Raw genomic sequence first — 57,671 nt, 5'->3', positions numbered from 1 at the left:
GTAGTTGGCCTGCGCGGTATAGCGGATCACCCGTCCCGCGCTGTCGAACGGACGCGGCGTCTGCAAATCTACATTGCCACCTATGCCGCCTTCCTCAAGATTGGCCAGCGGCGACTTGTAGACGTCCACCCGTCCGAACAGTTCGGATGGGAAAACGTCGTAATTGAAGTCGCGTGTGGATGACCCGACGTTCTGCGACGACGTGGTGTGAACGGGCGCGCTGTTGATGGTGGTGACGGTGAATTCGGAACCCAGACCGCGGATGCTGATGCGCTGGCCTTCGTTGGAGGCGCCGTCCCTGGAAAGGAACACGCCGGGAATGCGCTGTAGCGAATCCGCGACGTTGGCCTCGGGAAACTTGCCGATATCCTCCGCGACGATGGAATCCCGCACGCCGATGGCTTCGCGCTTCAGTTCGATCCCTTGCTGAAGACTTTTGCGAAATCCGGTGACGACGATTTCCTCGGTCGCCGGCGCTGAAGCGCTATCCGGTACGGCTTTCGGCTCCTCGCCCGAAGCGCGAGATACGGCAGTTTCCTGTGCGCAGGCTGCATTGCAGGCCGCCAGAATTGCCAGAGCGCTTGCCATCGATGTTGCGGTTGTAACCACCCTCATGAACATCCTCCCACATCCGCGATTCGTCGCGTGACAAGCTAGTTGTCATATAACTATTCTCGCTTGTCAATTGTCGGACTAGTCTCGCGGAAATCCGCCGCATGTGCCGCGATGACGCCAAATCATTAAGCATCTTTACTTAGGCCGCCTGTCATTCCCTCCTAAGCCCTTGGCAAACGCCGAATAGCAATTTATCAGGTTGGCATACAGATAATGGAGAGATCATGGGGGAGATGCGCAGAGCCGCGCGCAGCGGAATCGCGGCGGGATTGTCGGTCTTGATGGCCTGCATGCCGGCCGGCCTATACGCCCAGCAGCGCGGCAACCTGCAGCTGAAGGTCGATAAGCCGCTTCCCCCGCCCAAGAGCAGGACGCCGGCAGCCGCCGTCCAGTTCGCGCCCTATCGCTATGACGACCTTCTCTGGGAAAACGACAAGACCGCGCATCGGATCTATGCCCGCGCGCTGGAAGCAGCCGAACCGCCGTCCGGGTCGGGCATCGACAGCTGGGGCAAGAACGTACCATGGCCGTTCGCCGACCGGCAGCTCCGTAGCGGCGACCAGCACGGCTATCACGGCGAAGGCGTGGACTTCTACAACGTCGGCACCGGGCGCGGCGCCGGCGGGCTGGGAATCTGGCAAGACAACAAGCTGTGGACCTCCCGCAATTACGTGCGCGCGCGTATCCTCAAGTCCGGCGGGAAAGAGGCCGATTTCAGCGTGGACTATGCTCCCTGGCCGGTGGATGTGGGTCGCAAGGTCTGGGAAACGCGGCGCTTCACGCTGCCACTGGGTACGCATTTCACGCGGCTGGTCTCCACGCTGGAATCAGATTCCACGGCGCCGCTGATAGTCGGGGTCGGTGTCGGAAAACGCACGACCGGCACACGCGATGGCGAAGTGACGATTGACCGCGCCAAGGGGCTGATCTCCTGGTGGGGGCCTGAAGACGGCGCGCATGGGCACATGGCCATCGCCGTTCGCGTCGATCCCGGCATGATCGCCGAAGTGAAGCAGGATGCGGACAATTACCTCGTCCTGCTCAACGTCAAGCCTGGCAAGCCGTTCGTCTACTATTCGGGCAGCGCGTGGAGCAAGGGGCAGGACATGTTCACGACGCGGGAGGCGTGGGACGCCTACGCTGCTTCTCAAACGCTCGATTTCACGATTCCGAAGGACTGACCATGACCATGAATCTTGATCGCCGCGCGATGCTGGCCGGCGCCGTGGCGGGAACGGCAGCGTTTTCGACCAGTGCCTCCGCTGGCCGTGCCGTGGGGAAAAAGCCAGCGGACCAGGCCGGGCTTCATACGGGAACGGAAGATCGCGCCTATATGCTTGGCCTGCTGGAACGGATGGCGACGCCGGTGCTATCCCGCATGGCGCAGGGGCACCTTCAGCAGGAGTGGGCGCCGGAACTCAGCCCAAGCTGGGATGGCCGCAATCCCAAGGTCGCCTATCTGGAGGCATTCGGCCGCCTGATCGATGGGCTCGCTCCGTGGCTCGCCCTGCCCGACGATGGCCGTGCGGAATCGCGCCTGCGCGGCCGGTTGCGGGAACAGGCGCTGGCAAGCTACGTCCACAGCGTCGATCCCAAGAGCCCGGACTATCTGCTGTGGAGCGCGGAAGGCCAGCCACTGGTCGATGCCGCCTATTTCACGAGCGCGCTCCTGCGTGCGCCGAAGACCCTATGGGATCCGCTGGACGCGACCACCAAGACGCGGATCATCGCCGAGATCCAGGGCCTGAGGCGCGTGACACCGCCCTATACGAACTGGCTGCTGTTTGCCGCCATGAACGAGGCCTTCCTGCTGTCGGTCGGCGCCCAGTGGGATCCGATCCGCATCGACCTTGCCCTCCGCAAGTTCGGAGAATGGTACGTCGGAGACGGCTGGTACGGCGACGGCGAGCACTTTCACTTCGACATGTATAACAGCTACGTCATCCAGCCGATGCTTACGCAGATCCTGGACGTGCTCGTCCGCACCGGCGTCAAGTTCAACAAACTCGACCCTGCAGAGCGGCTGGCAACGCAAATAAAGCGGATGCAGCGCTTCGGCGAAGTGCTGGAACGCATGATCGGCCCCGACGGCGCGTTTCCACCGGTCGGCCGGTCGCTAACCTACCGCACGGCGATCCATCAGCCGCTCGCCTATCTGGTCTGGAAGAAGCTGCTTCACGCCAAGCTGCCGGAAGGTCAGGTCCGGGCGGCCACGCTTGCAACGCATCGCTGCATTTTCGCCGACCCCAGCAACTTCGATCCCAAAGGCTTCCTGACGATCGGTTTCGCCCGGCACCAGCCCAGCCTGGGCGACGTCTATTCGAACGCAGGCAGCATGTATATCGCCACCGAGAGCCTGCTGGCACTCGGCCTGCCCGCCAGCGACAGCTACTGGCAAGCGGAGGCGCAACCCTGGACTATGCGAAAAGCCTATAGCGGGCTGGACTTTCCCAAGGACTATTACGTCGACATCTGAGAGAGAAGCCGCCGCCGCGCCACTCCTCCCGGCGCGGCGGCATCGCCCCAAGAGGCGGGAACCTCGAAGGGCATTGGGCCGATCCCTCAAGGACCGGCCCCTTTTTCATTCCGGCAGCACTTCGATGCCCGAGACGATCGCCGAGCCGACGATGGGCTTGAATGCCAGGTCGAGCTTGCCATCAGCAACGGTCACCGGGATATTGCGGGTCAATGCAGTCCAGGATGCTTTCGCTTCACGGCGTACGTCAATCAGGGCAGCCTTGCGGCCTTCCGCCAGAACCTCGAACTGCCGCGCTCCCGCGCCAAGCTTGTCGTCCGGCTCGAAGAAGTGGAGCCGAACCTTGTAGCGCCCGTTCGGTACCGGAATGGTGTAGCTGAAGTCACCTTCGCGCCAGCTCCCATAAGGCGCCTGGCTTTGCGTACCGAGCACCGGCTGTACCGGCCCCGGCTCCCCGCCGCGCGCCATCGAGGGACGATCACGGAAATGCCCCTGGCCACCCGTAGAAAAGACGTCCGAGCCCCAGAGCACGCCATCGGGCGCCCGCTGCTGCTCCAGGGTCCCCGCGCGGATGCGATAGAGGCCCGGCTTGCCTTCGAAGGTCCAGACCATGGCATCGGAAACCCGTTTGCCGTCGCGCGTCCCGCTCGCTTCCAGCCGGTTTTCTCCCGGTGCCAGCGTCACGCCCGGCCAGCGGCAGATGCCGACTTCACAGCGCGCCTCGCCAAGCGGCCTGCCGTTGAGGGTAAGACTGACAGTCCCGGTATTGGCATAGGCCTTCACGTCCACCACCGGATAGGGCCGCGCCGTGTGCCGCCGCTCGGCCAGATAAAGGGTCGGTTCCGGCGACCAGTTAGCCTTGTAGAGATAGAACGCGTCCTTGCGGGTCTTGCGATCGAAAGTGACGAGGCCCTTGTCGTTGGTGTCGGTAAGATCGCCTTCCAGCCGCAACTCGTTCGAGAAGTCGAACAGGTTCCACACCCAGCTGGCCCAGACATAGGGCCGCGCGGCGATCTGCTTCCAGCTTTCCTCCAGCAGCCAGCTCTGGAATTCCTCGGGATGAGGGCGCCCGAAAGCGGCGATCGGGCCGCCTTGCGGGTCGTCGGTATGCTGGGTCAGCGCACCACCAGCGCCATATTCGCTGATCGAGATCGGCTGTCGCGGAAAGCGAGCATGGACCCGATCGAGATCGCGGCCCAGGAAGTCCACCTTGTTGCCATACCAGCCATGATAGCGGTTGTACCCAATCACGTCGGTTATCCCGGCCACGCTGTCGAGGCCGGGCCTGTTTTCCTCGGCAATGGTCCCGCAGCAATCCGCCAGCGTGGCGGGACGCAGCGGATCCTCGGCATGGACCACCGCCTGCAAGCGTTCCAGCAAGGGTCGCGCGTTCGAGGTGCCGCGGCCCTTGGCGGCTTCCAGATTGACCTCGTTGGCGATCGACCAGACGGCGATGGAGGGATGGTTGTATTCCTGCCGGATCAGCTCTCGCAGCTGTTGCTCGGCATTGGCGGCGAAAGCCTCGGTCGTCGTCTCCGAGTACCAGGGCGCCGAACGGTCCACGAGCGGGATTTCCGCCCAGACCACCATGCCCGCCTGATCCATCTGCCGATAGGCTTCGTCCGCATGCTGGTAATGGGCCAGGCGCACGGTGTTGGCGCCGATTTCCCTGATGATCGCGGTATCCTCCGCAATGTCCGCAGACGTGATCGCCCACCCCTTGCCGGGCCGGTCCTGATGGCGCGAGACGCCGTGCAACGGAACCTGACGACCGTTGAGCCAGAACCCGGTTTCCGGATCGATCCGCATCGTGCGGATGCCCAGCGGCTGTTCGACTTCGTCCAGCTGGCGCCCGGCGCGGTCGAGCAGGCGCACGTTCACGTGGTAGAGGTAGGGATCGCGGACGCCCTCCCACAAATGTGGATCGGCGACAGCCAACTGCTGCTCCACTTCCGCCCGCGCCGTCGATCCGCTGCCGGCGGCAATGCCGAAGGGCGTCGTCGCGCCCGCCACGACCCTGCCTTCGCGATCGAGTATCCGGGTCTGCACGCTACCCTTGGCAGAGCCCGGCAGGCCGTTTTCCAGCCGCGCAAGCACCCGGACGCGCGCCTTGCCGCCTTCGACAGTCTCGGTGCTCGCATAGATACCCGGACCGCCGAAATCCTCCATCGCGATGCGCAGCGGGCCGGTCACGATCAGCGACGCAGGTCGGTAGAGGCCGCCGTACATGGGCCAGTCACCGTTCATCGGGATCACGTCTGCCGTCGGCGATCCCTTTTCCCGAGGCGAGCTGTTGTCCACCCGAACGACCAGCAGGTTGTCGCCCGCCGGCTTCAACGCCTTCGTCGCGTCGAAACGGAAGCCCGCGAAGGCCCCGGCGTGGCGCCCCAAGTGGACGCCGTTTACCCAGACATCGGCGATGACGCTGGCGGCATCGAACTGTATCCAGACATGCCGGTCACCCAGCTTTTCCGGCGTCGGGAAGCTGCGGCGATACCAGCCCTGCCCCTTGACGTTCTGGTAGTCCTCTCGCCGCTGCGCGGTGCCGCCCATGCGGTTCCAGTTGTGCGGCAGCGATACCTTCTCCCATCCGGACGCATCTAAGCTCCCGTCCTGCACCCGTTCCTGAATGTTGCCCAGATGAAAAGCCCAATCGGCATCGAGCGCCATCGTCCGGCGCACCATCTCCTCGCGCGCTTCGGCTTGCGCTGCCCAGCACAGCAACGCTCCCATGGCGAGGAGGCTGACGCTGCCGGCGCGGTTTCCGGAACGCATATCGATCTCTCCCTTCACTGGTCAGGCCAGTTGCGCCGCTGAGGTCGCAGCGCTTGCCTTTGATTTCGGCTTATCCCATCATATGAAAATACCAACCACTAATTGGCAGGCCTTTCTGGTCAGATAAGTGCAGACGCGCTTCCTGCGGAACGGCTGGAGGGAGAGGACGGGTATGAAAAGTGGACTGGCGTCCGGCGTTCCCGACAGTGCGCAAGCCGGGCTGCCGACCCGCGGAACCAGAGTACGCATCGAATTGACCGGCCCGGTTGCCGACCGCGACGCCTTCGGCAACGTCGTCGAACTCGATACCGCCCGCAAGGCCGGAGACACCGGCGCCGACGCGATCCCTCCGGGCTGGAACCTCGCGATCGCCGAAATCGAATTCCACGGACCCGAGGCGCCGGAAACGCAGCAGTGACGGAATCGCCTGCCATGAAAGGTACCTTAGTGAAAGCTGACAGGATTAAGGTGATGGCATTGACCTACTGGCATACATCCGCGCTGCTTATGCTTTCCTGCCTTGCGCTTCCGGCGTACGCCCAAGCACCGGGACGCTATGACGCTGTCCATTCAGGTACGCCCTGGTTCGATCAGCGCGGCGTTCCCGTCAGCGCACATGGCGCGGGCATCATCAAGGACGGCGACATCTATTATCTCTTCGGCGAAGCGCACGAGGACATGACCAATGCCTTTGCCGCGTTCAACTGTTATTCTTCCAGGGATCTCATCAACTGGCGTTTCGAGAAGATCGCGCTGCCGGTGCAGCAATCCGGGCCGCTGGGGCCGAATACCGTTGGCGAACGGCCCAAGGTCATGCGATCGCCCAGCACCGGTGAATATGTGATGTTCATGCACGCTGATGCGATCGACTATCGTGGGCAGTTTGTGGGCTACGCTACCGCAACGAACGTCACCGGCCCGTACACCTTCCATGGCCCCCTGCTGATCGACGGCAAGCCCATCAGGAAGTGGGACATGGGTACATTCCAGGACGAGGACGGAGCCGGCTATATACTGCTGCACGGCGGTGACATCTACCGTCTGGCCGACGACTACAGAAGCGTTCGAGAACATGTCAATGAGGCCATGGCGCATGGATTTGAATCGCCGGCCATGTTCCGCAAGGACGACATCTATTATTTCCTGGGATCTCACCTGACGGGCTGGGAGCGAAACGACAACTACTATTATACTGCCAAGTCATTGCGCGGTCCCTGGACTCGTCAAGGGATGATTGCACCGGAAGGTACGTTGACCTGGAATTCGCAGGTTACTTTCGTGCTGCCGGTCGAGGGCTCCCGTGATACGACCTTCATGTTCATGGGTGACCGGTGGTCCTATCCGCGCCAGGCGAGCGCCGCCACCTATGTTTGGCAACCGCTAGAGGTGGATGGCGATAGCGTGGTCATGCCGGCGTATCACGACGCCTGGCGGATCGACACGGCAACCGGCACCGTCCGGCCAGCATCAGCTGAGAGCGAAACGATTACCGCCTTCGACCCGCGCGTGCACTTCGTGGGGGTCTGGCAGCAAGCGGTTGCAGACCAGCCAGGCCCTCGCATGACTATCGATAAAAGCGCATCGTTATCGGTGGCTTTCACGGGCACTCAGGCCAGCTTGCACAGCCTCGCACGTCCCGATGGAGGCTATGCCCGCATCATCGTCCGCAACAGTCAAGGCGATGAAGTGCTTTCATCTACAGTCGATATGTATTCGAAATACCCCGTTTCGAGCGTCAAGTTCGTCACGCCGCTTCTGCCGCGCGGCGCCTATACCATGCAGGTCTCGGTTGTGGGCGATAGCTGGTATTGGGTGAATAAAGCGGGGCAAAGGTCTGGTAGCAATGGCCATGCAATCTCGTTCGACCGCCTTCAGGTGCGCCAATAGGATAGTTGCCCCTTAGGATGTAAATGATCTCTCATCGGTCTTAGCGACAGCGAAACGGCGGATATCCCTCGGTCGGCAGTCGAAAGTCTCCTGTCAGCGCGACCCGGCCCGGTGGGTGAAGAAGGGACAGAAGGGCCCTGCCGAAACACGATCCGGCAAACCCGCTATATTGCATATCGGTCGCAATAGCATTAGTGCGCCGCGTATGGGCGCCAATTCTGCCGTACTTGCCAGTCTGATCATAACAGAGCGCAGCGCCCTGTTGCGCCGTGTGGAGCGGCTTGTCGACGATCCTGCGGATGCGGAGGAAGTCGTTCAGTCCATGTGGCTGAAAGTGCAGAGCGTGGACGATACCCGTTCGATCCTTTCCAAGCGGGCTTACCTGTTTCGGTTGGCGCGCAATCTCGCGCTGGATTTCAGACGCTCGCAGCAGCGGCGTGGCCGTCTGGCCGACGAAGTGCAGAATATCCTTACCGACAGCGATGACGCTCCAGGGCAGGATCGCATCGTCGATTCGACGCAGATGCTGGAAAGGGTGCGGACCGCTGCGCTGGCATTGCCCGAACCGACCCGCACTATTTTTCGGCTCAATCGGTTCGAAGGGGAAAGCCAGCAGGCCATTGCTCGGCGGTTGGGGATCAGCGCCACGACGGTCGAAAACCACATCAGGCGTGCTCTGGCCGCGTTGGCTGCGGCACGGGATGGGCGCGATCCGGAAACCTGAATGCGTGAAGACGGGTATTCATAATTGATAAGTTGGGTGCCATCACACCCCGCACGTCTAAATACCATCATGGGCAGAGCGATCAGGATCAACATGGGCAGGCAGGGAGGCGACACGGTGGACATGCGCGGCGAACAGGCCCGCGCATGGGTAGTGCGCCTTGCGTCCGGGGCGATGTCGGATGCGGACCTGCAATCGCTCGACCGCTGGACTGCAGCCGACCCGCGCAACCGTGCGGCATTCCTGCACGAGCGACGGACCTGGCAGGACCTTGCGGTTCTGGAGAGCGCATTTGCCGATACCGGCAAGGAATCTCCGGCGAAAGCGCGCCGGTGGCCGTATCGCCTGCTGCCCGTGGCGGCAGCAGCGGCGCTCGCATGGTTCGTCGCCCCGACGGCATGGATATGGGCGCGTGCGGATGCGACGACAGCAGCGGGCCAGGTCCGCGAAATCGCATTGGCTGACGGCTCCCGCGCGGTGCTGGACAGCGATAGTGCGATCACGATCGACTATGCCGGCGATCGCCGCACGATCCGGCTGCTGAAAGGCCGCGCCTGGTTCGCAGTGCGTCACGGCGACCAGCGTCCTTTCCGCGTTGAGGCGGCGCGCGGTGTGGTCAGGGATGTCGCAACGGCCTTCGAGGTCGACGATACCGGATCGCAGACCCTGGTAAGCGTCACGCACGGCGCCGTCGAACTGGAAAGCGCGGGGCATTTCGTGCTCCATCAAGGCGAGAGGGCGGCGTTCGGGCCAAGGGGCAATGCCCTGCCGATGGCGCCCCTCCCCCTCGATCGGATCGGCAGCTGGCGGCGTGGTGAACTGCTGCTGCGCGGCGTGCCCTTGCAGACGGCGATCCGCGCCATTGCGCGTTACCGAAAGGCGCCGGTGATCGTCCTGGGTAGCCTGTCTGACGAAACGCCGATCAGCGGGAGCTTTCGCACTGACCGTCCGGACGAAGCGCTGGATACTCTGGCCGCGATGCGTGGGTTGGAGCTGGCCAATCTGCCCGGTGGAATAGTGCTCTTGCGATCGGGCACGCGCTGAATTCCGCATTCGATTCAGTTTTTTTTCGCCTCCTGGCTTGGGTGCAGTGCCGACCCAAGCGTCAATCCCGTGAACCAATATTGCGAACACCTTGCAATATCGCCCCGCCACGATGGCGGGGCACGGGACTTCGGACGACGGGGGATTACATGAATTCGATGTCTACACGCCTTGCGATGAGGCTGATGACCAGCGCGGCGCTTCCGCTGGCGATCGGCCTGCCACAAGCAGCATTGGCGCAAGCTGCGGGCGAGCAGGCGTATGAGATCCCCGCGCAGTCGCTGGAAAGCGCGTTGCTGGCGTGGATGCGGCAGTCTGGCATGCAGGTCGGCTATGAGCCCGGCGACGTTGCCGGGCGCACGTCCGCTCCGGTTTCCGGAGCGCGCGGATCGGGCGAGGCTTTGGCCGCGCTGTTGGCGGGGAGCGGCCTTGGCTATCAGCCGACCGGCGCCGGATCGGTGCGACTGACCCGCGCGCCGCAGGCCGAGAGTGCAACAACAGCAAGAGGCGCAACCGTTCTCGGTCCGGTCCGGGTCCAGGGCGAAGGCGCGCGCCGGATTCGCAGTGGTGAGATCGAGACTGCCACCGGCCCCGTGCCCGGCTATCGCGCCACCCTGAGCGCCACCGCGACCCGCACCGATACCGCCATTCGCGACGTACCGCAGTCGATCCAGATCGTTCCGCGCACCGTGATCGAGGATCAGGCCGCCGTGCGTCTGACCGATATCGTCCAGAACGTGTCGAGCGTCCAGTTGAACGGCACGGCGGGCAACCGAGCGGAAACCTACTCCATTCGTGGCTTCGTGTCCGGGCGCTATGCGCTCAACGGCTTCCCGCTGACCAGCGCGATGGAACGCCCCGAGGGCTTCTTCGATCTTGCCAATGTGGAACGTGTCGAGGTGCTCAAAGGCCCCGCCTCGGTCATGATGGGGCTTAGCGAACCGGGCGGCGTGATCAACATCGTCACCCGCGCGCCCAGCAGGCAATTCCACTTCGACGGCGCGCTGCAGGGCGGCAGCTTCGATTTCTATCGCGGTGAAATGTCCGTGACCGGCCCGCTCAACGCATCCGGCACGCTGACGGCCCGCGCCACCGGAGCCATTCAGACCAACGGCGGTTTCCGCCGCGAAGCGCGCGAGAGCGAGCGTGTCTATGGCGCGGCGGCGGTACGCTGGCAGCCCGATGCATTGACGCAAGTGGATCTGACGGCGGACTATGCGGATCAGAAGGTGCCCTTCGATCGCGGGTTGATCGCGGACGAGGACGGCAATTACGTTCACGATGCGCGTACATACTACGGCGAGCGCTGGTCCAATACCGCTACCGAGAAGCTGGTGCTGGGTCTGGCAGCTCAGCGTCAGGTCATGCCGTGGCTGATGCTGCGCTTCACCGGGCGTTATACCGATGCCCTGGTGCAGGACCACAATGCGGTCGATCTTCAAGGCAATGCCGATGGCGTGGTCCGCCGCCGCATCACCAACCGCACTGAAGATTCGAACGACCTGTCGATGCGCTTCGACGCGATCGCGGATGCCTATACCGGACCGCTGGAGCACCGCATCATGGCCGGGGTAGAGCGGACCAACGGCGAAATGGCATTCTGGTCTGCGCGCGCCAACATCGGCTCGGTGGCGGCAGTCGACCCTGTTTACGGCATGACGCCGGTCCCGGTCGCTACGGTGAACAACGTCTACGATTATGACGTCGATACCTGGGGCTTCTATCTGCAGGATCAGATCGCGCTGGGCGAACACGTCAAGGCGCTGGCCGGGGTACGGTATGACCGGACGAAGTCGTACCGGTGGGATTATCTGGAAGATGCCGCGATCCGCACCAAGGACGATGCACTGACCTTCCGCGCCGGTCTGGTCTATCAACCCACGACGTCGGTATCGCTATATGCCAGCTATACGCAGAGCTTCCAGCCTCAGCAAGGCCAACTGGTGGATGGCACCCCGCTCGACCCCGAAAAGGGCGAGCAGTTCGAGGCGGGCGTGAAGTTCGATCTGCTGGACCGCCTGTCGATCACGGCGGCGGCGTTCCAGATCACCAAGCAGAACGTGTCGACCGAAGACCTCGACAACCCGGACTTCTCGATCCTCACCGGCGAACAGCGCGTGCGCGGTCTGGAACTCGACATTACAGGAGAGATCCTGCCGGGCTGGAACATCATCGCCAACGCCAGCCATCTCGACGCCGAAATCACGCGGGACAACACGTTCGCGGTGGGCAATCGCCTCAACGGCGTCCCCAGTTTCAGCGGCCGGATCTGGACCAGCTACAGCGTCTCTTCGGGCGCGCTGTCTGGCCTGTCGCTGGGCGGCGGCATCCGTGTAGTCGGCAAGCGCGAGGTGGACCTGGACAACCGCTTCACGATTGCCGGCTACGAGACGTTCGACGCCTCCATCCGCTATGCACTGAATCCGCATTGGGAAGTCTCGGTCAACGCCGAGAACCTGACCGATCGCTTCTTCGTGGAGGCGGTGCAGGGCGACAACAACCTCTACCCGGGAACGCCGCGCCGCATAGTCGGCACCTTGCGCGCGCGGTACTGACGCCATGTCGATGCGCACCGGGGCCGGTAGTACGGCAGCCAGCAAGGTCGCCGTGATATCGGCGGGCTACAGCCCTGAACCGAAGCGCGGTTTTGCACTGGTGCTGACCGTGCTGGTGTTCTGCCTGCCCTTGGTGTTCATCAGCTTCCTGAGCTGGCGCACGGTGGCGGCGCAGGCGCCGGTTGCACCGCATCTTGCTACCTTCGACGTCACCGAACCGGCGCCGTCGAAGGATGAACCGCTGCCGGAACAAGCGGAGCCGGAAACCGAGCCTGAGCCGGATCCGACCGCCGTGACGCAGCCATCGGCGGTCCCTCCGCCGCCGGTTGTGATCGGCCAGACCAGTCTGGCACGCGCCGCGCCGGTCACTCCTGCCCCGATCGCTCCTACCCAGCCCTCTCCAGCCCCGCCTTCGCCTCCTCCTGCGCAAACAGTGGCCAGGAAGTCGCCAGGCAGCGAACAGGGGCCGGACACCTGGCATGCGCGCGTGCTGGGGCGCCTCAATGCCGTAAAGACATACCCTGGCTCGGCGCGCGCGCGGCGCCAACAAGGCACGGTCATGGTGCGTTTCTCAGTGGACCGCAAAGGTCAGGTCCTGAGCGTGACCCTGCACAAGACATCCGGCTTCGCCTCGCTGGACCGAGAGGCCCTTGCGCTGCCGAAGCGAACGTCTCCGCTGCCCCCGCCCCCGGCTGAGGTTCGAGGCAACAGCATCGAATTGGTCGTGCCGGTGGAATTTTACTTTTAATGGCGTCAACCGTTTCGAACTGTGCTCGCTCGCAAGCATCACGCCGCTCGCGACTGAACCTGCTGTTCCAGACATAAAAGGCGAGCTGCGCGGGCTCGCAGGCTGACCCAATCGCAAGTCTTTGCTCTCCGAGATCCGAGAACATGGATAGCTCCACTTTCGATGGAGCCGGACAAATATGCAGATAGCCATAGGAATGCGAGAACGAGAAAGCGCCTATCGCATAAGAAGTTCATACAGGTTCTACAGCAAAAACGCGCCGAAATTCAACGAAGATTGAATGCGATGCCATCTCTCTCGATCTGGAATGCATATGGCTTGGGGCATACCTTGATCGGGTTCACCGCGACATCGCGGGAGCACCCGTCAATGAAGCTTTCAGGAGCAATTCGTGAACGCAGCCCCCAGCACTCCGGAGCCCGACCAACGCGCCTCGGTATTCTACGTCGGTCAGGATCAGGCCGGCCACTGGCTTGTACAGGAAAGCCATGGCCTGCTTGAAGGCCGCTTCATTTCGCGGGATGCCGCATGGCGCTTCGCACGCTCAGAGATCCATGCCTATCCGGGTGGCCACATCGTCTTCACGATGCAGTGCATCGTACCGACCATCCCATTCGAACCGGTCCCGGAAGCCGCCACGCTCGTCCTGGACCGCGCGGCTTGATCAAGGGGAGGTTTCACCATGCATTATTCTCTAACGCTTTCCGGACAGGCACCCTGGCCAGCCCTCCTGATCAGCAGCGCGTTCGCGCCAGGCACCGAGCCAGGTGATCCCTGCTGGCCGGTGCTTATGGCCCATCTCAAAATGCTGCGGGATCGCGGGCGCAGGGCCGTGCGCATCGTCGATGTGCACTGCGCAGACGGGGCCCTGCTTATCCACGCCGCACGCGAAGCGCATTCACTAGGATTCCTTTCGGTCGAATGTCTGGGAACAGACGTCGACCGCGATGATATCGAGGAAGCGCGCTGGCGCTCGCAGCTGCTCCGCGATACCGCGATCGGTCTGGAGTTCGAAGTCGGCGAGGCGATCGGGCGACTGGAAGCCGAGGCCGATTTTCCTGCAGACGTTGTACTTTTCCAAGGCTCCGCAGGCGCTTCCAAGGCTTTTCGACAGGCTGCCAAACGAGCCGGTCGCCTCGTGCTCGCAAAGAGCTGTTCCGCAAGGGAACAGGACTCATGACGAGGCAAGATCGTTTCTGGCGAGGCCTAGGCGCGGTCCTGTTGATCGGCGGACCTAGCGCCGAACTTCTTGCGCCGGAAGACGCGCAGGGTTTGCGCGGTATTCTCACGATCGCGCTGCTCGGCGCCTCGCTGTTTGGCATCGTCCTGTTGCTGCAAGGCAGGAAGGTGGTGAAGGTCTGGCGCATCGAAGGCAGACGTTCTCACTGTGGCAGGGACGCTTTGCAGTCGAAGCTTGGGCCGTATCGGCGGGATGGATGCTGACGGGGGAACATCCCCCCTACTCTCGACAAACTCGCCTTGCTGAAGCCGCATTATGATACGGTATTGCAAATAGAGGGATTTTCATTACTCAATGAAGAGAGGCAGCGGCGGGAGAGGAAATGCGAATGCGCAAGACGGGCAGCTGGATGATATTCCATGCGCTGGCTACCGCGCTGACCGCGATCGGCGCGGCGCACGCTGCGCCGCGCACGATTACCCCGCTGCCCGACGGCTGGCGCTTCATCCAGGCCGATCCTGAAGGCGCGGAAACTCCCGCGCTGGACGATGCATCCTGGCAGATCGTCACCGTTCCGCATGACTGGGCCATTGCCGGCCCGTTCGATCCCAACGCCAAAGCCGCAGGCGAGAACGGCTTCCTGCCCAGCGGAGTTGCCTGGTACCGCAGGAAGCTGGATCTGACTCCGAAGCCGGGGCGGCGCTATTTCATCGAATTTGACGGCATCATGGAGCGCAGCGGCGTCTGGGTGAACGGTCATCATATCGGCTATCGCCCCATGGGCTATATCAGCCAGCGTTACGATTTGACGCGCCATCTGCGCGCGGATGGCCACAACGTGATCGCCGTCCGTGCGGATACATCCGCCGCCCCCTCGTCACGCTGGTACACCGGTTCGGGTATTTATCGGCACGTCCGCCTGATCGAGACGGACGATGTCCATATTCCGCAAGGCGGCGCCTACGTGCGGGCAGCCGCCATCAGCGACGCGCAGGCGACGATCGCGCTCACCGCGGATGTGCAGAATGACACCGAAGCGGCGACCGACATCAAGGTCGAGCTGCGGCTGACAGATCCCGATGGCCGCGAAGTCGCGCGTGTCGTGACGCCAGCTACCAGCGTTGCGGCCGGACGCACTACGATCGTGCCGCTCGAAGTCACGCTACCCCGTCCGCACCGCTGGGACATAGACGATCCTGCCCTGTACCGCGCCTCCATCCGCGTGCTGGCGGCCGACGGCACCCTGCTCGACAATGAGGATGTCCGCTTCGGTGTGCGCGAAGCCCGTTTCGATCCGGCAACCGGTTTCTGGCTGAATGGCCGCAACTTCAAGTTGAAGGGCGTGGCGCTGCATCACGATGGCGGCGCGGTGGGGGCCGCCGTTCCGCTGGCCGTCTGGCGCCAGCGGTTGACGACGCTCAAGGCGCAGGGCGTCAACGCAATCCGCACCGCGCACAATGTCCCCAGCCCCAAATTTCTCGACCTGACCGACGAGTTGGGCTTGATCGTCATGGACGAGTTGTTCGACCAGTGGAATGTCGCCAAGACGCCGGAGGATTATCATCTCTTCTTCGGCGACTGGCACAAGCGCGACACGCTGGACATGGTGCGCCGCGATCGCAACCATCCCAGCATCGTCCTGTGGAGCGCGGGCAACGAAATCCATGACACCGCCTATCCGGTCCAGGCAAAGGCCGCGCTGCGCAGCATACTGGATATCGTCCACGCCGCCGATCCCTCTCGGCCGGTAACCATGGCCCTGTTCCGACCGAACGTGACCAAGGATTACGACAATGGCCTGGCAGACATGCTGGACGTGGTCGGCCAGAACTATCGCGAAAACGAACTGATCGCGGCGAGCAGGCAGAACCCGAAACGCAGCATCATCGGCACCGAAAACGGGCACAACCGCAGCAACTGGGTGCCGGTGCGAGACTATGGGCCTTTTTCCGGCATGTTCCTGTGGACCGGGGTGGATTATCTGGGCGAGGCGAACCGTTCGGGATGGCCCAATATCCAGAATCCGGCCGGGCTGCTCGATCGCACCGGCCGCCAGAAGATCAGCGGGATGGAGCGCGAAAGCTGGTGGTCTGAACGGCCGGTGGTCCATGTCGTACGCAATGCCGATCCCGCAGCGGCCGGACCGGCTACCGATGGGGCGGGCGGTCCGAACCAGCCCGCTTTGCCGACCATGATCGCCGTGGCAACGCCCAAGCCCAAGGTCGCCCTGTTCGACGACTGGACCCCGCAGGACCGCAGCCCGCACGACGAGACGATCGAGGTCTACAGCAACTGCCGACAGGTCGAGGCATTCCTCAACGGTCGCTCGCTGGGCACGCTGCCGATCAATGCGGATGCCTCTCCCCGGCGTTGGGCGGTGCGCTATGCGCCGGGCGAAGTGCGTGCCACTTGCCGCGATCCCGGCAGTGAGGCCGTGTCCGACAGCCTGCGAACGGCGGGCAAGCCGACGCGCATCCAACTGGAGCCGGACGCGCCAACCGTCGGCTCCGCCTTCGACGACATGGTCTACGTTCGTGCGCGGGTGGTCGATGCAAAGGGCGTAACCGTGCCTTCTGCCAGCAATCGCCTGCATTTCAAGGTCACGGGCAGTGGGCAGTTGATCGCGACCGACAATGGATCCTCGGTCGATCACACCCCCTTCCCTTCACCCGACCGCGCGGCGCAGGATGGCATGGCGGTCGTCTTGGTCCGGGGCGCGGGTAAGGGCCATTTCACCGTCACCGCTACGGCCGAGGGGCTGAAGGCTGGCGCCGTCGATCTGGCCGCAACCCAATGACCGCCAACTTCACGCCGACGCGCCGCGACATCATGGCCGGTGCGGTCGTTCTGGCAGCCTCCGTTCGTCCTGCCTGGGCCGCAGCGCAAGACGATGGCTTCGAGGCAAGCGCCAGGACCATCGCCGACGGTATCCAGCCACCACGCATCCCGCGCCGCACCTTCCCGGTCGTTGCATTCGGAGCGATGGCGGATGGCCGCACGGATGACAGCATGGCGATCGCACGCGCCATTGCCGCCTGTGGCGAGGCCGGCGGCGGCCGGATCCTGCTTCCGATCGGCGTGACGCTCACCGGTCCGATCCGCCTGCGATCTCACATGGAACTGCATGTCCCGAAGGGCGCGCGGCTCAAATTCATCCCCGAACCCGCTCGATACCTGCTCCCGGTCCGTACCCGCTGGGAGGGCGTGGAACTGATGGGCTATCATCCTCTCATCTACGCCTTCGAGGAGGAAGACGTGGCCCTGACCGGCGGCGGCGTAATCGATGGATCGGCGGACGACCGGACATGGTGGCCATGGAAAGGCCCCTGGGCTGATCGCTACCGTGACACGCCGGAAAAGGAGCGGCAGGCCACCGACCGCGCCCGTCTGTTCGACATGGCCGAACGCGGCGTGCCGGTCGAGCAGCGCGTATTCGGGGAAGGCAGCCGCCTGCGCCCCTCCTTCTTCCAACCCTATCGGTGCCGCCGGGTGCTGATGGAAGGCCTCACGGTAGAGGCGGCCCCATTCTGGCAGGTCCATCCGGTAGATTGCACGGACGTGACCTTTCGCAGGGTGACGTGCTCAAGCCACGGTCCCAACAATGACGGGATCGATCCCGAATCCTGCAACGGCGTGCTGATCGAACACTGCGTGTTCGATACCGGGGACGATTGCATCGCCATCAAGGCAGGCCGCAATGCCGACGGTAGACGTCTGAACACGCCGTGCCAGAACATCGTCATCCGTCATTGCCTGATGAAGGACGGCCATGCGGGCGTTGCCATCGGCAGCGAACTGACCGGCGGCGTGCGCAATGTCTTCGTCCACGATTGCCGGATGGACAGCCCCAATCTTACGCGGGTGCTCATCATCAAGTCGAACAGCTATCGCGGCGGCTTGATCGAGAATATTCATCTGCGCCGCATCGATGCCGGGGCGGTGGACAAGGCCTTCATCCAGATCTGGATGCTCTACGAAGAAGGGAATGGCGGGGGCCACGTACCGCAAGTCGCTCATGTTTCGGTGCAGGATTGCACGGTCCGGTCTACCGAACGGGTGCTGATCGTACGCGGCCTGCCCGAGGCACCGGTACGCGACCTGCAACTGGCGAACATAACGGTCGGCCGCGAGACGATGCCATCCGTCGCCGTAGATGTCGATCTGACGCGATTGGCCAACGTCATCGTCGGCGGGCGGCGCTGGAGCCAGGATTATCTGCGCACCCTGCCCGGCGCGGATAGCATCCGCTGCGACAAATGGGCCGTCTGCCGATAAGTGCTGGCTCGAAGCCGGCGGCCCGGTGTTCGGTATCGAAAATCTTCAGACGAAGAAACTGCCTCTGGTGGGAACCGGCAGTATCCGGTGATCAGGCCTGGCTCTCGCCTGAATCAAAGCGCGAAACGAAGGGTGCCGAGTACCGTGCGCGGCGCGCCCGGATGGTTCAGCAGCGGTGATGTGCCATGCCCGGAAACGATGTAGTTCTTGTCGAACAGGTTGTAGACGTTGATCTGGAGCCGAGCCGAGCCGGGCCCACCTTCTTCCAAGCTATTGCGTCTGCGGTGAAGTAGTATTCCAGCACGGTGGTGTTTGCGGGGTCGTCCCAGCGATCGCCTACGTAATTGGCCCCGGCGCCGATGCCGAACTTCTCGCCGAAGCTCTTGGTGATGAAGGCGTTGGCGGCATTTTTCGGGGTTAGGGTGGCACCCTTGTCGACGAAAGCCGGATTGGGCGCCTTTCCCGTTGATCGCCAAGACCGCGCAAAATGCCGAGTATTCCAACCAACCGCTGTTGAACATTGGGAGATCGTAATGTTGAATCCAGCCGCTCCCAATATCTCGCGGTTAGGTCAATCCGATGATTCGACCTGCTCCCGCATTGCTCATGCTGGTCCTCGCCGCGTGCCAGGAACCGCCCCGGAAACCCTCGCCGCCGCCGGCGCATGCCGAGCCGATCGCCAGCGAGAGTGAGTTGCTGAAGCTGACCCTTACGCCGCGCGCCCGGCAACGGCTTGGCATCGTCATCCAGCCGGTGGGCGGCAGCTCGGCGCGGCAGGTGCGGCAGGTGACCGGCGAAATCGTGGTTCCGCCCACCGCAGCGGGCGGAGTGCCGACCAATTCGCTGACCAATTTGGCTCAAGTCGGATCGCAGCAGGCTATAGCTGATGGCGAGGTCGCGCGGACCGAAGCGCAAGCGCGGTTGGCCCGCATCGCCCTGACCCGCGCCGAAGCCTTGGTGCGTGAAGAAGCCGGCAGCGTTCGCGCTCGGGACGAAGCGGCGGCGGCTCTCGCTGCCGCGCAGGCGGCGCTCGGCGCGGCGCGACAGCAGCAGCGGCTGCTTGGCCCTGCGGTCGCCGCACTGGGCGACCAGTCGGTGCTCTGGGTACGGGCTTCGGTCTTCGCCAGCGACGTGGGCGCCGTCGTGCGCGGAGCGGAGGCCATGGTGCGCCCGCTCGGTAGCCAAGGGCGAGGAAAGGAGCAGGCGCGCGGTGCCCGGCCGGTCCAGGCACCGCCCTCTGCAGACAGCGCCGCGGGAACCGTGGACCTCTATTACGCCCTCGGCAATCGCGACCGTCAGTTCCGTGTCGGCCAGCGCGTTGCCGTGGAACTGCCGCTGGCGGGCCGGACTGCGAGCCTTTCGGTTCCTTCCTCCGCCATCGTTCGCGACATCTACGGCGGCGAATGGGTTTACCGGATGACTAGCAAGGACGCATTCGTGCGCCAACGCATCGAGGTCGTTTCTGAAAGCGGCGGACAGGCGCTACTCGCGCGCGGGCTGGAGCCGGGTGCGCAAGTGGTGACGGTGGGTGCGGCCGAACTCTTCGGCACCGAGTTCGGGGCGGCGCACTGATGCTGGCAGGACTGGTCCGCTTCGCGCTCACCCAGCGCGTCCTCGTGCTCGCCATGGCGGCGCTTCTGGTAGCGCTCGGCATCCGCGCGGGGCGCGATGTCCCGCTCGATGTATTCCCCGAATTCGCCCCGCCCATGGTCGAGATCCAGACCGAGGCGCCGGGCCTTTCCACCGAAGAAGTGGAAAGCCTCGTTACCGTTCCCATCGAGACTGCCGTCAATGGCGTGCCCGACCTTGCGACACTGCGTTCCAAGTCGGTGCTCGGCCTGTCGTCGGTGCAAATCCTGTTCGAGCGGGGCACCGATGTGATGCGCGCCCGGCAGATGGTGGGCGAACGCATTGCGCAAGTCCAGCCGCGTCTGCCGCTCGCCGCGCGCCAGCCGGTGCTGATGCCGCCGCTCTCCTCTACAAGCCGTGCCATGAAGATCGGGCTTACCTCGGGGAAGCTGGATCAGATGAGGCTGTCCGAACTGGTGCGCTGGACCATTCGGCCCCGGCTGATGGCGGTGCCCGGCGTGGCCAACGTCGCGGTATGGGGCCAGCGTGACCGCCAGCTTCAGGTTCTCGTAGATCCCGATCGCCTGCGCGCAGCGGGGGTGACCCTGGCCGAAGTGCGGGCTGCGGCTGGAGACGCGGTGCTGGTGGGCGGCGGCGGCTTCCTCGACACACCGAACCAGCGCATCGCCGTGCAGCAGGCGGGCATGGTGCAGGACGCTGCCGGGCTCGGCCAGGCCATCGTGCGCCAGTCGAGCAGCGCGCCCATTCGCCTTTCGGACGTCGCCCGCGTGATCGACGGCCACGCTGCGCCGATCGGCAATGCCATCATCGATGACGTGCCGGGCATCATGCTGATCGTCGAGAAGCAGCGGACCGCCAACACCCTGGAACTGACCCGGGCCGTCGAAGCGGCACTGGGCGAGCTGAAGCCCGGGCTCAAGGACGTGAAGGTCGACACCACGATCTTCCGCCCGGCCACGTTCATCGAACGCTCGATCGACAACCTGACGCGCGCCCTGCTGATCGGCTGCGTCCTGGTGGCGGCCGTGCTGTTTCTTTTCACCCGCGACTGGCGGCAAGCCGTCATCAGCCTCACCGCGATCCCGCTCTCGCTGCTGGGCGCGGGCCTGGTCCTGTTGTGGAGCGGGGCGACGATCAATGTGATGGTGATCGCCGGTCTCGTCATCGCGCTGGGCGAAGTGGTGGACGATGCCATCATCGACGTCGAGAACATCGCCCGGCGCCTGCGGCTGGAGCGTGAGGCCGCAAACCCGCGCTCCGCCTTTTCGGTCGTGCTGGCCGCCTCGCTGGAGGTCCGCTCTGCAGTGGTCTTCGCCTCTCTGATCGTCATGCTGGTGTTCCTGCCAATCTTTTTCCTCGGCGGCGTGGCGGGCACGTTCTTCCAGCCACTCGCCATCGCCTACGTGCTCGCCATTGCCACCTCGCTGCTGGTGGCGCTCACCGTAACCCCGGCGCTTTGCCTGCTGCTTCTCCCCGGCGCACCGCTGACCGAGGAACGCGACACCCGCGTGGTGCGCTGGCTCAAGCGGGGCTACGCGGGCGCGCTGCCCCGCTTCGTCATGCGGCCCCGGGCGGCGGTCGGCGTGGTGGCAGGCGGGCTGCTGCTGTCCGCCGGGGGCTATGCGACGTTCAAGGACCAGTTCCTGCCCGATTTCCGCGAAACCGACTTCCTGATGCACTTCGTCGAGAAGCCGGGGACATCGATCGAGGCCATGGACCGCATCACCATCCGCGCCTCGAAGGAGCTACGCGCGATCCCCGGCGTGCGCAATTTCGGCGCCCACATCGGCCGCGCCGAGCAGGCGGACGAGGTCGTCGGCCCCAACTTCACCGAGCTATGGATCAGCCTTGACGAAAAGGCCGACTACGATGCTTCGGTCGCGCGCATCAAGGCGGTGGTGGATGGCTATCCCGGCCTGTTCCGCGACGTGCTCACCTATTTGCGCGAACGCATCAAGGAAGTGCTGACCGGCGCGGGCGCCACTATGGTCGTGCGCATCTACGGCCCCGAACAGGACGAGTTGCGCGCGGCGGGAGCACGCGTGCGCGATGCGGTTTCCGGGATTCCGGGTGTGAGCGACCTCAAGCTGGAAAGCCAGGTTCTCGTCGCCCAGCTTCGTATTCGCCCGCGTCCCGAGTATCTTGCGCGTCTGGGCCTCACCGCCGGCGACGTGCGCCGTCAGACCCAGACGCTCGTGGCCCAGCAAAAGGTGGGCGAGATCTACCGCGAGCAGAAGGCGTTCGACGTGGCGCTTTGGGGTGAACCGGCGGTGCGCGGCAGCATCCACGCCTTGCGCGACCTGATGATCCAATCTTCCACCGGCGCGCCCGTGCGCCTTGCCGACATAGCCGACGTGGAAATCGTGCCCGCTCCCAACGAGGTAAAGCGCGAGAACGGCCAGCGCCGGCTCGACGTGACGCTCAATGTGTCCGGCGCCGATCTGGGCACCGTGGCGCGCGGCGTCGAGGCGGCCGTGGGCAGAGTGCCTTTCGCCACCGGCTATCACCCCGAAGTGCTGGGCGAATATGCTGCGCTCAGGGAATCGCGCCAGCGGCTGTGGACCACCGGGGCGCTATGTCTCGTGGGCGTGCTCCTGCTGGTGTGGATCGAGTTCCGCTCGCGCCGGATCACCACCCTGGTTGGGGTGAGCCTGCCCTTCGCGCTTGTCGGCGGTGTCGTTGCGGTGGCGCTGACCGGCGGGGTTCTGTCGCTGGGTTCGCTTGTCGGTTTCGTTACGGTGATCGGCATCGCCGCGCGCAACGGGATCATGCTGCTGTCGCACTACCGCCATCTGGAGCGGGGGGAAGGCATGGACTTCGGCCGCGACCTCGTGTTGCGCGGGGCGGAGGAGCGGCTGGTGCCGATCCTGATGACGGCGGCCTGCGCCGGGCTGGCACTGGTGCCGCTGATCGTGGCCGGCAATGCCCCGGGGCACGAGATCGAGCATCCCATGGCGATCGTCATCCTCGGCGGTCTGATTTCCTCGACTATGCTCAATCTGTTCCTGATGCCCGCACTCTACGCGCGCTACGGGGAGGAGAAACGCACGCCGCCGCCCGCCGAACCCACGGAGGTCTTGGCATGACCCCGCACCTTTCGCGCTGGAGCGCACCCTTGATCGCACTCACCGTCTCCGCCTGCATGAGCGTACCTCCGCCGCCTGAGACGGTGGTGCCGCCCGCCGCTGCGGGGCCGTTCGCCGCGCTGCCGGTCGCCTCGATCGAGGCGGTGCCGGACGACTGGTGGCGGCTCTACGACGATCCCCAACTCGACGCGCTGGTGGAGGCGAGCCTTGCCGCCAATGCGGACTTGCGCGTAGCCTACGCCAACCTCGATGGAGCCCGCGCCGCACTGAAGCAGGCACAGGCCGCGCGACTTCCGACGACCGCTCTTGAAAGCGCGTTGACGGTCGATGACCCCAGCAACCAGCCAAGCGCCGCCTCGGTCTCGGCCAGCGACTGGGACATCGCGGCGACCGCCAGTTGGGACATCGACTTGTTCGGCCGCCTGCGCTCCGGGGCATTGGCTGCCCGCGCCGATGCCGAGGCACAGCAGGCGGCGCTCGATGGCGTACGCCTCGCCGTCGTGGCAGACACCGTCCAGGCCTATGTCGAGTTCTGCGCCGCCACGCGCGCCATAGCCGAGGCCCGGGCCGTCTCCGCCGCGCAGGAACGGTCGGTCGCGCTGGTGCGCGAACAGTTCTCTGCCGGCGACGTCTCGCCGATGGAGGTGTCGCAAGTCGCCGCCCTTGCTGCCTCCACCCGCGCCGGGATCGCGCCGTTCGAAGCGGGGCGCTCGAATGCGCTTTATCGCATCGCCGCCCTACAGGGCCGCGCGCCTGCCGAGGCACGCACTTTATCGCTGACCTGCAATGCTGCCCCGCGCCTCAAGACTGCGGCGCCTGTGGGTGACGGCACCGCGCTGCTGGTGCGCCGCCCTGACCTGCGCGAGGCAGAGCGCAAGCTTGCCGCCGCGGCGGCCCGCATCGGCGTGGCGAGGGCAGATTTTTATCCGAAGGTCAATCTGGGCGGTGCTTTGGGCCTGCTTGGAGGTGGGTTCGACGCGGTCGCCTCGCCCTTGATCAGCTGGGCCTTTCCCAACATGGCTCCGGCCCGCGCGAAGATGGCGCAAGCGCGCGCTTCCGAGCGGGCGGCCGTGGCGGGCTGGGAGGTGGCGATGTTGAAAGCCCTTCGCGAGGTCGAAACCGCACTGGCCGCTTATGATGCCGAAGTCCGGCGCAACCGCGACCTGGGCGAGGCTGTGCTTCAAGCCCAGGCTTACGCCCGCCGTGCCACGGCGCGCGTGCGCTACGGCGATGCGGCGGGCCTGCTCCAGGTCGACGCAGAACGCACCGTTGCCTCCGCACGCCTCGCCAAGGTCCAGAGCGATCTGGCGGTGGGGCAAGCGGAAGTCGCGCTGTTCCGCGCGCTCGGAGGTGGCTGGCGCAACGGACCGCAGGCGCGCTAGGCTGCGCCATGCGAATCCTGATCGTCGAGGATGACGAAGAGACACGGCGCTTCATCGCCAAGGGCCTCGAAGAGGCAGGACATACCGTGGCTTCCGCACGCGACGGCACCGATGGCCTGTTTCACGCGACTGACGGCGCTTTCGATGTGATCGTCGTCGATCGCATGCTGCCGGGGCTGGACGGACTTTCGCTGCTCAAGGCGCTGCGCGCCACCGGAAACGGCACGCCGGTGCTGATGTTGACGGCGCTCGGCGGGATCGCGGACCGCGTGGGCGGGCTCGAAGCCGGGGCCGACGATTACTTGGTGAAGCCCTTCGCTTTTTCCGAGCTGAGCGCGCGCATCAATGCCCTCGCCCGCCGCCCGCAAGTGCGCGTCGATGCAAACCGGTTGACGGTGGGAGACATCGTTCTCGACCTGGACCGCCGCACGGTGGCGCGCGGCGGGCGCCGCGTGACCCTTCAGCCCCGCGAGTTCACGCTGCTGGCCGAACTTATGCGCAACCCGCGCCGCGTGATGACGCGAACTATGCTGCTGGAACGGGTGTGGGATTTCGACTTCGACCCCAGGACCAACATAGTCGAGACGCATATGAGCCGCCTGCGTTCCAAGCTCAACGCCGGTTTCGACCGCGATGCGATAGAGACCGTGCGCGGCGCGGGCTACATGATGCGGGAATCCTGATGCTGCGTAAAATGGGGCGAAGCACGACCGGACTGGTGGCTATCGTCGGCATCGTCTTCGCGGCGGCCATCCTGGCCATCGGTGCCCTCTCCTACCGCGTCACGCATGAGGCGCTGGAGCAGCAACTCAATCACCGCATAGCAGCCGAAACGGCAGGATTGCTTGCCGAGGCTCAGCGGCGTGGAGTGCCTGCCATCGCAGCCGCCATCACGCGCCGCGAGGCTGCGCGATCAACGGCAAGCCTGGACTATCTGCTTGTCGACGATGCCGGCAGGCACATGGCGGGAAGCCTCCGCGCCAAGGTTCCCGCCAAGGCGGGCTTCGAGGAATTCCTTCACTACCGCAAGCCGGGGCAGGACGAACCCGCAATCGCACAGGCGCTCACGACAAAAGTCGCGGGCGGCACGCTGGTCGTCGCGGCCGACCGCGCCAGCCTTGACGAGATCGACCGGACGCTGGCGATCCTCTTCGCCGGAGCGTTGGCGGCGATGCTGGCGGTCGGCACACTGGCGGCCGGGATCATCGGCGGGCTGACGCAGCGCCGCCTCAACAGCATCGATGCGACCGCCCAGGCCATCATCAGCGGCGATCTGGCCCGCCGGGTTCCGCGCGATGGATCGGGGAGTGAGTTCGACCGGCTGGCCGGCACGCTCAACACCATGCTCAACCGTATCGAGGCGCTGATGGACAATCTGCGTCAGGTGTCGAGCGACGTCGCTCATGACCTGCGCACGCCGCTGACACGGCTCTGCGGCAGCCTCGACCTGGCCGCAGGAGAGCACCACGAAAGCCAACGTGCGGCGCATCTCGAAATTGCGCGCAGGCAGGCGGCCGAACTCCTGGAGATATTCGCTGCCCTGCTGCGCATAGCCGAGATCGAGGGCATGAACGAGCGACTGCCGCGTCAGCGCTTGGACCTGACGGCTCTGCTCGAAAAGATGGCCGAGAGCTACGCGCCCGATTTCGAGGACAGCGGGCGCATTCTGAATTGTTCCATCGCGCCGGACCTGTGGGTTGAGGGTGACCACCGGCTTCTCAGTCAGGTCATGGCCAACTTGCTCGACAACGGCCTCAGCCACACACCGCCCGGGACGACTTTGGCGCTTCGTGCCGGGCCGTCGTCCGGTGGCATCGCCATCGTGGTGGGTGACGATGGACCGGGGGTGCCCCCCATGGATCGAGACCGCCTTTTCAATCGCTTCGCGCGCGCAGAGCAGGCGCGTTCGACGGCCGGACACGGCCTTGGCCTCAGCATGGTCAAAGCGATCGCAGAGGCGCACGGCGGGAACGTTTCGATCCTCGACGAACCCGGTTTCGTAGTGGAGCTGCACCTGCCGCGTGATGCCTGATCTCATGTATGGCCGAGATGAAGTACAGTGGCCCGCCTTCGGATGAAAGCGGGCCACTGCCGCGACGATGATCGCCGCGACGAAGGCGGATTTCTCAGTATTTCGCGTTGAGCGTCAGAATGGCCGTGCGACCTGCGGCCTGACTGGCGTAATGCGCGGTATAGGCCTTGTCGTAGTACAGCTTGTTGAAGACATTCTGCACGTTGACCTGAACCTGGTTCATCTCGTTGAGCTTGAACGATGCATTCGCGTCGAAACGCCAGTAGCCGGGAACCATGCGCGCCAGTGTGGGCGGCAGCACGATCTGCCCATTGGTGATCTTGCGCGCGCCTACTTCCTGGATGCCGCCGTAAACCTTGCTCGTATACATCGCACCGCCGCCGACGGTGAACTGCGAGGTCACGTTATAGTTCGTGAACGCGGTGAAGCTGTGCTTCGGCGTGTTCGGGAACGGTGTGCCGGTGCTTACGGCCGGGGCGAAGACCGTGGCCGGCAGGCCCGTCGCCGTATCGATACCCGTGGTCGTGGTGACACCGCCATCAACGATCTTTGCGTCCATGTAGGTGTATCCGCCGAAGACATTCCATTCGGGCGTTATGTTGCCGTTGAAACCGAATTCGACCCCGCGGATGCGGCGGTCCCCGGCAAAGACGACCGTATTGTTCTCACCCGTCGTGCGGGCATTTTTAGTCCGCGTCTGGAAGGCTGCGAGCGTCAATGCCAGAGTGTCGCCGAACAGATTCCACTTGGTGCCGACTTCGTAGGACTTGGTCTTTTCCACCTTGAGCGCATTCGTCAGATCCTGCGCGGTCGTGTTGAGCGCATTGCCTTCGCTGCCCTGCGCCAGGAACGAGCCGGGAGGCGTCGCAGAACTGGACGTGGAAATGTAAATGCTGCTGCCCGCCGTAGGTTTGAAGACCAGACCGGCCTGGTAGTTCCACAAGTCGTCAGTGCGGCTCACCCACGTACGGTTCGCCGTGGATGTCGCGGTCAGGCCGGGGCTCACTTCGGTCTTGTAGTGGTCATAGCGGCCGCCGAGGTTAAGCAGCAGGTTGTCCGTGATCGTGATCGTGTCGAACAGGGAGGCACCCCAGCTGTCAACGCGCGAAAGCGTCCAGGTCTTGGGCAGGCTCCGCTCGATCGTAGCGAGCGCCGATGACGTGTCGCTGGCGTAGCTTACCCAGGGATCGCTCGGATTCGGGTTGTCGACCGAGGTGCAGTTGTAGCGCGCCAGCATGCTGGCATTGCAGCGCGGGCTCTGCGTCGATCCGGTGGCGATTGCGGCGCCGGTCGCGGCGTTGGAGACGTAAGAGCCGTTTGCGGCCTTCTCGCGCGCCCATTCGAAGCTGGCGGCGAAACTGTTCTTCAGGCCGAAGGGCGTGACTTCGCCGAACAGGTCGGTCTGGTTGATCAGGCCTTCGGCGTAGCTGTAGCGGGTGTTGGCGCGGCGCCATACCTGGCCTCCCGGCTCGGTGATCCTGCCCGTCGCGGCATTGCGAACGCCGTAGACGTTGCCCTGCTGGTCGTCCGGCTGGGTCCAGACATAGCTCTGGTCGCTGCGGCCATAGCGCGATGTGTTGCGCAAGGTCAGCCCGTTGTCGAATTCGTGCTGGGCGCGGACAGTGAAGTTGTCGACATTGGTCTTGCGGAAATCGCGGTCCTTGAGGCCGTAGAAAGCGCCGCGCGGACGGTCGACATCGACGCCGCTGATCGTCGTGTAGCGGTCGGCCGGGCCGGTTTCCGCTATGCCCGCCGGGACGTTGGCGGAAGTATAGAGATAAGGAATTCCCGAATCCGGCAGTTCGTCGGTTTCGAGGTGATAGTAGCTGACGGTCAGGCTGGTCGGACCGTTCAGGCCGAGCTTGATCGAGGGCGCCACGCCCCAGCGCTTGGACCAGATAGCATCGCGTCCGGCAACGTCCTGGTCGTGCCACATTGCGGCGACACGGAGGCCGACGAAATCGTTGAGCGGCTGGTTCACATCGAGCGTGGCGCGCTTGTAGTCGTCGGTGCCAAGGCTACCGCTGGCGGCGATGAAGCGGTCGGCGGTCGGGTGCTTAGAGACGAGGTTAAGACTGCCGCCGGCGCTGCCCCGGCCGCCCATCGAGCTGTCCGAGCCCTTGACGACTTCGATCTGCTCCACCGCGAAGACTTCCCGGCTCTGGGCGCCTACGTCGCGCACGCCGTCGAGGTAAGTGCTGGCCTGGCTGTCGAAGCCGCGAATGATCGGCCGATCGCCGAGCGGGTTGCCGCCCTCGCCCGCGCCGAACGTGATGCCGGGAATAGTCCGCAGTGCTTCGGTCAGGGAGGCCGAGCCGGTGTCTTTGATCACTTGCGCCGGAATGACGGTGATCGAGCGCGGCGTATCAACGAGCGGCGCGGTGTATTTCGGCGAGTCGACCTTGTCGGCCTTGTAGCTTTCCTCATCGATCGCGGTGTCGGTCACGGTGACACCACCCAGTCGCGGCGAAGCAGGCTGGCCGTTCTCCTGAGCGGCTGCCGGCGTTGCCGCAAGGCCAAGGCAGCTCATCGCCAGATAGGCGGGCGCGACGGTGGTGGACTTGGAACGTAAGCGTGAAAGAGACACGAAACCCCCTGATGTTGCTATTGCATGTCAACTGAGGGCGCTAATGAGAATGATTTGCGATTCTGGCAAGGCAGAATTTCATTCTTTGTAACAATAGCGAACTAAACAATAAAATACGGTGGCGCGATTAGAACGACAAATACGTCGAATGGCAGATGTCATCGACGCAAAATTTTATTTAATATTATACCTTCAGCGATTAATTCGCAGAACTTATATCGACGTCAGCCCTTGTTCTCGTCTCTTTCTAGCCTTTGCGGAAATCGGTAAATCCCGTGGCTGGTTCGTTCGACCCAGCCGTCCTTGTGAAGCTTGCTAAGGTGTTGGTGCGTGATGCCGACCGCCACGAACTGGGCCGCGGACGCGGTGGAATGGCGTCTGACGATGTCTAGGGCTTTTGCACGAAACGAACCCGGCGGCGGTTCCGACTTGCCGTCCCACAGGTTGCCCCGCCGGCGGAAGGGTTTGTCGTGGGCGCGAGAGCCAGAGCCAGGGCCAGAGTGCGACTTGCCGATATATTCGATACGCAGCGCGGGATTTTGCGAGGTATCGCGCTCCAGCAACATGGCCCGCGCAGGAAGGCGGCGGTCTTCGCTTGCCAACGCGACGGCGCAGGCATTCATTGCCTGCTGCAAGGCATTGGCAAGGTGCCAGTCGCGCGACAGCGAAGGCCGTTGCAACGCCGCGATGCGGTGAATGATCGTGTTCTCGTCACGACTGATAAGTGGCGCGCCAGATGGAAACACCTCGATGTCCGCAGCTCTCGCTTCGCGCGCCAGCCATTCGAAGCTGTCGAGAACGTGAACTGGGATATCCGCCAGGATACGGGCCTGCGTCGGAGCGGCTGCTTTCCGAGGACGGGACAGGCAGCGCAATATCGTTACGAGACGGCGCTCGCGAAATGCCAGCGATCCCAGAGAAACCAGCGCAGTGGCGGTGGCCTGGTCGATGGCCTCGGATACTGGAGCATCATCCAACGCCTGGGCATCGTCGGACTTCCTGGACAAGAGCCGCGGCCGAACATTGTAACGAAGCATTCGCATCGAAAGTGTCTATCGCAGGGCGTCCAGACCGAACGTGAACTGAACCGTTCATGTTCGGTTTAAGGTGCGTGCCAGACCGCAAGGCATCGACGCCGAACCCTTTGACAAGTGCGCCTGCGCGTCGCAATCGACCTGGGTCTGTTACGGAAACCCTCCTCATGTCGATCCCTTCCCGATGGCTATCGGTGCCCTCTTCGCTGGCCAGGTTGTCCATCCGGTCCAGGCTGCTTCTGATCGGAACGGTCCTGACCATTGCCGCCCTCATCGCGGCCAGCCTCTCGGTCGAGACGGTGCTCGACACATATGTCCGGCGCAGCCTCAACCAGAGCCTGGACGGCCAGATCGGGCTGCTATCCCGCAGCGTGCGGCCGGACGGTTCGGTAGACCGGGACATGCTGGTGGCGATCGGGCCGTTCACGCAATATCGGCGCGGGTGGGCATGGCGGATCGAAACCCCGCGCGAGGCTGTCAGTTCCACGGAACAGATCGGCGCGCTGGACTTCCGGGAAGACGGGCCGCGCGGGCGGGAGGGGCATTTCCGCGCACCGCCGGAACTGCTGCGCACCGGGCGCTCCGGCGATCTCTACGTTCGCATGCTGGAGAAGCAGACCCCCGGCGGCGCCGTCAGGATCGTCGCGACGGCGCCCCATGCCGTCTATGAGCGGCTGCGCCTGGCGGCCGTGCGCCCGGTCCTGCTTATTCTCGGCGGTCTGAGCGTGATCCTGCTGGCGACATCGATTTTCCAGTTGCAGGTCGGCCTGCTGCCGCTCGGCCGCCTGAAGCGCTCCTTCGAGCAAGTGCGCAGCGGCCGGATTGCGCGCCTCCCGGCAGATCAGCCCGCCGAATTGCGGCCGCTGGTGCAGGAGGCGAACAACCTGCTGGACGAGAACGAGGCCTCGCTGGCCAGGGCGCGCTCACACGTCGCGAACCTGGCGCACAGCCTGAAGACGCCACTGGCCACGCTCAGCATCAAGCTGAGGGATCCCGCGCGCGATCCGGACGGCGAGCTTCTGGAACTGGTCGGCCAGATCGACCGCGCCATACGGCACCATCTCGGCCGTGCCCGCGCGGCCTCTCCCGGTGCGCCGGGACGGCCATCGCTGTTGCTTGCTCCTGCCGTGGCCGACCTCGTAGATGCCCTCCAGCGGATCTATGTGGATCGCGGCATCGCCTTCGAGCCGGTCGTTCCCCAGGATATGCTGGTGAAATGCGATCCCCAGGATCTGAGCGAAATGCTGGGCAACCTGCTGGACAACGCCGCGAAATGGGGGCGAACGACCGTGCGCATCGCCGCAGCCGAGCAGGAAAGGACGATCGCCATCGCCGTGGAAGACGATGGCCCGGGACTGAGCGGCCCTGCGTTGGAGCAGGCGCTGCTTCCCGGTCAACGGCTGGACGAGCGGGGCGACGGTCACGGCTTCGGCCTGTCCATCACCCGCGAACTCGCGGAACTCCACGGTGGGGCGCTGGGGCTGACGCGATCGACGCTCGGCGGGCTCTGCGCGGTGCTCACGCTACCGCGCTGATCAGCAATCAGTCCGGCCTGAGGCGATAGCCGCGGCCGCGCACCGTCTCGATCATGTCCGCGCCGATCTTGCGCCGCAGCCGGCCGATGATGACATCCAGCGAATTGGAATCGGAGTCCACGTCGTATTCGTAGGCCCGCTCCAGCAGTTCGCGGCGGTCCACCACCACGCCCTTGCGCAACACGAGCGCAGAGAGGACGCGCCATTCGAAGGCCGTGACGCGCAGCGCTATGCCGTCCAGTTCGAAGTGGCCCAGCTGAGCGTCGTAGGCGAGCCGCCCGCAGACCAGCCGCGTTGCCGCATGGCCGTTGGCGCGGCGGATCAGCGCGCGCAGGCGCATCGTCAGTTCCTGCGGCAGGAACGGCTTGGTCATGTAGTCGTCCGCGCCGGCACGGAAACCCGCCACTTTGTCGGCCCAGGAATCCCGCGCGGTCAGGATCAGGACGGGGAGAGTCAGGCCCTTGTCGCGGCAGCTCTGCAGCAGGGAAATGCCATCCATCCGGGCCAGTCCCAGATCGAGAACGAGCGCATCGTACCCTTCCGTGGTGGCCAGGTGCAGCCCTTCCTCGCCATTGACCGCAAGGTCGACGGCAAAGTTCTCGCTCCGCAGCGTGCGGGCCACTTCCGCCGCGAGGGCGTGATCGTCTTCCACGACAAGAATACGCATCGTCTGTTCGCTTCAATACCCTTTGCCGCGCCCTTTGGAGGACGAAGTTCACCGTGGATCTGCGGATCAGAACCGTGTCGAGATGCTCATCTTTACGCTGGCAGGCAAGCCCTGTGCCAGCAGGCTCGACCCGGTCGAGGCCCAATAGCGCTTGCCGGTGACGTTTTCGCCGTAAAGACGCAGGGTCGCGGCGCTGCCGGCAAGGTCGAAGCTGTAGCTCGCGCCGAGGTCGAAGGTTTCATAGCCCGGCACGAAGGCTTGGTTGAGCGCGTTCACCGCGCGGCGGCCGACATGGAACATGCCCGCCGAAACACGCAGGCCCTCGATCGCCGCTACCCGATATTCGGCGAAGATCGAGCCGGAGAATTTCGAGACGTTTTCGATCATCTTGCCGACGACGGCGGCATTGCCGGATTTCTGCGCGGCATCAAGCGTAAGCGCGCTTGCCGAGAGCGACAACCGCGGTAGCACTTCGCCCACGATGCTGAATTCCGCGCCTTCGTAGACGGCTTCGGCATCCTGCACGAACAGGTTGGCGCTGTTCAGGTAGGCCGAAGGGCGTTTGATGTGGAAATAGGCTGCCGTCATCAACACGCCCCGGATCGGCTCGATCTTGATGCCGACCTCTTTCTGCTTGCTGACGGCGGCGGGCAGGATTTCACCCGCGTTGCTCGCGATCTGCTGCGCGATCGGGCCGGGCTCCAGGCCCTCGATATAGTTCGCGTAGACGTTCGCCCAGGACACGGGCTTCACCATCAGGCCGTAGGACCAGGTGCCCGGCTTGATCTTGTAGTTAGAGGTGCGGCTGACGTCGCTGTAGTCGGTCTTGCGGTAGCCGACGGTCGCCTGGAGCCAATCGCCCAGCGATGCGCGGTCGAGGATGTAGATGCCCAGGTCTTCCGCGCGCGAAGGGTTGGCAATGATGCGCGGCGGGGCGGGCTGCTGGGGGATAGCCACCGGGTCGTAGAGGTTCTGCGCGAAGCTGTAGCGCACCGCGGTCGGCACGTTGCTATCGCGCGTATAGTAGGAAATGCCGATCAGGATATTGTGCCTGATGGGGCCGGTCTCGAACGAACCCGAGATGTCACCGCGATAGATGACGTTCTTGTAGTCGTTGCCGCGGGTCATCGCCACGGTGACGCGGCCGTCGCCGGTATCGAGATTGTAGCCGCCGAACGAGGAATAGGCACGGCTGCGCGTCAGGTAGGACTGGCCCGCGGCCAGGGAAACGCGCCAGTTCGGCGTGAAGTCGTAGTTCAGACGGGCCAGCAGGTTGGTTGCCCATCCCCGGCCCTGCATCCAGGAGGCTCCCAGGTTCTTGGACGCGGGCTGCAGGGGAGGAAGGGCGATCGTGCCGTTCACGGCGGCAGGCAGGCTGAACTCGGTGGGCTCGGTCACGGTCTTGAAGTTGTATTCGGCGTCGAGAAGCACCTCCAGCCCATCGAGCGGGCGCCAGTCGAACGCGCCTGAAAGAAAGCGCCGCGAACCGGAGCTGCGCTTGATCCCGGTCTCCACCGTCGAGGCGCCGCCATTGACGCGCAGACCGGCGGTGCCGAAATTCCGCGCGACATCGAAATTGGCGCCCAGCGATCCGTTGCTGTCGCCCTGGAAGTCGATGCGGTTGACGGGCGCGGCCTGGGGGCGCTCGGTCACCAGGTTGACGATGCCGGACGGCGTGGCAAAGCCGTAGTAGAGCCCGGCCGCACCCTTGAGCACTTCGATGCGATCCTTGCTCTCGATCGGCTGCTCGACGAGATTGACGATCGGCAGGACACCGTTCCAGCGCACATTCGTAAAGTTGCTCAGCGTGATGCCGCGGATGGCGAGATTGCTGTAGATCGCGCTGTTGATCTGGGCCTGGGTGACGCCCGGGGTGTTGCGAACCGCGTCGATCACCGAGCGGGCCTGCTGCGCCTCCAGCAGATCCTTCGTCAGGACGGCAACGGTAAGCGGCGTATCGCGCAGGCGAGCGTCCCGGAACGTCCCGGCCTGCACGAAGTCGGCGCTGAAGCTGTCACGCCGGTCCGCAGTAACGACGATGTCCTCGGCACGCGTCGCCTCGGGTTGTTCGGCTGTTTGAGCGCGAGCGACTCCCGGCAGAACGCTGACCACCGCAACACCACAAAGTGCCGCGCTCCGCAATTTTCCATGTCCCCGCATGTCGCACCCTCGCTGAATTTTGCAAGCGTGTTGCGTAAATGCGAAGCATTTGCAACTGGCGCCGGCGGGATTTTTCAGCTTTTCGACCGAAGCCGCTTTCGACGGGTTCTCCCGTGAAGGAACCAGGGACGGTCAACTCGCCAGCAGATTCCTACCTTCATGTCGGGCTTCCGCCCGCTAGCTACCGCCCCCCCGATGTCCACCGAAACGACTTGAGTTGGTCGCGACCGGCCAATGCCACCCTACCCTCGACTTGACCTGGGACATTCGCGATTGTCAGCTTCAGAGAACCAGCTTGAGGATAATCGACGTTCGCGGCGTCAGGACAGCGCTGCAAGCATTGCGACGATCTGGTCTGTCACGGCCAAAGCTGCAGGCGATTGCGTCCGGCCTTTGCGTACGATCAGCCAGATGTCGGTATCGATCGGGGCAAGGTCGGTGATGGAAAGCGGCGTCAGCAGGTTGTTCGCAAACTCATGCGCTACGAACGCTGCGCAAGTCAGCCATATGCAGTCGGTGCGAAGTACAGTGTCACGCAAGATGTGATAGTTATCGCAAACCAAAGCGCCACCTCTTCCGAACCGTCCAGTAAGTTCTACCGCGCTCGCAGAAGGGTAGTCCGCGAGATCGGCGGCCGTCAGGTTACGCCGACCTGCAAGCGGGTGGCCTGCGCGCACCGCCATGACGAGCGGAAGCGTTGCGAGATGGCGCGCCTCCGTCCCCGGCACATTGGTGATCTGCCAGTTGTTGCCGACGATCATCTCTATGCGATCGTTCAGGAGTTCGGGCATGAGGTGTTCCGGGGGACGGACGAGCGCGGTCATCTGCAAGCCCGGCCGGTTCCGCAGAAGCGCTTCTCCGAGTTCCGGCAACAACAGGCTTGCCAGCAGCGGCCCCATTCCGAAGCCGACCCGGCCGCCTTCGCCGCTGCCATAGAGCCTCAGACTGCGCTCCAGATCGGCAGAGGCCGCCAGCAGCGCGTTCGCGTGCTCGATCACCAGCGTACCGGCAGGAGTCGCGCGAACACCGCCGCGCCCGCGATCGAACAGCACTAGCCCGTACTGCTGCTCGAAGGCGGCAACGCTGCGGCTCAGCGCAGGCTGGGTGATCCGCTCTTCTTGCGCCGCGCGCGAAAAGCTCCCGGTTCGCGCGACGGCAAGGATATGGCGCAGCTTCGTGAGATCCATTGCATTACCCCTATGCATTCAAATGCGTCCTAATATGCATTGGACTACATCGCGCCACAATCCTAACCTGGCATGAAACCACGGGAGATGCTGGATGAGGTTATGGCGGTGCAAGGCAATCCTGATGGTAGCAAGCGCGCTCTGCGCAATTCAGGCGAGCGCTCAGGATCGCCGTGTCCTGCCCATGCCCACGGCTGCGTTCGACGGCACTATGGCCGAGAACGTGCTGGACGCGAGGCCCGCGAAGGCCCGCGTGGTGCAGGCACCGCAAGGCGCGCCGAACGTTTTCGTCATGATGAGTGACGATGTCGGCTTCGCAATGTCGAGTGCCTTCGGTGGGCCGGTGCCCACGCCTAATTTCGACCGGCTGTCCGCGCAGGGGCAGCGCTACAACCGCTTTCACACGACCGGCATCTGCTCGCCCAGCCGCGCCGCGCTGCTCACCGGGCGCAATCACCACGCTGCCGGTGTTGGTTGGCTGAGCGACGTGCCATCGCCTTATCCCGGCTACGGCGGGCGCATCCTGCCGGAGACGGCAACGATTGCCCAGACTCTTCGCCTCAACGGCTACAGCACGGCGATGTTCGGCAAGCACCACAACACCCCCTCGAATGAGCGCAGCGAAGCGGGGCCGTTCGACGCGTGGCCGACCGGGCTTGGGTTCGATTACTTCTACGGCTTCGTCGCTGGCGACATCGATCAGTATACGCCGACGCTGTTCCGGGGCGTTCAGCGCGTCGATCCGCCTGAGGCCGGCGGCACCCGGCTACTTGATGCCCGCCTTGCGGACGATGTCATCCGCTGGGTCCACAACCAGAAGGCGGGCGCGCCTGGAAAGCCGTTCTTTGCCTATCTCGCGCCGGGATCGACGCACGCGCCGCATCAGGCGCCGCCTGAGTACATCACTCGCTTCAAGGGCAAGTTCGACAAGGGCTGGGATATTGTGCGCGAGGAGACATGGCGCCGCCAGCTCGCGATGGGTATTATCCCGAAAGGCACCCGGTTGACCCCGCGCCCCGCAGAGATACCCTCGTGGAACAGTCTGAGCTCCGCGCAAAAGGCCTTCGCCGCCCGCACCATGGAGGTCGCTGCGGCGCAGCTGGTTTTCCAGGACGAACAGATCGGACGGGTGATCGCCGAACTCGATCGCATGGGCGAGCTGGAAAATACGGTCGTAGCGATGATCCTCGGCGATAACGGTGCCAGCGCCGAGGCGGGGCCGAAGGGTACGATCAACGAATTGCGCGGCATGGGCCGCCACGACGAGGATCCCGCCTGGCTCGAGGCGAACATCGAAAAGCTGGGCGGGCCGGACACTTACGAGAGCTATCCTGCCGGGTGGACCTGGGCGATGAACACGCCGCTGCGCTGGACCAAGCAGTATGCATCGTTCCTTGGCGGTATCCGCAACGGAATGATCCTTTCGTGGAAAGGGCATGTCGCTCATCCCGGCGCGATCTGCGACCAGTTCTCGCACCTCAACGATCTGGCGCCGACGTTCCTCGACGCTGCGGGGCTGCCGGCGCCTGATATGGTGTTGGGCGCAAAGCAGAAGCCCATCGACGGTACGAGCCTGTTGCCCAGTCTTGCCAGTTGCGAGGGCGCGAAGCCGCGCACCCAGTATTTCGAGATAGGCGGCAAGGTTGGCCTCTACCATGATGGGTGGTTCCTCTCCGGTGACGATGGGCGCTTGGCCTGGGAAAACCTTCCGCCCGGCGGCACCCGACCCGAGATGCAGTGGACGCTCTACGACCTGAGCCGGGACTTCTCGCAGGCCAATGACCTGTCGGCGAAGGAGCCAGCGCGGCTCGCGGCAATGCAGGCGCTTTGGAAGCAGGAAGCGCAGCGCAACAACGTCTTCCCGCTCGACCACCGCTTCGCCATGGCGCGCGGTGCGGCGACGCTTGGGAGCAACGGGCCGAAGCACTTCGACTTCTGGGGCAAGGACGTCAGCATCCCGACTCCAAGCGGACCGATGCCGATACTGCGCTCGTTCACTTTGACGGCAGATCTCAAGCTTGATACCGCAGCTGCTTCGGGGGTCGTGACCGCGTATGGCAGCAAGTTCGGGGGATGGAGCCTCTATCTCGATCAGGGGCGTCCCGCGTTCATTGGCGCGCGCTCGACCGATCCCAAGGAGATCACCCGTGTCGTTGCAGACCGCAAGTTGCCAAAGGGCGCGAGCAAGCTGACGATGCGTTTCGCGGTCGAGAAGATCGCTGGCCCCGCTATCGTCACGCTCAGTGTGGACCGCAAGGAGTTTGCGAGGGTACAACTTCCTACCAGCATGCTGCTCGCGGCAGGTAATGGCGAAACGCTAGATATAGGCCGCGACTTAGGGGTGCCGGTGACCGATTACGTCACGCCGCATGGCGCGATCGAGGGTAATATCCCTCACGTCAGCATCGTCTTCGACTGAGAGTGGTTGTCCCTTCGAGCAACTGTCCGCGCCAGGTCGTGATCTGATTAGGGTGCAGGTCATAGTCCGCCCGATCGCGAAGCTGCCTTCTCTGGCCGATGACTCGATGGAGGAAGCAATGCCTGCGAAGAAGTCCGACACGGGTCAGTTCCGGCAGAGTGTGGAATCGTAAGTTAGCTTGACCGGAAGAGGAACGCCGAGGTCAAGTTGTTGCGCCATCTGACTTTATCGACAACGCGCGATCTGGGCAATCTTGGCTACCCCGGAGAGGGAAAGCCGACGGGCTGTACCTGAGAACATGAAGCCGCTGCTGAACGAATGGGAAGGCTAGTGGCAGCAGCCGACACTGCCCGCCTGCACGGTCCCTCCCGTTCCCATTCTTCCCTTATGACATGATGTGAGAAAATGTGCCTATTGCGGCATAACCGCGGCCGCACTTTGATTGACTGTGATTTCAAGATTGAAAAATGATGATAATCAAAGTCATTGCCTCGCTTAGGCCGAGAAGTTCGGTAGCGAGTTGGCACGGATTCTGTCGAACATATGGTTGCATTAAACTCCAAATTTCGAGCGGTACTACTCAGCAATGGATTGCTGCTTTTTGCGGGAAGCAGGGTGTTCGCGCAGGAGGTGCCACCAGTTAATCCGGGGGACATCGTGGTGCGCAACCAGTTGCCGCCTACGGAGGTGGAACCGCTCCGCCGCTTCGATCCGCAGGACTTACGGGCGATGGGCATTTCGAGCATTGCTGATATGATCCAGCGTCTGGGGGCACAACTCAAAGGTCCCGATGGCGCGGAGCCCGTTTACGCCATCAATGGGCGGCGGCCCCTGGATACCAACGAGGTCAATACCCTTCCTTTTGACGGCATCCAGACGATTGAATTGCTTCCGCAGGAAGCCGCACCGCGGCTTGGCTATCCGCCGAACCAGCCCGTACTGAATTTTACGACCAAGGCCAAATTCCAGGGCTTCGAGGCCATGGCCAGCGGGCAGACCAGCACGGATGGCGGCGGCGGAATGGCCGACAGCAGCTTTGGCATGACGCGCTTGCGCGGCAAGAGCCGCTTGAGCATCACGGCCTATGTCACGCAGCAGGCCGAGCTGCGGCAGGAAGACCGACGGATCAGTCCCGACCCCGCCATTCCTTTCGACATTGTCGGTAATGTGACCGGAATCGGGGGCGCCGAGATCGATCCTCGGCTCAGCGAACTAGCCGGAACGGCGGTTTCCATTGCCGCCATCCCGCAGGCGTCCGATGCACGCGGAACACTTGCAGCCTATCTGCCGGGCGCCAACCGGCCGAACATAACCGACCTCGGCCCCTATCGCAGCCTGCGCCCTCGCCAGCGCAGGACAAAGTTGTCGGGCTTCCTGAGCCGTCCTCTTGGTGACAACATAACGGGCATGCTGAGTTTTTCAGGCGAACGCAGTCGAAACTGGTCGCGGCAGGGGCTCGCCACCGCCTCGATCCTTGTACCCGCCGCCAATGCGACTTCGCCCTTCCGCGCCGACGTGATCGTGAACCGTTACCTGAAGGAACTGCCGGTGCTTGAGCAGACAGGAAGCGATGACATCCTTCACGCGGGTGCCGGATTGGTTGGATCGATGGGGGGCTGGAACTGGACGCTGCGCCTCAACCACGACGTGGTTCGAAATCGCATCCAGAGCGACCTCGGGTTCGACGCAACCGCAGTACAGCAAGCGGTCAGCATGGGCGGCAACGCCTTCGCGCCGATCGGTTCTGCCGAGGCCGGGGCGGTCCTCAGGGATCGTGCGCGATCGACCGTGCGGACCAGCGAAGCCCAGCTTGTAGTGAACGGCATACCCGTAACCTTGCCCGCAGGGCCGCTAACCCTGACAACCACATTGAGCGGGCTCCGATCCGGGACGGACAGCACCTCGCTGTCGTTTCCCGATGCGAATGTCTCGCTGGGCCGCGATCAAGGAGGTGGCAGTGTAACCGCAAGCATTCCCATTGCCTCTGCGGCGTATGAAGTGCTGCCGTTCCTGGGCCGTCTCTCGGTCGATATTTCCGGCGGCGCGAACAGGGTGAGCCGCCATGGCACCCTGCTGAACGGGCATGTCGGACTTAACTGGGGCCCTGCGAAAAAAGTGCAGTTTCTAGCGACGCTGAAACATGCCGAGTCTGCACCCGTTCTCGCGTTCATCGGCGCGCCGCGCATTACAACCCCCAACACGCCCTTTGTCGATCTGGTTTCAGGCGAGAGCCTTTTCGTCACCTCGATATCGGGTGGAAACCCTGATCTTCTGGCCGAACGGCAGCGTACACTGACCCTGACCGCCAATCTGCAGCCCCTCAAGACGGACGCGGTGCGCACGAGCCTGATCTACGAAGACGCCACGATCCACGACCAGTCTTCCAGCGTCTCCGTTCTGACCCCGGCGATCGCCGCAGCCTTTCCGGATCGCTTCGTACGCGATGACACGGGGAAACTCGTGATCGTCGACCTCAGTCCGGTCAACCTGTTCCGCGAGCGCCAACGAACGCTGAAGGCGAGCCTCTCTTACAATGGCCCACTCGGTACGCCACCGCAGGCCCCGGCGCAGGGTGCGCCGCCTAAAGTCATCTATCTCAACGCCTCACTGACGCCGACGCTGAAGCTGGAAGACCGGCTTTGGCTCGGCCCGGGCACAGTCCCGCTCGACCTCCTCGACGGAGATAACATCACCGCCAGCGGCGGACGATCCCGCTGGGACGTGCAGGCCGATCTCAGCCTGTTTCGAGACGGGCTGGGCGTCTACCTCCAGTCGGTTTGGCATTCCGGCAGTCGCGCGCGCAATCCGGTGCCCGCCGCCGACCTGTCCTTCGCCCCACTCGGAACGACAAATCTGACAGTCTTCACCGACCTTGAGCGCTTGTTGCCAAACGAAGGCTGGGCGAAGAAACTGATGATCGACATCATGGTGCAAAACATAGCCAACAGCCGGCCCCGCGTGCGGGACAGGATAGGTGCGACGCCCGTTGCCTACCAGCCCGCCTACCTTGACCCGCTGGGCAGAGCTGTCACCCTACGCATGTTCAAGCGGTTTTGATCTATGCGCAGAACCGGACGGTCCTCGCCTGGGGAGTGAAAAACGTCGACTGAGCGTTTGTTTAGGTCGTCTTCGATGGGCAAGGCCTGGAAACGAAGCTGCCGTTCGCGCGCATACGAAGTAGCGGCGGGTATCAGCCGCGACCTGCCGGGAACGCCGCTGCTCTGCTCCCGCCAACGAAGCGGTCACTTGCGGGAAGGCTCGATCCCAGCAAGCCCCTCATATTTTCAGCCTCCAAGCAAGACATGCTGGATCTGGATCAAGCTGCCGGAAATTTGACATCTGACCTCTCCAGGGTTCACTTCCTGGGATCTTCAGCCATCGACCCATGGTTTCCTGCTTTGCGCAAAAATTTCGACGACCTAACCCGCCTGCGGCTGCTCAAGCTCATCCGCCGCCAGAGCGGCATTTCGCGAACCGAGCTTGCGGATCGGGCCGGACTGACAAAAAGCACCGTCACCGCGATTGTAGGCGAAATGATCGAGGCGGGCCTGATCGAGGAAAACGTGGTTCCGGCAGTCGGTCGCGGTCGCCCCAGGATCAGCCTGTCCATCGCAAAAGATCGAGCTCACGCCCTCGCCGTCTTTCCGCTTCCCGACGGCACGGCTTCCATCGATATCGTAAATCTTCAGGGTGAGCGGCTGTTCTCCTCCACTTCGGCGCTGGGCGACCTTACCGACCTCGTCAGCCTACCTGCGCGGCTGACGAGTTGCATTGAGGCTGCCGTTGCGGCGTCGAAGCTGGACCGCACATCGATCGGCGGCGTTGGAGTGGTAATTCCGGGGCATGTGGATCGCCATGAAGGTGTGATCCACTGGCTGCCACCCGCCGCGCCCCACGTCCCGATGCCGTTGGGAGGCAAACTATCGAAGTTGCTGGGCTTGCCCGTCACTCTCGAAAACCGCGCAAGCATTCTCGCCCGGGCGGAACACTGGTTCGGAGAGGATGGCGGTCAGGACGACTTTACCCTCATTGCGCTCATGGAGCTTGGAATGGGCGCCGCTCGCTATGCCGGAGGAACGCTACAAAGCGGTTTTCACGGGATGAACAGCGAGTTCGGCCACGTCAAAGTGGCCTTCGAAGGCGGACGAGCCTGTCACTGCGGAGGCACGGGATGCCTCGTCACCTATGCCAGTGCAATCGGCATCGTGACGTCTACGGGCCTCGCGGGCGACCTTCCCCGCGATGCCGCCGCCTTCTCCGCTTCATTCGACCGGACGGTGGAGGATGCGCTGCGGGGAAAGACGGCAGCAGTCGCCGCATTCGACCTGGCCGGAAAAGCGCTTGGCACCGCCATCGCGAGCCACGTCAACGAGCAGGATCCGGGCCGGGTGGTCGTCCAGACCCTGCATCCGCACCACGGTGTGCTGATGGAGCCTGCCTTGCGGAAAGCCGTCTCCTCGCAGATTCTGCCGTCCCTTTTGGAGCGGACCAGCATCCGTCTGCAACCGGTTGACGAGGACGATATATGGAAGGGGTCGGCCAGCCTGGCGCTGGAACGGATCTACACCGGCTGAGCCAGAAGCTGGGTTTTCTCCCGATGATAGATTTAGTTCATTGACCGAATTATATCTACTGAATAGGTTGAGAATGTAGGGACGGCCTGCCGGCGCTTGTTTGACGAGCAGATGTGCAGGGCCACCCGGCATCCGAGGCGACCACGCCAGGACTGCGTCAAACGTAATCGCAGGAGAGAAGATGGGGCAATTCGCGCCTTGGAGACGGCTGTCGGCCGCACTCAACTGACCATTTGATAGCCACCGCTCCGGCTTGAACTTCCGGGCGGGTTTCTTCGGCATTTGCCGCCTCGCGAAACCTTGGTGACGCGAAGAGCGAAGCTTTGCCCGATCCAGACAGATATGAAGGACTTCCAGCGTGGACAACCGATCCAGGTTTTCAAGGCACCGTCTCACTGCCATTTCGCTTTTCCTCGGTTCTGCGCTGTGCGGGAGCGGTGCGCAGGCGCAATCGCGCGAGGAGATTCCGGGTGAAATCGTCGTAACCTCGCAGAAGCGCACCGAACGCTTGCAGGACGTGCCGCTCGCGGTCACCGCTCTGTCGGGTGACGCTCTGGCTTCGCGTCAGATCAACGATACCAATGCCCTCGCCAACGCGATCCCGTCGCTGACCTATACCCAGAACAACAACGTCTCCAATTCCACTTTCCGGATCCGCGGTATCGGTACCTCGCTGTTCAACCAGGGATCGGAATCCTCGGTGTCGACTGTGGTCGACGGCGTGGTTCTTGCGCGGCAGGCACAGGGCTTCGTCGACCTTGCCGATATCGAACGCGTGGAAGTGCTGCGCGGGCCGCAAGGCACCCTGTTCGGCAAGAATGCCACCGGCGGCGTGATCAGCGTGGTCACTGCTCGCCCGACCGAGGAGTGGACGGGCCGCGCCGAGGCGACCATCGCCGAGCAGGACGAGTACCGCGTGAAAGGCACCATTTCCGGCCCGCTTTCGGATAGTCTCCGCGCCCGGCTGAGCGGTTTCTACAACGATGTCGGCGGCCACATCGACAACGTGGCGAACGGCAAGGACAAGAACGGCTTCAGGAGCTGGGGCCTGCGCGGCAAGCTCGACTGGGACGCAACGGAGCGCCTGAACCTGTTGCTGACCGCCGACTACCGCAAGACCGATGCCGATTGCTGCCAGCCGCAATACCTCCAGGTTGCCACGCCGCTACTCGCCTCGCTGATCGGACCGGTCGTCGCCGGGCGGCACAATAGACAGGTCAACATCGATACGCCCTCCTTCAACGATACCCGGCAGTGGATCGTCTCGCTCGAAGGCAATCTCGAACTGGGCGATCATACCCTGACATCCGTGACGGCCTGGCAGAAGTTCGACTTCGACAACAACGTGGATGTCGACGGGCTTCCCTACGACGGCCCGCTGCTGCTGCCCTACGGCCAGAGCAAGTACCTCCTCAACGGCGGACCGGCCGGTGTTCGCCAGTTCACCCAGGAACTGCGCCTCACCTCCCCCGAACATCGCCCGCTGACTTACGTGCTCGGCCTCTATTACCTCGACCTCGACCTGACCCGAGGCTTTCGCCGCCGCCTTCAATCCTGCGCCGGCGGCACGACGACAGTCGGCGCCGTGTGCCCGGCCGTCACCAACCTCTCGACTTGGCACGAGGCTTCCGGAGAGACCCGGCAGTGGGCCGCGTTCGGCCAGGCCGAATGGAATGTCATCGACCGTCTTTCGCTCATCGGCGGGTGGCGCCTCCAGCGTGAAACCGTGCGCTATGCGGGCAACCGCCCCGGCTCGGCGCTGGTCAGCGGCGACACCCCGCTCATGGCCGCCTCGATCGGCGATGGATCCACCGCAGATACCGACCTGTCGGGCAAGATCGGCCTGCAATATCGCTTCTCGCCGGACGCACAGGCCTATGTAACCTGGACGCGGGGCTATAAGGGCGCCGCCTATGATCTTGAGGTAAGCGCAGATTTCGCGAACCAACGCCCGGTTCGGCCCGAAACGGTCAAGGCATGGGAAGCGGGCGTCAAACTTGACTTGTTCGATCGTTTGCTGACCGTGAACACGGCGCTCTTCTACGCCGATTACACCGATCTCCAGGTTCAGGCTGCCCAGACCGATCCCGTCACCAACACCACTAGCTTCGTGCCGACCAACGCCGGCAGCGCCCGGACCAAAGGCGTCGAGATCGAGTTTACCGCGCGTCCTCTGCGCGGACTGACGCTCAGCGGCGGTGGAACCTATCTCGATGCCAGCGTCGATGTCGATGGGCTCAGCTGCCCGCTATACGCTCAGGGTTCCGCGGCGGTTCGCACCGACAGCCCCGCCAACCAGTGCTATCGCACGGGCACAGGCGCCACCCCCTTCCTCAACGTGCGCGACGGACGCATTCCCAATTCGCCCAAGTGGCGCGGAACGGCAACCCTGCGCTATGAGAGCGACATCGCCGGGACCGATTTCGCGGCCTTCGGCCAGCTCTCCGGCAACGCCCAGTCCAGGATCCAGTTCGCCCTCGAACAGGACCGCGACCTTGTGCAAGGCGCCTATGCCACCTTCGACCTCAGCCTCGGGCTGCGGCGGCAGGACGGCCGCTACGGGGTGACGCTGTTCGCACGCAACCTGACGAACCAGCATTTCGTCAACGGCATGGGCCGTGCCTCGGTCCTCACCAATGCCGCCAATCCCTACAATCTGACCGGCTTCATCCCGAAGGACGCCGACCGCTACTTCGGCGCGACCTTCACGTTCAGCTATTGAGGAGTAAGGGCATGACCCGGATTTCCCGCAGAAAACTGCTTTCCTCCAGTGCGGCAGCGGCGGCCGCCGGCCTGGCCGCGAAAGTGCAGGCGATCCCCGCCGATCGCGCGCGCCCCAATATCCTCTGGCTGGTCAGCGAGGACAACAACCCCTTCATCGGGGCCTACGGCGACAAGCTTGCCCATACTCCGACCCTGGACCGGATGGCGCAGCAGGGCGTGCTCTACCGCAATGTCTACTCCAATGCGCCGGTATGCGCCCCTTCCCGGTTCGGCATCATCACCGGTGTCCACCCCGAGAGCGCAGGGCCCGCCCACAACATGCGAGCCGTGGCAAAACTTCCGCCGCTGCTCTCCGGATTTCCGGAGTATCTGCGGGCAGAGGGATATTACTGCACCAATAACGCGAAGACGGACTACAACTCCGACCTCGATCCGGCACGTATCTGGAATGCTTCCAGCAAGGACGCGCATTGGCGGAATCGTCCCGGAAATGCGCCCTTTTTCGCGGTATTCAACACTGAAACCACGCATGAATCGAGGATCTTCCAGCCGCTGGACGGCCGGGTGAAGCCGCAGGACATCCGTCTGCCTGCCTATCTCCCCGACACCCCCGGCATCCGGCAGGACTTCGCGACCTACTACAACCGCATGGAGGCGATGGACGGCGAGATCGCGGCGCGGCTCGCGGAACTCGACGCGGCGGGCCTGACCGAAGATACGATCGTCTTCTACTACTCCGACAATGGCGGCGTCCTGCCGCGCAGCAAGCGCTACTGCTACGATGAAGGCCTGCGCTGCGCCATGATCGTGCATTTTCCGGAAAAATGGCGCCATCTCGCTCCCGGTGCGCCGGGCCGCGAGGTACGCGCGCCGGTGACGTTCATCGACCTTGCCCCCACGGTTCTGTCACTTGCCGGGATCGCCAAGCCCGCGCACATGCAGGGGTCGGCCTTCCTCGGCCCCTATGCGGCCAAGCCCAAGCGGTATGCCTTCGGTATGCGCAACCGCATGGATGAGCGCTACGACATGTCACGCACCGTCACGGACGGCCGTTATCGCTACATCCGCAATTATTCGCCGCACCGTCCCTGGGGACAGCACGGCCAGTTCCAATGGGTCGCCAAGGGCTATCAGGATTGGGAAGCAGCGCATCTTGCCGGCACGCTGAACCCGGTTCAGGAACTCTACTGGCAGCGCAAGCCGTTCGAGCAGTTCTTCGATCTCGAAAGCGATCGCGATCAGGTGGTCAACCTCATCGATGTGCCGGCGCATCGCGCCAGGATCGAAGGGATGCGCCGCGCCCTGGACGCGCACATAGTCGAAGTGAACGACAACGGCTTCATACCTGAAGGCGCGGAGCCCGAAGGTTACCTGCAAAGCCGCCTGCCAGGTGCCTACCCTCTTCCCCGGATAATGGAGGTGGCGGCCTTGGCCGCGAAAGGCGATCCATCCAATCTGGAAGCGCTGCGAGCGCACCTGACGAACGAGAACGCCATCGTTCGATACTGGGCTGCGCAGGGCCTGCTGATCCTCGGTCAAGCCGCTCGCCCAGCCCAAGCAGACGTTATCCAGCGGATGAATTCCGATCCTTCCGATCATGTACGCATCGCGCTCGCCGAACTTGCGGCCGGTTTCGCAAACGACAGTGCGCCGGTTCACCTCCTGGGCAAGCTTCTCGCGGAACACCCAAACCCGCGCGTCCGCCTCCAGGCGATCAACGCACTCACCTACCTGGGCGCCAGGGCAAACCTCGTCCGGCCCGCGATCGATGAAGCGGCGGCGGCGCAGGACGACGAGTATCTCAAGGCTTCCGGCCGATATCTTCAGTTCGTTCTTGATGGAACGTACACACCGGCATCACCGGTGCTCGATATCGACGCCTTCATGAAGCGGATGCAATCGGCACGGTAAGTAGTACGTTTGGGCAGTAGTGCAGCAAAACCCAGCGGGGAAACTCCTGCTGATTTCCGGACGAGGGCCAGTTTCATTCGGAGCGGACGATTGATCTCTGGCGCCCCGCTTTCGGCTGAAGTCAAGACTGGTGCGCTGATAGCTGCCGTTCGATGAGGTGTGGGTGGAACGACCTAAATTTGTCATGAGTTGCCTTACCTGACCGTCCCCACCTGAGCGTTAGATTTTAACGTATGAACGGTGACAAAGGTCGTCTGCGATGGGCAAGGCCTGGGACAAAGCAGTGGTTCCGGGCCGAGCCTATAGCGTCAGCTTTCGCGCAATTAGGGCCATCGAGTGGACCAGGGGCTTAGCATTGAAAGCCGGCAGGTGGCTTTCAAGTTCTTAATCCGGAAAGCGGCAGCAGCAGACGGAGAGTGCAGACGCTACCACCTGGGACGAATGCCACCGTCGATTGCCTGGAATTGGCCATTCCCGTCTGCTGATGAAGCGCTGCGTCGTGCTGTCAAATAGTGCGTGGATCGATCACGGTGCGAATGGGCGCGAGCGGGCTGGACATGCGGGCGACGGCATCGGACACTCCGCTCAGGCCAATGCGTTCACCGATCCAGGGGCATACGTCGATCCGGCCATCGGCGATGGATCGCAGTGCAAGCTCCATATCCTGCCCTTCCTCACCACCGGCGAAGTGGACGGTCAACCGTTTGTTCTGCGCGGCGAAGACATAGAATTGCTCCTGCTCCATGCAATACCCGCCCATCACGATCCGCGCTTCAAAGGCGCAGGCCGCGATGATTTCGGGCAATAGGCCAGGCAGGCCGACATTCTCATAAATCAGGTTGGCGCGGCGGTTGCCGAGATCGGGCAGCGGCGCATAAGGGGAAAGTTCGCGAGGATCGACCACGATGTCAGCGCCCACGCGTATAGCCATCTCGCGCCGCCCTGCGTGAAAGTCGGCGGCGATGATTGGACCGATACCCATCAGCTTGAGTCCAGCGATGACGCCCAGCCCGATGGCGCCGCAGCCGACAACGAGCGGGATGTCGTCTTTTGAAGGCCTCCCTCGACGCGCGTGCTCCAGCCCCACGGCAAGCGGCTCGGTCATAGCCGCCATGTCGTCATCGAGTTCGGAGGGAACCTCGATCAGGGTCGCTTCGTCGAGCAACATCAGTTCGCCCCATCCCCCCGGACAATCGTGGCTGAAGCCGATCACCGCATGGGCGCCCTGCTGGCGCATCACCGGCAAGGATACGACCCGCCGCCCCGGCTTTACAGTGCGCTGGCTGCCGGGTCCGTAGTCGATCACTTCGCCTACATATTCGTGGCCGGGCACGAACGGCCGGCTGAAGTCGAGCCCTGCATAGGGGCCGCCGAAACGCCTCGACAGGTCGATGACGTTCTGGCCCGAATGCAGGAAATGCTGCTCGGACGCGCACATCCCGCAGCTGTGCGTGCGGACGAGGGCCTGCCCCGTGGCGGGAACGGGGTCTTGCACATCGGCGACGCGCACCGCGCCATTTTCGATGACCGCAGCCTTCATGATCTCTTACTCCATTCCGGACAGCAGGCGATCGGCCGCCTCGGGATATCGGCGCAGGACGTCGTACGAAGGATCGGTACGATCGCGGCGAGCCCGTTCATGGCGCTGCATTTCGGAAACCTCCCGCACTTCGTCGAAATCGCGGATCGTCAGACGCTTCACCAGTCCCCAGCGACCGGCGCGCTTTTCCCATTGGTCGATATAGCGGTTCCAGATCGTCATCTGCCGCAGCACGCCGTCACGCTCGATCCGCAGCGATGCGGTGCAATAAGCCTCGCTCCCGGCACGGTCGCCATCCAGCTCGAGCACGATGTTCGAGACCTGATGCGAATGGTGGAGCGTGTGACGATGCTGCGTGCAGATCAGATCGATCACGCCCTTGCCTGGCCCCTGATAGACGTCGGCACCGTAATCCGCCCAACCGTCCTCGTGCCAGATCGAATGGCCCAGCGGCACATCCAGCCGATCGACCGAGCGGCAATAGCGGTAGATCAGATCGGTGATGGCGGTACGATCGGCCAGCGCCAAGAGAGCGGCAGCCGTGCTCAATTGCCGGTTCCGTAGAGCTGGGCGGTGACCCTGCTTACCGCAACCACGCGCGCGCGCCGTTCCGCCGCCGATTGAGGAGACATTCCGGGCTGGTCGTCCGCCTGCCCGACGTTGTGGATCGGCCCATGCGGTAGCCGTTCCAGTCCAAGACGAGCAACGGCCTCCGCACTCCAGACATCCGCGGGCATATCCATGCCCTTATCGGCCAGAAACCGGCGGAATTCGGGCGTATCGGTTCTGCCCAGCACCAGGGTCAGAACATCGACGCCATGCGGTTGCAAATCCGCCCACAAACCTTCGGCGAACCCCAGCATGAAGGCCTTGCTGCCGCTGTACGGCCCCATCGTGGCAGCACCGCCGTAGCAGGCGCCGGAATTGACAAGCAGAATGCCGCCTCGGCCCCGAACGCGCATCGACCTGGCGAAATGGTGGCAGACCGCCAGTGTCGTCACGACATTGCGTTGGATAAGCTCCAGCCATGCGGCAAGCTGCACGTCGAGAAAAGGCTTGCCGTTCGGATCACCGCCGGCGTTGCAGATGAGCAGGCCCACTTCGCGATCGCCGACCACCGCCACGATCCGCTCCAACGCATCGCCGAGAGCCAGATCGACTGCCGCGCTGATGCACTCGACCCCGTAGTCCCGGGCGATCTCTGCCTTCAGCTGTTCGAGCGGCGCCTCGCGCCGGGCGATAAGGACAGAGGGTATGCCCTCTGTCGCGAGCTGCCGCGCGAACTCGCGCCCGGTTCCCTCAGACGCACCCAGAACCAATGCCCAGGGCCCATACCGCTCCACCCAGCTCATCGTCTCTCCCCTTATCGCTTTTGCCGAAATCTAACTGGCAGCGTGATATACCGCCAATACAATTCCGGCGTTCAAGATATAACAGATCAGAATATCATGAGGAGACGGCCTTGGAACTCAGGCAACTGCGCTACTTTGCTAGGATCGCCCAGGACGGCTCACTGACAAAGGCGGCCGGGGTACTCGGCATAGCGCAGCCGGCGCTCAGTCGGCAGATGCGGATGCTCGAACAGGAACTGGGGATCGCCTTGTTCCGGCGTACGGCGCGCGGGATGAACCTGACGGATGCTGGCGAGAATCTACTCGCCTCGATTGCCGGGCCCCTCCACGACATCGACCTCGCAACGCGCAATATCAGGACGCCAGGCGACCGGATAGAGGGGGAGTTCACTATCGGCATGCCGCCGGGCCTCGGTGAAGTATTCGGCCGCCCTTTCGTGCATTCGGTAAAGCGGAATTACCCTGAGATCCGGCTACGCATCGTCGAGGGGAATACCGGGAGCCTTCAGGATTGGCTGGTCCGGGCGGTGATAGACTTCGCGGTTCTTGAAGAGCAGGCAGCAGATGCCCGCCTTTCACTGCGATGCGTGCGCGAGGAACCGCTGATGCTCTTCGCGCGGGATTCCGGACCTGAGCGCGAACCGCTGGATTTCGCAGAAGCGTCGAAGCTGCCTTTGATCCTGCCCTCCCATCATCTCGGCATACGCAGGACTATCAATGCCGCAGCCATCGCCGCAGGCCTTGCAGTGAACCCGACGATCGAGATCGACGATCCTCACCTTGCGCTGAGACTCGTCGAGGACGACTTGGGCTGCGCGATCCTGCCGACATGCCTCTTCGCGCTGGCGGAGGGTCATGGCAGGTTGTCGGGGCGGGCTTTTTCCGACCCCAAACTCAAATATCGGCTGTTTCTAAGCTTTCGAGATCAAGCGCGCTTTCATCAGGGGCGCGCGGAAAATTGCGTTGCCGACTTGCTTGCTGCCGCGATCGGACATCATGCTCCTGAACCCGAATGACGTCGCCAGGATCGCGCGAATGTCACGCGGGCAAGCCAGTGTCCGTGAGGTATGTCCCCCCAGAGCCTCGACGGGGAGCGGACGTGATTAGGTTGTAATACCCCCGAAGCAGCCTACATTGCCTTTTGCAAATCTATCGCAATAAGGAAGCCTTGATGGCAAAGCCGATGCCGCGCACGATGACCGTCCTCTCCAGGCGGTCGGTATCACCGTCAATGATCAGAGTGACTCTGGGCGGTGAGGGCTTGGTGGACTATCCGCGCTGTCAGGAGGGCGGCTACGTCAAGCTGATGTTGCCGCCTGCGCCGGGTCTAACCAAACCCACCGTGCGAACCTACACGATCCGCGCACAGCGAGAGGGCGAAATCGATGTCGATTTCGCTCTTCATGGTGTTGCGGCTGGTGTTTCGGGACCGGCGACGCGATGGGCCACGACGGTGGCGCTTGGCGATACGATCGAGGTGGGCGGCCCGGGGCCGGCGAAGCCGCTTCCCGAGGGGTTCGACTGTTACCTAATAGCAGGGGATATGACCGCGATCCCCGCCATCACAGTCAATTTGGAGGCGCTTGACCGCGGCGCGAAAGGTTATGCCGTCATAGAGATTCAGCGCGAAGAAGACAGAATAGGCATGGACGCGCCCGACGGCATCGAGGTCCAGTGGCTGGTCAATCCGGCACCGGGTAAGGAGCCGCACCTTCTAGTCGAGGCGCTTCGCGCGAAAGGCAGACCTGCAGGTCGTGTATATGGCTGGGCGGCAAGCGAATTCTCCGCGATGCGGTTGATGCGAACCTATCTGCGCGAAGAAATGAATCTGAGCCCGACGGAACTCTACATCTCGAGCTACTGGAAGCTGGGTCTTGACGAGGAAAACCATAAGATCATCAAGCGCGAGGACGCCGAGGCAACGGCCGTTATCTAAGCCTGCCACGAGTACGCGGCTTGGCGGTAGCGTGATTGCAGTGCGGGACGGGCAGGGCCTATATGGCTCTCGCATGTATCCACCTGACAGACATCGCCTCGAGTGGAAGCGAGTGCCGGAAAGACAAAAAGAGGCGGCCAGATGACCGCCTCTTTTTCCTTCAATACTTGAAGCCAAAGCTCAGGAAGAAACTGCGCCCTGGTTCCGGGAAGCCATCGGTGAGCACGTAATAATCATCGAACAGGTTGCGTACGCCCGCGCCCACTTCGACGCCTTCCCTCAGCGCGTAGTTCACCGTGAGATTGGCCTGCACATAGCTGCCGGTACGGTAATAGCGGGAACCGTCCGTGCTTACCGTCCAGCGGTTCGACGCGATATCGGCGTTTGGCAGCACGTGCAGCCCTTCGAACGGCGACCAGTCGGCCCAGACGAAGGCTTTGTGCGTGGGCACGCCGGTCGGCTGGAACGCGCTATTGGTGGGATCGTCCAGATCGCGGTGGGTGTAGGTATAATTGCCGCCCAGGCTGAGCGTGGGCGCGACGCGTGCGGTAAGCGCGATTTCGCCGCCATAGTAGTTGCCGCTGCCGAGGTTGCGGCTCTGGGTGACCGCCTGACCCTGATAAAGCGTGGGGAAGGCGACGATCACGTTATCGAGATGCGAATAGAAGGCGGTGGCCTCGGCATGGAGCGGGCCGAAGTCGCGCGTGCCGCCGATCTCGTAATTGGTCGCGCGCTCGGCCTTGAGGTTCGGATTAGACGTGGCGCCGCCGAAGCGCGAACTGAAGCGCTCGAAAATGGTCGGGAACCGCGCGCGCGAGGAAATGCTGGCGTGCAGGCTGGTCTGCGCATCGGCGCTCCAGACCAGTTGCGCCTGTCCGTTCAGCGCCTGTCCGTTGTGCAGCGCATATTCGATCAGCGCTCCGCTGGCATAGTCCTCCGCCCGCGAGAGGTCGCGCCAGTCGAAGCTGGCACCGGCCGTGAAGGCCAGTGCCGGCGTCAGGTCGAGCCTATTCTCGGCAGCGATGCTGTAGATTTCCTCGACGCTGGTTTGCCTGGGCTCGGTGTCTCCCGAGGGGAAGGCCTGCTGCCATTCGACATGCTTGTCGCGCCGGTAATGCGCCGCGATGCTCAGCCGGTCGATATCGCTCACCGCAACGTCGAGCTGCGCCGAACCGCCCCAGGCGGTGTCGGCATAATAACTGTTGAAGGCGCGTCCCTTGGTCTGGGTAGTCTGGCTGGCATCGTCGAAGGCGCGCAGCAGGTTGTCGAACCCGTTGCGGTAGATGCGGGTCTTGAGTGTAGCCCGGTCCCCCAGTGCGGTGGTCGAGAGGAAATAAATGCTGTCGATGTTCCAGTAGGGCCACGACCAGTTGCGCTGCGACGATGGCAGGTCGGTAACATGGAGCGGCGCGTTCTTCGAGCCTTCCTGCCGGGTGTAGCTGAGGGAGTATTCGTCGGTCGCATTCGGAGTGAAGCCCAGCTTGGCGTTCACTCGCCAGTCGGCGGTGCGCGAGAAATCGCGATGGCCGCCGTCCTCGGCCGATCCAGCAGTCGGTTCATAGCTGCCGGGAAGATCCCAGTGATCGGTGAAATTCCGGGTATAGCTGGCCTGCGCGTACCACATGTCCTGCTTCGTCCCGAGCAGGGCGAAGACGTTGTAGCCGGTGTACTCGCCTTTGCGCCCGAGATTCAGGGTGCCCCGCGCTTGCGCTTCGATCGGCTCGCTCGGCTTGCGGGTCACGAGGTTGATGGCGCCGCCCATCGCTCCCGGTCCGTCGAGCACAGAGGCATAGCCCTTGGCCACCTGCACCTGGGCGATGTCGGAGGTGAGGAACCGGCCATAGTCGAGCCGCCCGTCGGCAGGCAGGTAGACGCGGATGCCGTCGATCGAGAGGGGCACCTGGTAACGGTCGAAGCCGCGCACGTTTATCAGCCGCTCGTTGCGCGAACCGCCGCTGTTCGATGACGAGACGCCCGGCATCAGGTTCACCGCGTCGTCCAGACTGTTGCGCTGGAACAGCGTCATAGCCTCGGCATCGAGCGTGGAGGAGGTGATCGAAGGCTCACCCGGCGCCGGTGCGGTAACGATGATCTGGCCGAGCGTGAAAGCATTGCCGCGCTGCCTGTCCTGATCGGCGGGTACATCGGACTGGGCAAAGGCGGGGCAGGCAAGGACGCAGGAAAGAGTAACCGCACAGACGGAGGCGAAACGCATGAAAAAAGCCCTCATGTTTTGTGCTGTCGCCGTTTGGGCGATTCGCTATATCCATTCGTATATAGCTTTTTGTGCAATGCAAAAGCGTGAGCAAATGGGGCTTCCAGTGATCGGACGAGAAATGAAGGGTTTCAAAGGAAGGCTGGTTTTGGCCGCTCTGCTGATGTTGACGCCGGCCGGCGTCGTGCTGGCACAGGAGATGCCCGTGCCGGGCTCGGCCTCCTCCGCCAAGGTGCCCGTGGCCTGTCGGGCCACGCCGCCCGCGCTTCCCGCCGAGTTGAGCGGCTGGTATCGACGCGTGCCCTTGGCTGCCGGACAGGACGCAGGCGCGGCAGCACGGCTGACGCCGGGTAAGGCGGTGGATGGCATGCTCAGCCCCACGCCGGAAGTCCGCTATGCCCAGCGCCCTGAAAAGCCCGGCGGATCGGTGAGTTTCGGCGGCATCTACACTTTCACCGTATCGGCGGCAGGGCACTACCGGGTGGCGCTCGGCTCGGCGGCGTGGATCGACGTGATCAGGGCCGGCGATGCGACCACAGGGCTGACTTCGATCGCGCACGGCCATGGGCCGGACTGTTCGGGCATTCGCAAGATGGTCGATTTCGCGCTCGAACCGGGAGACTATATCCTGCAGATCTCGGCCAATGCCGAAGCGAAGCTGCCGCTGCTCGTCACCCGCCTGCCTTGAGGCCTCGATGCGAAATACGGTAACGGGGGCCGCAACCGGAGTGCTGCTGATCGTCACTGCGGTTTCGGGGTTTATGGCGGTTTCCCGCGCGGAGACGCAGCCGTCCGAATACGTGAAGGCCGCTCGTATCGAACTTGGTCGTCGGCTGTTCTACGACGCCGACCTTTCGATCAACGGCACCATGTCCTGCGCGACCTGCCACGAGCAGCACCACGGTTTCGCCGACGGCAACCGCACCCATCCCGGCGCGCTCGACGATCCAGGGCGGCGCAACGTGCCCACGCTCGCCAATGTCGGCGATTTCCCGCAGCTGACGTGGGCAGATCCGCGCCTCACCAGTCTTGAAGCGCAAGTGGCGGTGCCGATGTTCGGCCAGCATCCGGTGGAAATGGCCATGAACGGGCACGAGGCGGAGATCGCGCGCCGCCTCGGCCGTGATCCCTGTTACCGCACGCAGTTCGCGCAGGCCTTTCCAGGAAGCGACGGCACCATCGACTATCCCAAGGTCGCCCGCGCCCTTGCCGCCTTCGAGCGCGCGCTCGTCTCGCGTGGCAGCGACTGGGACAAGTCCGCGCTTGGAGATCACGCCCGGAAGGGCGCCAGGATCTTCAAGCGCAACTGTGCGGCATGCCACAGCGGGGTGAACCTCACCGACTCTCGTTACCACCGCATTGGTGCTGTGCCGCCGCCCAATGCCCATGATCCGGGCCTGGCCGAAGTCACCGGCCGCATTCGCGACCGCGGCCGCTTCCGAACGCCCAGTTTGCGCAACGTGTCCGTCAGTGGGCCATACCTGCACGATGGCTCTGCGCCCTCTTTAGACGCAGCTATCGCGGCGCACACTCGGATCGCGCTTTCGGTAGCCGACCGCAGCGCGGTGACAGCTTTCCTCGCCAGCTTGACCGATCAGGTCTTCCTGACGAACCCGGCATTCTCACTGCCACGATCGGCTTGCGGGAAAGCGCTGTAAAACTGCAGGGTCAGAGATGCTGCGGTATCGCGATGGCCATCGATGCTTTCCGGAATCTGCCGGCGTACCGAGACGACAGCCATGTTTCTGACCGAGCGATTTAGCTTGAGATCATGCTGTGCTCGGCAGAGGGACTTCGGCTGCTGGGATTGGCTCAGGGCCTGTTCGTTAGACAACGCAAGACCGAGCTATAAGCGAACGACGCACCAGGCCGGCACACGATCCATCTGGACAGCAGCCGTTTTAGTACGATAGCAGGGCGTACAAACGGGGGTGTATCATTTCAATTCGTCGACTGCTGGTCGTGGCGATGCTGGCGGGCATCGCGACCAGCGCGGGCGCGCAGGACCAGGGGGCCCTGACCGTGCCGGTTTCCGCGCCTGACCATCTCTCGGCCGCGCAAGTGTTTGCGCTGGCCGGGCGGGCGCGTGATCGCGGCGATTTCGCCACTGCCGAGATTGCCTATCGCGCCCTGACGCAGGATGTCGACCTTGAGGTGCGCACCGAGGCGCGCTTTCGCCTTGGCCTGATGCTGGCCGACGATATGCGGCGTTACGGCGATGCCGCGCTCGAATTCCGCCGCATCCTCGATGATAAGCCGGGAGCCGCGCGCGTGCGTCTCGAACTGGCGCGGATGCAGGCGATGCTCGGCAACATGGCGGCGGCCCGCAAGGAACTGCGCGCGGCGCAGGCCGCCGGGCTGCCTTCCGCAGTGGAGCAGTTGGTGCGCTTCTACTCGCGCGCGCTCAATGCCCGAAAACCGCTGGGCGGCTCGGTCGAGGTCGCGCTGGCGCCGGACAGCAACATCAACCGGGCCACGCGGTCCGATACGCTGGGCACCGTGATCGGCGACTTCTCGCTCGACGAGGATGCCCGCGCGAAGTCGGGCGTGGGCCTTGCCCTGCAGGGACAGGGCTACTTTCGCCTCGGCATCGAACCCGGAGCCGACCTGCTGGTGCGCGCCTCCACCGGCGCGACGCTCTACCGCGAGGGGGACTTCAACGACATCACCGTGGCGATCCAGGCCGGGCCGCAATACACCTGGGGCAGCAACCAGCTGACCTTCTCGGCGGGCCCTGCGCGGCGCTGGTTCGGGGGGCATCTGTTCAGCACCACGATCGGCGGCGGCGTCAGCTGGCAGCGGCCGGTGGGCAAGCGCGGGCAAGTGCGGCTCGACGGCAACATCGCCCACGTCACCAACCGACGCAATGCCCTGCAGACGGCGGACGACTTCACGCTCTCGGCCAACTTCGACCGCGCCTTCAGCGCGCGCTTCGGCGGCGGCGTGCAGGCTTTCGGCTTCCGCGAGGCGGCGCGCGATCCGGGATACTCGCTGGCGATGGGCGGAACCTCGGCCTATCTGTTCCGCGAAATGGGCCGCACGACGCTGGTGGGCACGCTGGGCTACAGCCACCTGGAAGCGGACGCGCGCCTGTTCCTCTACCCGAACCGCCGGGTCGAGGACCGCTACAGCGCCAGCATCGCGGCAACCTTGCGGGCGCTGCATCTGGGCAGCTTCGCACCGCTGGTGCGCCTTAAATGGGAGCGCAACCGCTCCTCTATCGAGATCTACGACTATCGCCGCGTCGTCGCCGAGTTTGGCGTCACTTCGGCATTCTAAAGGGGGGAACGGTTCATGAGTTCAATTTCGGCTGCACGCAATTCTGCTATCGTTTCGCTGACCGCGCTGAGCCTCGCGCTGGCCGCTTGCGGCGGCGGAGGCGGCAGCACCAACAGCACGCCCGCACCCCCGCCGACGCCAAGCCCTTCGCCTACCCCGACGCCAACTCCCCAGTCTACGCC

41 protein-coding genes (1 of these 41 running past the window's edge) are annotated in these 57,671 nt (G+C 63.7%); 29 read left to right on the top strand and 12 right to left on the bottom strand.

The window, feature by feature from the left end; all coding sequences use genetic code 11:
• On the bottom strand, positions 1–615 hold the beginning of the coding sequence (locus ACI3K3_RS10995) for a TonB-dependent receptor (protein WP_404913634.1). It extends 2,262 nt beyond the left edge of the window; the window shows 615 of its 2,877 coding nt (coding positions 1–615); the start codon lies at positions 613–615; the stop codon falls past the left edge of the window.
• 224 nt (positions 616–839) lie between these two features.
• On the opposite strand from ACI3K3_RS10995, the gene ACI3K3_RS10990 reads away from it, so the two are divergent.
• Together ACI3K3_RS10990 and ACI3K3_RS10985 are read left to right on the top strand one after the other, a co-directional pair.
• Positions 840–1,796, top strand: a complete 957-nt coding sequence (locus tag ACI3K3_RS10990; RefSeq protein WP_404913632.1) for a DUF4861 family protein — start codon at positions 840–842, stop codon at positions 1,794–1,796.
• Positions 1,797–1,798: 2 nt separating this feature from the next.
• Positions 1,799–3,091, top strand: coding sequence for a DUF2264 domain-containing protein (locus tag ACI3K3_RS10985; RefSeq protein ID WP_404913630.1), 1,293 nt, complete (start codon positions 1,799–1,801; stop codon positions 3,089–3,091).
• A 105-nt stretch (positions 3,092–3,196) separates the two neighbouring features.
• Here ACI3K3_RS10985 and ACI3K3_RS10980 read toward each other — a convergent pair whose 3' ends face one another.
• The gene (locus tag ACI3K3_RS10980; RefSeq protein ID WP_404913628.1) at positions 3,197–5,866 is read right to left on the bottom strand and encodes a glycoside hydrolase family 2 TIM barrel-domain containing protein; all 2,670 of its coding nucleotides are present in this window, start codon (positions 5,864–5,866) and stop codon (positions 3,197–3,199) included.
• 172 nt (positions 5,867–6,038) lie between these two features.
• Here ACI3K3_RS10980 and ACI3K3_RS10975 point away from each other — a divergent pair, with 172 nt between their 5' ends.
• From ACI3K3_RS10975 to ACI3K3_RS10925, 11 genes are all read left to right on the top strand, one after another.
• The gene (locus ACI3K3_RS10975) at positions 6,039–6,284 is read left to right on the top strand and encodes a hypothetical protein (protein WP_404913626.1); all 246 of its coding nucleotides are present in this window, start codon (positions 6,039–6,041) and stop codon (positions 6,282–6,284) included.
• Positions 6,285–6,337: 53 nt separating this feature from the next.
• Positions 6,338–7,753 carry a family 43 glycosylhydrolase gene (locus ACI3K3_RS10970; protein WP_404913624.1) on the top strand — a complete coding sequence of 472 codons (1,416 nt, stop codon included), beginning with the start codon at positions 6,338–6,340 and terminating at the stop codon, positions 7,751–7,753.
• 205 nt (positions 7,754–7,958) lie between these two features.
• The gene (locus ACI3K3_RS10965; protein WP_404913622.1) at positions 7,959–8,477 is read left to right on the top strand and encodes a sigma-70 family RNA polymerase sigma factor; all 519 of its coding nucleotides are present in this window, start codon (positions 7,959–7,961) and stop codon (positions 8,475–8,477) included.
• A 93-nt stretch (positions 8,478–8,570) separates the two neighbouring features.
• The gene (locus tag ACI3K3_RS10960; protein ID WP_404913620.1) at positions 8,571–9,521 is read left to right on the top strand and encodes a FecR family protein; all 951 of its coding nucleotides are present in this window, start codon (positions 8,571–8,573) and stop codon (positions 9,519–9,521) included.
• 158 nt (positions 9,522–9,679) lie between these two features.
• Positions 9,680–12,076, top strand: coding sequence for a TonB-dependent siderophore receptor (locus ACI3K3_RS10955; protein WP_404913619.1), 2,397 nt, complete (start codon positions 9,680–9,682; stop codon positions 12,074–12,076).
• 4 nt (positions 12,077–12,080) lie between these two features.
• A complete protein-coding gene (locus ACI3K3_RS10950; RefSeq protein ID WP_404913618.1) occupies positions 12,081–12,824 on the top strand; it encodes an energy transducer TonB in 744 nt (247 codons plus the stop codon).
• A gap of 391 nt (positions 12,825–13,215) precedes the next feature.
• Entirely contained in the window at positions 13,216–13,488 is a 273-nt protein-coding gene (locus ACI3K3_RS10945) for a hypothetical protein (RefSeq protein ID WP_404913617.1), read from the top strand.
• 168 nt (positions 13,489–13,656) lie between these two features.
• On the top strand, positions 13,657–14,004 hold the full coding sequence (locus tag ACI3K3_RS10940) for a hypothetical protein (protein WP_404913616.1): 348 nt from the start codon (positions 13,657–13,659) through the stop codon (positions 14,002–14,004).
• Positions 14,001–14,267 (top strand): hypothetical protein, encoded by a 267-nt coding sequence (locus tag ACI3K3_RS10935; RefSeq protein ID WP_404913615.1) that lies wholly within the window; start codon positions 14,001–14,003, stop codon positions 14,265–14,267. The genes ACI3K3_RS10940 and ACI3K3_RS10935 overlap by 4 nt, the downstream gene beginning before the upstream one ends.
• A gap of 125 nt (positions 14,268–14,392) precedes the next feature.
• The gene (locus tag ACI3K3_RS10930) at positions 14,393–16,801 is read left to right on the top strand and encodes a glycoside hydrolase family 2 TIM barrel-domain containing protein (RefSeq protein WP_404913614.1); all 2,409 of its coding nucleotides are present in this window, start codon (positions 14,393–14,395) and stop codon (positions 16,799–16,801) included.
• Positions 16,798–18,279, top strand: a complete 1,482-nt coding sequence (locus ACI3K3_RS10925; RefSeq protein ID WP_404913613.1) for a glycoside hydrolase family 28 protein — start codon at positions 16,798–16,800, stop codon at positions 18,277–18,279. Before ACI3K3_RS10930 ends, ACI3K3_RS10925 begins: the two co-directional genes overlap by 4 nt.
• Before the next feature lie 113 nt (positions 18,280–18,392).
• Here ACI3K3_RS10925 and ACI3K3_RS10920 read toward each other — a convergent pair whose 3' ends face one another.
• A complete protein-coding gene (locus tag ACI3K3_RS10920) occupies positions 18,393–18,548 on the bottom strand; it encodes a hypothetical protein (protein WP_404913612.1) in 156 nt (51 codons plus the stop codon).
• Between the two features lie 310 nt (positions 18,549–18,858).
• Here ACI3K3_RS10920 and ACI3K3_RS10915 point away from each other — a divergent pair, with 310 nt between their 5' ends.
• The 5 genes from ACI3K3_RS10915 to ACI3K3_RS10895 are packed head-to-tail and all read left to right on the top strand — an operon-like array spanning position 18,859 to position 26,369.
• On the top strand, positions 18,859–19,851 hold the full coding sequence (locus ACI3K3_RS10915; RefSeq protein ID WP_404913611.1) for an efflux RND transporter periplasmic adaptor subunit: 993 nt from the start codon (positions 18,859–18,861) through the stop codon (positions 19,849–19,851).
• On the top strand, positions 19,851–22,955 hold the full coding sequence (locus ACI3K3_RS10910) for an efflux RND transporter permease subunit (RefSeq protein ID WP_404913610.1): 3,105 nt from the start codon (positions 19,851–19,853) through the stop codon (positions 22,953–22,955). Before ACI3K3_RS10915 ends, ACI3K3_RS10910 begins: the two co-directional genes overlap by 1 nt.
• Positions 22,952–24,337 (top strand): efflux transporter outer membrane subunit, encoded by a 1,386-nt coding sequence (locus ACI3K3_RS10905; RefSeq protein ID WP_404913609.1) that lies wholly within the window; start codon positions 22,952–22,954, stop codon positions 24,335–24,337. The genes ACI3K3_RS10910 and ACI3K3_RS10905 overlap by 4 nt, the downstream gene beginning before the upstream one ends.
• Before the next feature lie 8 nt (positions 24,338–24,345).
• Positions 24,346–25,020: a response regulator transcription factor gene (locus ACI3K3_RS10900; RefSeq protein WP_404913608.1), complete on the top strand. Its 675-nt coding sequence runs from the start codon at positions 24,346–24,348 to the stop codon at positions 25,018–25,020.
• On the top strand, positions 25,020–26,369 hold the full coding sequence (locus tag ACI3K3_RS10895) for an ATP-binding protein (RefSeq protein WP_404913607.1): 1,350 nt from the start codon (positions 25,020–25,022) through the stop codon (positions 26,367–26,369). The genes ACI3K3_RS10900 and ACI3K3_RS10895 overlap by 1 nt, the downstream gene beginning before the upstream one ends.
• A gap of 94 nt (positions 26,370–26,463) precedes the next feature.
• Here ACI3K3_RS10895 and ACI3K3_RS10890 read toward each other — a convergent pair whose 3' ends face one another.
• The gene (locus tag ACI3K3_RS10890) at positions 26,464–28,956 is read right to left on the bottom strand and encodes a TonB-dependent receptor (protein ID WP_404913606.1); all 2,493 of its coding nucleotides are present in this window, start codon (positions 28,954–28,956) and stop codon (positions 26,464–26,466) included.
• 224 nt (positions 28,957–29,180) lie between these two features.
• Positions 29,181–29,831 (bottom strand): type IV toxin-antitoxin system AbiEi family antitoxin domain-containing protein, encoded by a 651-nt coding sequence (locus ACI3K3_RS10885; RefSeq protein ID WP_404913605.1) that lies wholly within the window; start codon positions 29,829–29,831, stop codon positions 29,181–29,183.
• 326 nt (positions 29,832–30,157) lie between these two features.
• Between ACI3K3_RS10885 and ACI3K3_RS10880 the strand changes: the two genes are divergently transcribed.
• Entirely contained in the window at positions 30,158–31,525 is a 1,368-nt protein-coding gene (locus ACI3K3_RS10880) for a sensor histidine kinase (RefSeq protein WP_404913604.1), read from the top strand.
• Between the two features lie 7 nt (positions 31,526–31,532).
• On the opposite strand, the gene ACI3K3_RS10875 is transcribed toward ACI3K3_RS10880, so the two are convergent.
• The 3 genes from ACI3K3_RS10875 to ACI3K3_RS10865 all read right to left on the bottom strand — a co-directional run bounded on the left by ACI3K3_RS10875 (position 31,533) and on the right by ACI3K3_RS10865 (position 35,539).
• Entirely contained in the window at positions 31,533–32,192 is a 660-nt protein-coding gene (locus tag ACI3K3_RS10875; RefSeq protein WP_404913603.1) for a response regulator transcription factor, read from the bottom strand.
• 66 nt (positions 32,193–32,258) lie between these two features.
• Complete coding sequence (locus tag ACI3K3_RS10870) at positions 32,259–34,304, bottom strand: TonB-dependent siderophore receptor (RefSeq protein WP_404913602.1); 2,046 nt, start codon at positions 34,302–34,304, stop codon at positions 32,259–32,261.
• A 368-nt stretch (positions 34,305–34,672) separates the two neighbouring features.
• Positions 34,673–35,539, bottom strand: coding sequence for a LysR family transcriptional regulator (locus tag ACI3K3_RS10865; protein ID WP_404913601.1), 867 nt, complete (start codon positions 35,537–35,539; stop codon positions 34,673–34,675).
• 124 nt (positions 35,540–35,663) lie between these two features.
• Between ACI3K3_RS10865 and ACI3K3_RS10860 the strand changes: the two genes are divergently transcribed.
• The 5 genes from ACI3K3_RS10860 (at position 35,664) to ACI3K3_RS10840 (ending at position 47,167) form a co-directional block, all read left to right on the top strand.
• Positions 35,664–37,958, top strand: coding sequence for an arylsulfatase (locus ACI3K3_RS10860; protein WP_404913600.1), 2,295 nt, complete (start codon positions 35,664–35,666; stop codon positions 37,956–37,958).
• A gap of 615 nt (positions 37,959–38,573) precedes the next feature.
• Entirely contained in the window at positions 38,574–41,015 is a 2,442-nt protein-coding gene (locus ACI3K3_RS10855; protein WP_404913599.1) for a hypothetical protein, read from the top strand.
• 341 nt (positions 41,016–41,356) lie between these two features.
• The gene (locus tag ACI3K3_RS10850) at positions 41,357–42,532 is read left to right on the top strand and encodes an ROK family protein (protein WP_404913598.1); all 1,176 of its coding nucleotides are present in this window, start codon (positions 41,357–41,359) and stop codon (positions 42,530–42,532) included.
• Between the two features lie 358 nt (positions 42,533–42,890).
• Positions 42,891–45,254, top strand: a complete 2,364-nt coding sequence (locus tag ACI3K3_RS10845; protein ID WP_404913597.1) for a TonB-dependent receptor — start codon at positions 42,891–42,893, stop codon at positions 45,252–45,254.
• A gap of 11 nt (positions 45,255–45,265) precedes the next feature.
• Complete coding sequence (locus ACI3K3_RS10840; protein ID WP_404913596.1) at positions 45,266–47,167, top strand: sulfatase-like hydrolase/transferase; 1,902 nt, start codon at positions 45,266–45,268, stop codon at positions 47,165–47,167.
• A 505-nt stretch (positions 47,168–47,672) separates the two neighbouring features.
• On the opposite strand, the gene ACI3K3_RS10835 is transcribed toward ACI3K3_RS10840, so the two are convergent.
• Genes ACI3K3_RS10835 through ACI3K3_RS10825 form a run of 3 tightly spaced genes read right to left on the bottom strand, consistent with a single transcriptional unit; the run spans position 47,673 to position 50,059 of the window.
• A complete protein-coding gene (locus ACI3K3_RS10835; RefSeq protein ID WP_404913595.1) occupies positions 47,673–48,707 on the bottom strand; it encodes a zinc-binding dehydrogenase in 1,035 nt (344 codons plus the stop codon).
• 6 nt (positions 48,708–48,713) lie between these two features.
• Complete coding sequence (locus ACI3K3_RS10830) at positions 48,714–49,256, bottom strand: nuclear transport factor 2 family protein (RefSeq protein WP_404913594.1); 543 nt, start codon at positions 49,254–49,256, stop codon at positions 48,714–48,716.
• Positions 49,253–50,059, bottom strand: a complete 807-nt coding sequence (locus tag ACI3K3_RS10825) for an SDR family NAD(P)-dependent oxidoreductase (protein ID WP_404913593.1) — start codon at positions 50,057–50,059, stop codon at positions 49,253–49,255. Before ACI3K3_RS10825 ends, ACI3K3_RS10830 begins: the two co-directional genes overlap by 4 nt.
• Positions 50,060–50,169: 110 nt before the next feature.
• Between ACI3K3_RS10825 and ACI3K3_RS10820 the strand changes: the two genes are divergently transcribed.
• Together ACI3K3_RS10820 and ACI3K3_RS10815 are read left to right on the top strand one after the other, a co-directional pair.
• Positions 50,170–51,075 carry a LysR family transcriptional regulator gene (locus tag ACI3K3_RS10820; protein ID WP_404913592.1) on the top strand — a complete coding sequence of 302 codons (906 nt, stop codon included), beginning with the start codon at positions 50,170–50,172 and terminating at the stop codon, positions 51,073–51,075.
• A gap of 155 nt (positions 51,076–51,230) precedes the next feature.
• Positions 51,231–51,995 (top strand): siderophore-interacting protein, encoded by a 765-nt coding sequence (locus tag ACI3K3_RS10815; protein ID WP_404913591.1) that lies wholly within the window; start codon positions 51,231–51,233, stop codon positions 51,993–51,995.
• 160 nt (positions 51,996–52,155) lie between these two features.
• Here ACI3K3_RS10815 and ACI3K3_RS10810 read toward each other — a convergent pair whose 3' ends face one another.
• The gene (locus ACI3K3_RS10810; protein ID WP_404913590.1) at positions 52,156–54,210 is read right to left on the bottom strand and encodes a TonB-dependent receptor plug domain-containing protein; all 2,055 of its coding nucleotides are present in this window, start codon (positions 54,208–54,210) and stop codon (positions 52,156–52,158) included.
• A gap of 121 nt (positions 54,211–54,331) precedes the next feature.
• On the opposite strand from ACI3K3_RS10810, the gene ACI3K3_RS10805 reads away from it, so the two are divergent.
• From ACI3K3_RS10805 to ACI3K3_RS10795, 3 genes are all read left to right on the top strand, one after another.
• A complete protein-coding gene (locus ACI3K3_RS10805; RefSeq protein WP_404913589.1) occupies positions 54,332–54,898 on the top strand; it encodes a hypothetical protein in 567 nt (188 codons plus the stop codon).
• Positions 54,899–54,905: 7 nt separating this feature from the next.
• Positions 54,906–55,868, top strand: a complete 963-nt coding sequence (locus ACI3K3_RS10800) for a cytochrome-c peroxidase (RefSeq protein WP_404913588.1) — start codon at positions 54,906–54,908, stop codon at positions 55,866–55,868.
• Between the two features lie 310 nt (positions 55,869–56,178).
• On the top strand, positions 56,179–57,489 hold the full coding sequence (locus ACI3K3_RS10795) for a surface lipoprotein assembly modifier (protein WP_404913690.1): 1,311 nt from the start codon (positions 56,179–56,181) through the stop codon (positions 57,487–57,489).
• The last annotated feature ends 182 nt before the right edge of the window (positions 57,490–57,671 follow it).

This window comes from Novosphingobium sp. ZW T3_23, from assembly GCF_044987305.1.
Lineage (GTDB): Bacteria > Pseudomonadota > Alphaproteobacteria > Sphingomonadales > Sphingomonadaceae > Novosphingobium.
This window is presented reverse-complemented; position numbering and strand designations above follow the sequence as displayed.

Bases quoted from the DNA above. Each gene is read 5' to 3' on its own strand.
- ACI3K3_RS10990 (WP_404913632.1), top strand. From the start codon at position 840: ATGGGGGAGATGCGCAGAGCCGCGCGCAGCGGAATCGCGGCGGGATTG.
- ACI3K3_RS10985 (WP_404913630.1), top strand. From the start codon at position 1,799: ATGACCATGAATCTTGATCGCCGCGCGATGCTGGCCGGCGCCGTGGCG.
- ACI3K3_RS10980 (WP_404913628.1), bottom strand. From the start codon at position 5,866: ATGCGTTCCGGAAACCGCGCCGGCAGCGTCAGCCTCCTCGCCATGGGA.
- ACI3K3_RS10975 (WP_404913626.1), top strand. From the start codon at position 6,039: ATGAAAAGTGGACTGGCGTCCGGCGTTCCCGACAGTGCGCAAGCCGGG.
- ACI3K3_RS10970 (WP_404913624.1), top strand. From the start codon at position 6,338: ATGGCATTGACCTACTGGCATACATCCGCGCTGCTTATGCTTTCCTGC.
- ACI3K3_RS10965 (WP_404913622.1), top strand. From the start codon at position 7,959: ATGGGCGCCAATTCTGCCGTACTTGCCAGTCTGATCATAACAGAGCGC.
- ACI3K3_RS10960 (WP_404913620.1), top strand. From the start codon at position 8,571: ATGGGCAGGCAGGGAGGCGACACGGTGGACATGCGCGGCGAACAGGCC.
- ACI3K3_RS10955 (WP_404913619.1), top strand. From the start codon at position 9,680: ATGTCTACACGCCTTGCGATGAGGCTGATGACCAGCGCGGCGCTTCCG.
- ACI3K3_RS10950 (WP_404913618.1), top strand. From the start codon at position 12,081: ATGTCGATGCGCACCGGGGCCGGTAGTACGGCAGCCAGCAAGGTCGCC.
- ACI3K3_RS10935 (WP_404913615.1), top strand. From the start codon at position 14,001: ATGACGAGGCAAGATCGTTTCTGGCGAGGCCTAGGCGCGGTCCTGTTG.
- ACI3K3_RS10930 (WP_404913614.1), top strand. From the start codon at position 14,393: ATGCGCAAGACGGGCAGCTGGATGATATTCCATGCGCTGGCTACCGCG.
- ACI3K3_RS10925 (WP_404913613.1), top strand. From the start codon at position 16,798: ATGACCGCCAACTTCACGCCGACGCGCCGCGACATCATGGCCGGTGCG.
- ACI3K3_RS10915 (WP_404913611.1), top strand. From the start codon at position 18,859: ATGATTCGACCTGCTCCCGCATTGCTCATGCTGGTCCTCGCCGCGTGC.
- ACI3K3_RS10910 (WP_404913610.1), top strand. From the start codon at position 19,851: ATGCTGGCAGGACTGGTCCGCTTCGCGCTCACCCAGCGCGTCCTCGTG.
- ACI3K3_RS10905 (WP_404913609.1), top strand. From the start codon at position 22,952: ATGACCCCGCACCTTTCGCGCTGGAGCGCACCCTTGATCGCACTCACC.
- ACI3K3_RS10900 (WP_404913608.1), top strand. From the start codon at position 24,346: ATGCGAATCCTGATCGTCGAGGATGACGAAGAGACACGGCGCTTCATC.
- ACI3K3_RS10895 (WP_404913607.1), top strand. From the start codon at position 25,020: ATGCTGCGTAAAATGGGGCGAAGCACGACCGGACTGGTGGCTATCGTC.
- ACI3K3_RS10880 (WP_404913604.1), top strand. From the start codon at position 30,158: ATGTCGATCCCTTCCCGATGGCTATCGGTGCCCTCTTCGCTGGCCAGG.
- ACI3K3_RS10875 (WP_404913603.1), bottom strand. From the start codon at position 32,192: ATGCGTATTCTTGTCGTGGAAGACGATCACGCCCTCGCGGCGGAAGTG.
- ACI3K3_RS10865 (WP_404913601.1), bottom strand. From the start codon at position 35,539: ATGGATCTCACGAAGCTGCGCCATATCCTTGCCGTCGCGCGAACCGGG.
- ACI3K3_RS10860 (WP_404913600.1), top strand. From the start codon at position 35,664: ATGGTAGCAAGCGCGCTCTGCGCAATTCAGGCGAGCGCTCAGGATCGC.
- ACI3K3_RS10840 (WP_404913596.1), top strand. From the start codon at position 45,266: ATGACCCGGATTTCCCGCAGAAAACTGCTTTCCTCCAGTGCGGCAGCG.
- ACI3K3_RS10835 (WP_404913595.1), bottom strand. From the start codon at position 48,707: ATGAAGGCTGCGGTCATCGAAAATGGCGCGGTGCGCGTCGCCGATGTG.
- ACI3K3_RS10825 (WP_404913593.1), bottom strand. From the start codon at position 50,059: ATGAGCTGGGTGGAGCGGTATGGGCCCTGGGCATTGGTTCTGGGTGCG.
- ACI3K3_RS10815 (WP_404913591.1), top strand. From the start codon at position 51,231: ATGGCAAAGCCGATGCCGCGCACGATGACCGTCCTCTCCAGGCGGTCG.
- ACI3K3_RS10810 (WP_404913590.1), bottom strand. From the start codon at position 54,210: ATGCGTTTCGCCTCCGTCTGTGCGGTTACTCTTTCCTGCGTCCTTGCC.
- ACI3K3_RS10805 (WP_404913589.1), top strand. From the start codon at position 54,332: ATGAAGGGTTTCAAAGGAAGGCTGGTTTTGGCCGCTCTGCTGATGTTG.
- ACI3K3_RS10800 (WP_404913588.1), top strand. From the start codon at position 54,906: ATGCGAAATACGGTAACGGGGGCCGCAACCGGAGTGCTGCTGATCGTC.
- ACI3K3_RS10795 (WP_404913690.1), top strand. From the start codon at position 56,179: ATGCTGGCGGGCATCGCGACCAGCGCGGGCGCGCAGGACCAGGGGGCC.